56 protein-coding genes, 1 tRNA gene and 1 pseudogene (1 of these 58 running past the window's edge) are annotated in these 56,137 nt (G+C 62.9%); 35 read left to right on the top strand and 23 right to left on the bottom strand.

The window, feature by feature from the left end:
* The 4 genes from A5892_RS13220 to A5892_RS13235 all read right to left on the bottom strand — a co-directional run.
* On the bottom strand, nt 1–245 hold the 5' portion of the coding sequence (locus tag A5892_RS13220) for an ABC transporter permease (protein WP_223302666.1). It extends 532 nt beyond the left edge of the window; 245 of the gene's 777 nt are visible here — the first part of the coding sequence; the start codon lies at nt 243–245; the stop codon falls past the left edge of the window.
* Nucleotides 242–1,003, bottom strand: a complete 762-nt coding sequence (locus tag A5892_RS13225) for an ABC transporter ATP-binding protein (protein ID WP_064123204.1) — start codon at nt 1,001–1,003, stop codon at nt 242–244. Before A5892_RS13225 ends, A5892_RS13220 begins: the two co-directional genes overlap by 4 nt.
* Nucleotides 1,003–1,722 (bottom strand): GntR family transcriptional regulator, encoded by a 720-nt coding sequence (locus A5892_RS13230; RefSeq protein WP_064123205.1) that lies wholly within the window; start codon nt 1,720–1,722, stop codon nt 1,003–1,005. The genes A5892_RS13225 and A5892_RS13230 overlap by 1 nt, the downstream gene beginning before the upstream one ends.
* A gap of 372 nt (nt 1,723–2,094) precedes the next feature.
* The gene (locus tag A5892_RS13235; protein ID WP_064122123.1) at nt 2,095–3,423 is read right to left on the bottom strand and encodes an IS110 family transposase; all 1,329 of its coding nucleotides are present in this window, start codon (nt 3,421–3,423) and stop codon (nt 2,095–2,097) included.
* Between the two features lie 587 nt (nt 3,424–4,010).
* On the opposite strand from A5892_RS13235, the gene A5892_RS19885 reads away from it, so the two are divergent.
* Nucleotides 4,011–5,476 (top strand): IS1182 family transposase gene (locus A5892_RS19885; protein WP_411431755.1). Its coding sequence is split into 2 segments (ribosomal slippage): nt 4,011–4,580 and nt 4,583–5,476, totalling 1,464 coding nucleotides; the frame shifts between segments, so codons are not numbered across the junction.
* Nucleotides 5,477–5,798: 322 nt separating this feature from the next.
* Here the strand turns inward: A5892_RS19885 and A5892_RS13250 are convergent.
* Nucleotides 5,799–6,071, bottom strand: a complete 273-nt coding sequence (locus A5892_RS13250; protein WP_064123208.1) for an H-NS family histone-like protein — start codon at nt 6,069–6,071, stop codon at nt 5,799–5,801.
* A gap of 89 nt (nt 6,072–6,160) precedes the next feature.
* Entirely contained in the window at nt 6,161–6,451 is a 291-nt protein-coding gene (locus A5892_RS13255; RefSeq protein WP_150123550.1) for a hypothetical protein, read from the bottom strand.
* A 202-nt stretch (nt 6,452–6,653) separates the two neighbouring features.
* On the opposite strand from A5892_RS13255, the gene A5892_RS13260 reads away from it, so the two are divergent.
* Both A5892_RS13260 and A5892_RS13265 read left to right on the top strand, forming a co-directional pair.
* The gene (locus A5892_RS13260; protein ID WP_082890456.1) at nt 6,654–7,418 is read left to right on the top strand and encodes a hypothetical protein; all 765 of its coding nucleotides are present in this window, start codon (nt 6,654–6,656) and stop codon (nt 7,416–7,418) included.
* 315 nt (nt 7,419–7,733) lie between these two features.
* Nucleotides 7,734–8,252 (top strand): acyloxyacyl hydrolase, encoded by a 519-nt coding sequence (locus A5892_RS13265; RefSeq protein ID WP_064123210.1) that lies wholly within the window; start codon nt 7,734–7,736, stop codon nt 8,250–8,252.
* Nucleotides 8,253–8,469: 217 nt separating this feature from the next.
* Here the strand turns inward: A5892_RS13265 and A5892_RS13270 are convergent, their stop codons facing one another.
* Nucleotides 8,470–9,390, bottom strand: coding sequence for a LysR family transcriptional regulator (locus A5892_RS13270; protein ID WP_064123211.1), 921 nt, complete (start codon nt 9,388–9,390; stop codon nt 8,470–8,472).
* 103 nt (nt 9,391–9,493) lie between these two features.
* Between A5892_RS13270 and A5892_RS13275 the strand changes: the two genes are divergently transcribed.
* From A5892_RS13275 to A5892_RS13305, 6 genes and pseudogenes are all read left to right on the top strand, one after another.
* Nucleotides 9,494–10,120, top strand: a complete 627-nt coding sequence (locus tag A5892_RS13275; protein ID WP_064123212.1) for an NADPH-dependent F420 reductase — start codon at nt 9,494–9,496, stop codon at nt 10,118–10,120.
* Between the two features lie 49 nt (nt 10,121–10,169).
* Nucleotides 10,170–11,165, top strand: a complete 996-nt coding sequence (locus tag A5892_RS13280) for an alpha/beta fold hydrolase (protein WP_064123213.1) — start codon at nt 10,170–10,172, stop codon at nt 11,163–11,165.
* A 199-nt stretch (nt 11,166–11,364) separates the two neighbouring features.
* Nucleotides 11,365–11,808 carry a tautomerase family protein gene (locus A5892_RS20790; RefSeq protein WP_223302668.1) on the top strand — a complete coding sequence of 148 codons (444 nt, stop codon included), beginning with the start codon at nt 11,365–11,367 and terminating at the stop codon, nt 11,806–11,808.
* Nucleotides 11,809–11,864: 56 nt separating this feature from the next.
* Nucleotides 11,865–12,173, top strand: a complete 309-nt coding sequence (locus tag A5892_RS13290) for an MFS transporter (protein ID WP_150123551.1) — start codon at nt 11,865–11,867, stop codon at nt 12,171–12,173.
* Between the two features lie 44 nt (nt 12,174–12,217).
* Nucleotides 12,218–13,321, top strand: a pseudogene (locus A5892_RS13300) (IS3 family transposase).
* A complete protein-coding gene (locus tag A5892_RS13305; RefSeq protein ID WP_064123215.1) occupies nt 13,322–14,284 on the top strand; it encodes an MFS transporter in 963 nt (320 codons plus the stop codon).
* A gap of 65 nt (nt 14,285–14,349) precedes the next feature.
* On the opposite strand, the gene A5892_RS13310 is transcribed toward A5892_RS13305, so the two are convergent.
* Entirely contained in the window at nt 14,350–15,270 is a 921-nt protein-coding gene (locus tag A5892_RS13310) for a LysR family transcriptional regulator (protein WP_064124503.1), read from the bottom strand.
* 207 nt (nt 15,271–15,477) lie between these two features.
* On the opposite strand from A5892_RS13310, the gene A5892_RS13315 reads away from it, so the two are divergent.
* The 3 genes from A5892_RS13315 (at nt 15,478) to A5892_RS13325 (ending at nt 18,674) form a co-directional block, all read left to right on the top strand.
* Nucleotides 15,478–15,834, top strand: a complete 357-nt coding sequence (locus tag A5892_RS13315; RefSeq protein WP_064123216.1) for a putative quinol monooxygenase — start codon at nt 15,478–15,480, stop codon at nt 15,832–15,834.
* A gap of 81 nt (nt 15,835–15,915) precedes the next feature.
* Nucleotides 15,916–16,116 carry a tautomerase family protein gene (locus tag A5892_RS13320; RefSeq protein ID WP_027350471.1) on the top strand — a complete coding sequence of 67 codons (201 nt, stop codon included), beginning with the start codon at nt 15,916–15,918 and terminating at the stop codon, nt 16,114–16,116.
* An 80-nt stretch (nt 16,117–16,196) separates the two neighbouring features.
* Nucleotides 16,197–18,674 (top strand): membrane-bound PQQ-dependent dehydrogenase, glucose/quinate/shikimate family, encoded by a 2,478-nt coding sequence (locus A5892_RS13325; RefSeq protein ID WP_064123217.1) that lies wholly within the window; start codon nt 16,197–16,199, stop codon nt 18,672–18,674.
* A gap of 135 nt (nt 18,675–18,809) precedes the next feature.
* Here the strand turns inward: A5892_RS13325 and A5892_RS13330 are convergent, their stop codons facing one another.
* Nucleotides 18,810–19,748 (bottom strand): LysR family transcriptional regulator, encoded by a 939-nt coding sequence (locus A5892_RS13330; RefSeq protein WP_064123218.1) that lies wholly within the window; start codon nt 19,746–19,748, stop codon nt 18,810–18,812.
* A 340-nt stretch (nt 19,749–20,088) separates the two neighbouring features.
* Entirely contained in the window at nt 20,089–20,310 is a 222-nt protein-coding gene (locus A5892_RS13335; RefSeq protein ID WP_150123552.1) for a hypothetical protein, read from the bottom strand.
* A 32-nt stretch (nt 20,311–20,342) separates the two neighbouring features.
* On the opposite strand from A5892_RS13335, the gene A5892_RS13340 reads away from it, so the two are divergent.
* The 4 genes from A5892_RS13340 (at nt 20,343) to gfa (ending at nt 24,043) form a co-directional block, all read left to right on the top strand.
* Nucleotides 20,343–21,794, top strand: a complete 1,452-nt coding sequence (locus tag A5892_RS13340) for an aldehyde dehydrogenase (RefSeq protein ID WP_064123220.1) — start codon at nt 20,343–20,345, stop codon at nt 21,792–21,794.
* A gap of 190 nt (nt 21,795–21,984) precedes the next feature.
* Nucleotides 21,985–22,260 (top strand): formaldehyde-responsive transcriptional repressor FrmR, encoded by a 276-nt coding sequence (gene frmR / locus A5892_RS19890; protein WP_082890458.1) that lies wholly within the window; start codon nt 21,985–21,987, stop codon nt 22,258–22,260.
* Nucleotides 22,261–22,297: 37 nt separating this feature from the next.
* Nucleotides 22,298–23,407: an S-(hydroxymethyl)glutathione dehydrogenase/class III alcohol dehydrogenase gene (locus A5892_RS13350; protein WP_064123222.1), complete on the top strand. Its 1,110-nt coding sequence runs from the start codon at nt 22,298–22,300 to the stop codon at nt 23,405–23,407.
* Between the two features lie 132 nt (nt 23,408–23,539).
* Entirely contained in the window at nt 23,540–24,043 is a 504-nt protein-coding gene (gene gfa, locus A5892_RS13355; protein WP_263281449.1) for an S-(hydroxymethyl)glutathione synthase, read from the top strand.
* A 96-nt stretch (nt 24,044–24,139) separates the two neighbouring features.
* Here gfa and A5892_RS13360 read toward each other — a convergent pair whose 3' ends face one another.
* Genes A5892_RS13360 through A5892_RS13370 form a run of 3 tightly spaced genes read right to left on the bottom strand, consistent with a single transcriptional unit; the run spans nt 24,140 to nt 26,773 of the window.
* On the bottom strand, nt 24,140–24,949 hold the full coding sequence (locus A5892_RS13360) for a TIM barrel protein (protein WP_064123223.1): 810 nt from the start codon (nt 24,947–24,949) through the stop codon (nt 24,140–24,142).
* Between the two features lie 16 nt (nt 24,950–24,965).
* Nucleotides 24,966–25,766 (bottom strand): sugar phosphate isomerase/epimerase family protein, encoded by an 801-nt coding sequence (locus A5892_RS13365; protein WP_064123224.1) that lies wholly within the window; start codon nt 25,764–25,766, stop codon nt 24,966–24,968.
* Entirely contained in the window at nt 25,763–26,773 is a 1,011-nt protein-coding gene (locus A5892_RS13370) for an LLM class oxidoreductase (protein WP_064123225.1), read from the bottom strand. The genes A5892_RS13365 and A5892_RS13370 overlap by 4 nt, the downstream gene beginning before the upstream one ends.
* Nucleotides 26,774–26,908: 135 nt before the next feature.
* Here A5892_RS13370 and A5892_RS13375 point away from each other — a divergent pair, with 135 nt between their 5' ends.
* Nucleotides 26,909–27,814: a LysR family transcriptional regulator gene (locus A5892_RS13375; RefSeq protein WP_064123226.1), complete on the top strand. Its 906-nt coding sequence runs from the start codon at nt 26,909–26,911 to the stop codon at nt 27,812–27,814.
* Between the two features lie 76 nt (nt 27,815–27,890).
* On the opposite strand, the gene A5892_RS13380 is transcribed toward A5892_RS13375, so the two are convergent.
* Entirely contained in the window at nt 27,891–28,772 is an 882-nt protein-coding gene (locus tag A5892_RS13380) for a LysR family transcriptional regulator (protein WP_263281381.1), read from the bottom strand.
* 257 nt (nt 28,773–29,029) lie between these two features.
* Complete coding sequence (locus tag A5892_RS13385; RefSeq protein ID WP_064122123.1) at nt 29,030–30,358, bottom strand: IS110 family transposase; 1,329 nt, start codon at nt 30,356–30,358, stop codon at nt 29,030–29,032.
* Nucleotides 30,359–30,608: 250 nt separating this feature from the next.
* Between A5892_RS13385 and A5892_RS13390 the strand changes: the two genes are divergently transcribed.
* From A5892_RS13390 to A5892_RS13405, 4 genes are all read left to right on the top strand, one after another.
* Nucleotides 30,609–31,241 (top strand): NADPH-dependent F420 reductase, encoded by a 633-nt coding sequence (locus A5892_RS13390; RefSeq protein WP_064123228.1) that lies wholly within the window; start codon nt 30,609–30,611, stop codon nt 31,239–31,241.
* Nucleotides 31,242–31,328: 87 nt separating this feature from the next.
* Nucleotides 31,329–31,724, top strand: a complete 396-nt coding sequence (locus A5892_RS13395) for a DoxX family protein (protein WP_064123229.1) — start codon at nt 31,329–31,331, stop codon at nt 31,722–31,724.
* A 58-nt stretch (nt 31,725–31,782) separates the two neighbouring features.
* Nucleotides 31,783–32,586 (top strand): dioxygenase family protein, encoded by an 804-nt coding sequence (locus tag A5892_RS13400; protein WP_064123230.1) that lies wholly within the window; start codon nt 31,783–31,785, stop codon nt 32,584–32,586.
* Nucleotides 32,583–33,260 (top strand): alpha/beta hydrolase, encoded by a 678-nt coding sequence (locus tag A5892_RS13405; protein WP_064123231.1) that lies wholly within the window; start codon nt 32,583–32,585, stop codon nt 33,258–33,260. Before A5892_RS13400 ends, A5892_RS13405 begins: the two co-directional genes overlap by 4 nt.
* A gap of 743 nt (nt 33,261–34,003) precedes the next feature.
* On the opposite strand, the gene A5892_RS13410 is transcribed toward A5892_RS13405, so the two are convergent.
* Nucleotides 34,004–34,079 (bottom strand) — tRNA-Gly (locus A5892_RS13410).
* A 136-nt stretch (nt 34,080–34,215) separates the two neighbouring features.
* Between A5892_RS13410 and A5892_RS13415 the strand changes: the two genes are divergently transcribed.
* Nucleotides 34,216–34,707, top strand: a complete 492-nt coding sequence (locus A5892_RS13415; RefSeq protein WP_064123232.1) for a MarR family winged helix-turn-helix transcriptional regulator — start codon at nt 34,216–34,218, stop codon at nt 34,705–34,707.
* On the opposite strand, the gene A5892_RS13420 is transcribed toward A5892_RS13415, so the two are convergent.
* From A5892_RS13420 to A5892_RS13430, 3 genes are all read right to left on the bottom strand, one after another.
* A complete protein-coding gene (locus A5892_RS13420; protein ID WP_064123233.1) occupies nt 34,692–35,051 on the bottom strand; it encodes a hypothetical protein in 360 nt (119 codons plus the stop codon). The genes A5892_RS13415 and A5892_RS13420 overlap by 16 nt on opposite strands.
* 141 nt (nt 35,052–35,192) lie before the next feature.
* Nucleotides 35,193–35,414 carry a hypothetical protein gene (locus A5892_RS13425; RefSeq protein WP_064123234.1) on the bottom strand — a complete coding sequence of 74 codons (222 nt, stop codon included), beginning with the start codon at nt 35,412–35,414 and terminating at the stop codon, nt 35,193–35,195.
* Between the two features lie 438 nt (nt 35,415–35,852).
* Nucleotides 35,853–36,851 carry an adenosine deaminase gene (locus tag A5892_RS13430; protein ID WP_082890459.1) on the bottom strand — a complete coding sequence of 333 codons (999 nt, stop codon included), beginning with the start codon at nt 36,849–36,851 and terminating at the stop codon, nt 35,853–35,855.
* Nucleotides 36,852–37,214: 363 nt separating this feature from the next.
* Between A5892_RS13430 and A5892_RS13435 the strand changes: the two genes are divergently transcribed.
* The 5 genes from A5892_RS13435 (at nt 37,215) to A5892_RS13455 (ending at nt 43,467) form a co-directional block, all read left to right on the top strand.
* Complete coding sequence (locus A5892_RS13435) at nt 37,215–38,816, top strand: TerC family protein (protein WP_064123236.1); 1,602 nt, start codon at nt 37,215–37,217, stop codon at nt 38,814–38,816.
* Nucleotides 38,817–39,001: 185 nt separating this feature from the next.
* A complete protein-coding gene (locus A5892_RS13440) occupies nt 39,002–39,505 on the top strand; it encodes a transcriptional activator RfaH (RefSeq protein WP_150123553.1) in 504 nt (167 codons plus the stop codon).
* Between the two features lie 303 nt (nt 39,506–39,808).
* Nucleotides 39,809–41,341, top strand: a complete 1,533-nt coding sequence (locus tag A5892_RS13445) for an acetyl-CoA hydrolase/transferase family protein (protein ID WP_064123238.1) — start codon at nt 39,809–39,811, stop codon at nt 41,339–41,341.
* A gap of 69 nt (nt 41,342–41,410) precedes the next feature.
* On the top strand, nt 41,411–43,111 hold the full coding sequence (locus A5892_RS20975; protein WP_064123239.1) for a methyl-accepting chemotaxis protein: 1,701 nt from the start codon (nt 41,411–41,413) through the stop codon (nt 43,109–43,111).
* Nucleotides 43,096–43,467: a helix-turn-helix domain-containing protein gene (locus tag A5892_RS13455; RefSeq protein ID WP_223302669.1), complete on the top strand. Its 372-nt coding sequence runs from the start codon at nt 43,096–43,098 to the stop codon at nt 43,465–43,467. The genes A5892_RS20975 and A5892_RS13455 overlap by 16 nt, the downstream gene beginning before the upstream one ends.
* A gap of 39 nt (nt 43,468–43,506) precedes the next feature.
* On the opposite strand, the gene A5892_RS13460 is transcribed toward A5892_RS13455, so the two are convergent.
* A complete protein-coding gene (locus tag A5892_RS13460) occupies nt 43,507–44,214 on the bottom strand; it encodes an RNA polymerase sigma factor FliA (RefSeq protein ID WP_064124505.1) in 708 nt (235 codons plus the stop codon).
* 329 nt (nt 44,215–44,543) lie between these two features.
* Here A5892_RS13460 and A5892_RS13465 point away from each other — a divergent pair, with 329 nt between their 5' ends.
* Nucleotides 44,544–45,362, top strand: coding sequence for a flagellin N-terminal helical domain-containing protein (locus tag A5892_RS13465; RefSeq protein ID WP_064123240.1), 819 nt, complete (start codon nt 44,544–44,546; stop codon nt 45,360–45,362).
* Between the two features lie 109 nt (nt 45,363–45,471).
* Nucleotides 45,472–45,843 (top strand): flagellar protein FlaG, encoded by a 372-nt coding sequence (locus A5892_RS20805; protein ID WP_082890461.1) that lies wholly within the window; start codon nt 45,472–45,474, stop codon nt 45,841–45,843.
* A gap of 166 nt (nt 45,844–46,009) precedes the next feature.
* On the opposite strand, the gene A5892_RS13475 is transcribed toward A5892_RS20805, so the two are convergent.
* The 3 genes from A5892_RS13475 to fliE form a co-directional block, all read right to left on the bottom strand.
* The gene (locus A5892_RS13475; protein ID WP_064122123.1) at nt 46,010–47,338 is read right to left on the bottom strand and encodes an IS110 family transposase; all 1,329 of its coding nucleotides are present in this window, start codon (nt 47,336–47,338) and stop codon (nt 46,010–46,012) included.
* An 871-nt stretch (nt 47,339–48,209) separates the two neighbouring features.
* Complete coding sequence (locus A5892_RS20810; RefSeq protein WP_223302670.1) at nt 48,210–48,590, bottom strand: hypothetical protein; 381 nt, start codon at nt 48,588–48,590, stop codon at nt 48,210–48,212.
* Between the two features lie 67 nt (nt 48,591–48,657).
* The gene (gene fliE / locus A5892_RS13485; protein ID WP_064123241.1) at nt 48,658–48,996 is read right to left on the bottom strand and encodes a flagellar hook-basal body complex protein FliE; all 339 of its coding nucleotides are present in this window, start codon (nt 48,994–48,996) and stop codon (nt 48,658–48,660) included.
* A gap of 377 nt (nt 48,997–49,373) precedes the next feature.
* On the opposite strand from fliE, the gene fliF reads away from it, so the two are divergent.
* The 6 genes from fliF to A5892_RS13515 all read left to right on the top strand — a co-directional run bounded on the left by fliF (nt 49,374) and on the right by A5892_RS13515 (nt 56,016).
* Nucleotides 49,374–51,062 (top strand): flagellar basal-body MS-ring/collar protein FliF, encoded by a 1,689-nt coding sequence (fliF, locus tag A5892_RS13490; RefSeq protein ID WP_064123242.1) that lies wholly within the window; start codon nt 49,374–49,376, stop codon nt 51,060–51,062.
* A complete protein-coding gene (fliG, locus tag A5892_RS13495; RefSeq protein WP_064123243.1) occupies nt 51,043–52,056 on the top strand; it encodes a flagellar motor switch protein FliG in 1,014 nt (337 codons plus the stop codon). Before fliF ends, fliG begins: the two co-directional genes overlap by 20 nt.
* Nucleotides 52,049–52,726: a FliH/SctL family protein gene (locus A5892_RS13500; protein ID WP_064123244.1), complete on the top strand. Its 678-nt coding sequence runs from the start codon at nt 52,049–52,051 to the stop codon at nt 52,724–52,726. The genes fliG and A5892_RS13500 overlap by 8 nt, the downstream gene beginning before the upstream one ends.
* 1 nt (nt 52,727) lies before the next feature.
* Nucleotides 52,728–54,128: a flagellar protein export ATPase FliI gene (gene fliI / locus A5892_RS13505; RefSeq protein ID WP_064123245.1), complete on the top strand. Its 1,401-nt coding sequence runs from the start codon at nt 52,728–52,730 to the stop codon at nt 54,126–54,128.
* Nucleotides 54,125–54,562 carry a flagellar export protein FliJ gene (fliJ, locus tag A5892_RS13510; RefSeq protein ID WP_064123246.1) on the top strand — a complete coding sequence of 146 codons (438 nt, stop codon included), beginning with the start codon at nt 54,125–54,127 and terminating at the stop codon, nt 54,560–54,562. Before fliI ends, fliJ begins: the two co-directional genes overlap by 4 nt.
* Nucleotides 54,563–54,624: 62 nt before the next feature.
* Nucleotides 54,625–56,016: a flagellar hook-length control protein FliK gene (locus A5892_RS13515; RefSeq protein ID WP_064123247.1), complete on the top strand. Its 1,392-nt coding sequence runs from the start codon at nt 54,625–54,627 to the stop codon at nt 56,014–56,016.
* Nucleotides 56,017–56,137: the final 121 nt, after the last annotated feature.

Below are 56,137 nucleotides of genomic sequence, written 5' to 3' on the forward strand. Positions count from 1 at the left end.
GGCGTACCGATCAGCGTAGCCAGGACGAAGCCGCTGAACACCCGGCCCATGGTAGCGCCCAGGTCATGCAGGAAGGTGGCACTGTGCACCAGGCCATTGAACGCATAGAAGACCCGCTCGGGCCCCGGCAGCACGAAGGAAGGAAGCCGCCCGGCGGCATACCACCACAGCAGCAGGAAAACGGCGATCAATACGCCACGCTGCAGCAGCAAGCTGAGGATGCGTTTGCTGGTTTCCATCGTCATAGCGCCATCCGTAGTTGCCGGACCTGCTCACTCACCGCCAAGTCCGTCGGGATGCGCGGACGCGCCAAGTCGAGCGGTTTGATCGCGCGAATGCGACCAGGACGCGGCTCCAGCACCACCACGCGATCCGCCAGCACCACCGCCTCTTCCACATCATGGGTGACGAACACCACGGTGATGTTCTTGAGTCGCTGCAAGCGCAACAGCTCCTGATGCATTTGCGCTCGCGTCTGCGGGTCCAGCTTGGAGAAGGGCTCGTCCATCAGCAGGATCTGTGGCTCCACCACCAGACTGCGTGCCAACGCCACCCGGCTGCGCATGCCGCCGGAGAGCTGATGCGGCCAGGCGCGTGCGAAGCCCTCGAGCTCGACCAGACGCAGCGCCTCCTCGGCCTTGATGATGCGCTCGGCTCGACGCGAGCGCTGTGCCTCGAGACCGAACGCCACGTTGGCCCGGATGCTGCGCCAGGGCAGCAGGCGGTCTTCCTGGAACATGTAGGCGATCTGCCGCCAGTCGCGAAAGCTGCTCGCCGGCTGGCCATCGATACGCAGCTCACCGCGGTCGGCCGGCAGCAGCCCTGAGACGATATTGAGCAAGGTGCTCTTGCCACAGCCGGAGGTACCGAGCAGAGCGACGATCTCTCCTTTGGCGACATCCAGCGAAATGCCGCGCAGCGCCTCCAGGCCATCGAAGTGCTTACCGATATCCTTCAAAGAGAGCGCAGGCACGGCGACCGCCAGCGAAGACGGAGCATTCATCACGACAACCTCGCCATCAGCAACGGCAGCGAGACACCTGACTCGCTCAAACTGGCGTACACCTTCTCCAAGGTCATCGCCTGGAAGGTCTCGATATGCCGGCGCGCGATCAGCTCGGCACGCTTCCCATCCCGCTCCTCGAAGGCTTTGATCATCGCATTGTGGTCGTGCTTGATCTCAGGCTTGGTGCCCTGCACGTTGAAGCCCAGCGCCACCAGCCGGGTCATCTCATCCATCAGTCCCGAGAGGGTACGCAGCAGCCGCTCATTACCGGCCGCCCGGGCGATCTCGAGATGGAAAGCCTTGTTGGCATCCATGAACACATCGATCTGCTCGGGCAGCGGCGCGGGATGCATGACCCGGCACGCAGCCTCCAGGACCCGCAGCCGCTCGATGTCCACCCGCTCCACCGCCAGTCTCGCCGCCAATGGCTCCAACTGCGCGCGCAGGGCGAACACCTCTTCGACGTCCTTGACCGTGACGGGCGCGACCTGGTAGCCCTTGCGCGGCAGCGATGCGAGCAAGTGCTCATGACACAGACGCGTCAGTGCGATACGACAGCTACTCTTTCCGATCCCATAGACATCCATCAATTCGGGCTCGGTGTGCCTCGATCCAGGCAGCAGCCGACAACTGAGGATATCTCGACGAATGCGCCTGTACGCGGCATCACCTTGAGAGCTGGGAATAGCTGTAAGCGAAGGGTCTGCGTCGGGCATTGGGAAGGCCTTGGTGGATGTGTGAGCAGCTCACAATGAGCGTCTACTGATCTCAACCGGCTCTTCAAGCTAACGGAGACATGCAGCGAATCGAACAAATATTTACTAATAATAATATTCGATAAATCTTATTATTGAGCAGCTCACCCTAGGCTGCTCAATCGCTGTTCCCACCTTGTGCGAGCACGTCCCGACGACAGCGTGGTTCGATGAACTTCCGCGCATCCCGGGAGGGTAGAGAGATCGCACGGCGACGGTGAGGCCGTGGTTCGAGACGCTCGCTCCTTTCCATGAACCCCCTCCGAGTTCTCCTCGACAGGGGGATGATCAGGGGGGAGATTGGGCGGTCGTCATATCGTTCTTCCTCAACTTTCAGGCAGAAGCATTTTGAGCTTCAGTCTGGATAGGCGTCACGGAGAACCCGAGCTGCTTGGCGAGTCGACGCATGGAACGTTGTTTGGTTTCCAGCGCCTGTGCCTCGTAGTACTGGAGTCCGTGTTCGACATAGTCCAATCCTTTGACCATGACGCGCCAGAACAGCGCCGCGAGTTTGCGCGCCAGGGCGATATTGGCGATCAATCCACCTCGGCGACCCGCCATCCGACGGTAAAAACCGCCCAGCGCAATGTGTTTGCTGCGAGCGAGGCTGCGGGCCATGACGCAAAACAGGCGCCCAGCACGATTACGCCTGCGCTTGGCCGAGCGTTGGCGCTTACCGCTCTGATGACTCCCGGGGGCCAGCCCGGCCCAAGCGGTGAAGTGTTTCTCGGTCGGCCACTGGGTCAGGTCGGTTCCCACTTCACCTATGAGTTGCAGGACGCTGTAGTCCGTATGGGCGGGAAGCACGGTGAGATCATTGCCTCCACACAGAGCCACCAGCATCGGATGCAGGTCATCGATCTGGGGTGCATTGGCACCGCCTCGCTTGTGCGCCTTGGACGGCGGCGACGTCGGAGGATCGACGTCGATCGAACGGAGCACCGCTTCGATCTGTTGGTCGCAAGCCCTGATCAAACGCTGGTAGTGCTCCCAGCTTTCCAGCGCCTGGCGCAACGCGAACAGATGCTCCTCGGCCCAGGTCCCTTGCAGAGAGGCTTTGATCCGTTCGGCCTTCTGCTGGCGGATCTGCACGTCGCACAAAGCCAGCAGTCGCTCAGGATCGCGTTCACCCTCGAGCATCGACCGGATCACCGCCATGCCGCTGCGGCCCACCAGGTTGCTGATGACATCGTGCAATTTGATGTTCATCCGCTCCAAGGCCTTCTGCAGATGCTGCACATGCCCTGCGGCCAGCGTGATGTGGTCCTGGCGCAGTCGCAGGTAATCCTGCAAGCGCCGGATCTCGGCTGGGGGCACGAAGCCTGCCCGCAAGAGTCCGTGCGCGTGCAACGTCGCTCCCCACTGGCAATCCTTCATATCCGTCTTGCGACCCGGCAGATTGCGGGTGTGCTTACCGTTGACCATCAGCACCTGTAGTTTCGCGGCTTCCAGCACGCTGTACAGGGGCAGCCAGTAGATCCCCGTGGCCTCCATGGCCACCGACTTCACCTTCTGCGACAACAGCCAGTCGCGTAGCTCATGCAGCTGTGCCGTGAACGTGCCGAATACCTTCGGCTCCCCCCCGGCAATCGACACATGCATCTGCTCGCTGCCGACATCCACGAAGGCTGCCAATGGATCCAATACCGGTAAGTGGGCCATCTTATAGCTCCTGGGAACGGGTCGATGGAGAAGGGGTTACCGCAAGCCCGGTCGTGTTCTGGGAAGACAAATCTTTCCAACGGGAAGCCAGGCTCACCATAATGCGCAGCAGCCCACGACCAGAGCCATTCTCACCACCGGGCACCCGGCACCAAAAGACATGCGGCCACGCTGCTTGCGGCAACACAGCCATGCTACTCGGGTTCAAGGTCCATGCGCAGTGCCATCGCGATGGCACAGGAGGCTCACCACGAACGGAGTTTTCCGGACCCGGGCTCGGCGCCATACCTGACCCGTTCGTCCCGAGCGGCGTTCCTACGCGCCAAGGCGCCGATTCGACGCAACGGTTAGGAACGCCAGTCGAGGAATCGCGCGGCGGCGGTGAGGCCGTGGTTCGAGACGAGATGTTTCCGAGCACCCTGAACAAGTACCGCGAGTCGAAGGGGCCTCGCCAGCCATCCGAAACCTTGGCCGATGAAACGGAAAACCCAGCCGCTAAGGGCTGGGTTCCAGACTGCTGACAAAGTCCTGGCCTCACCGCCAGGGCTTTGTTTTGATGAAGGCATTCCCTTTGCGAGTATGCCGCCGTGCTGCGAGAGCCCTCTCCTCATCAACATCAGCTCGAAATGGTCACGCTTGAAGAGCTGGTGCCGTCTGATCACCTGCTGCGTCACATCGACGCCACCCTCGATTTCTCCTTCATCCGCGACAAGGTCCGCCATCTCTACTGCGCCGATAATGGCCGCCCCGCGCTCGATCCCGTCATGCTGTTCAAGGCCTTGTTCATCGGCTACTTGTTCGGGGTGCGCAGCGAACGCCAATTGATGCGTGAGATCCAGGTCAACGTCGCCTATCGCTGGTTTCTCGGTCTCAGCCTGACCGACAAGGTGCCGGATGCCTCGACGATCAGCCAGAACCGACGACGACGCTTCAGCGATAACACCATCCATCAGGAGATTTTCGACACCGTGGTCGAACAGGCCATCGTGCAAGGATTGGTGGGCGGTGAAGTGCTCTATACCGACAGCACGCACCTCAAGGCGAACGCCAACAAGACGCGCTTCGTATGCGAGCAGGTTCAGCGGAGCACCGCCGGCTATCTCGATGCCCTGGATGCCGCCGTCGAGGAGGATCGTGCCAAGCACGGAAAAAAGCACTGACGCCACGTGCCGCAGTCACCGAGACGGTCGAGAAGAAGATCAGCACTACCGACCCCGACAGTGGCTACATGGTGCGAGATGGCAAACCCACCGGCTTTTTCTACCTCGATCACCGTACCGTCGATGGCCGATACGCGATCATCACCGATACCTACGTGACTCCTGCCAACGTGGCGGATAGCGCGCCTTATCTCGCGCGGCTCGACCACCAATGCCAACGTTTCGATCTAGCGCCGCTCGCGGTGGGATTAGACGCTGGGTATTTCACTGCCGCCCTTTGCCAAGGCATCGAAGAACGCGATCTCTATGGCGTCATCGGTTACCGCCGTCCTAATAAACGTGAGGGCTATCTGCCCAAGCGGGCCTTCGTTTACGAGGCCGAGCAGGATGCCTATCTCTGTCCAGAGCGACACGGGCTGATCTACGCCACTACCGACCGCCATGGTTATCGGCACTACCGCAGTGACCCTGCCATTTGTCGGCACTGCCCACGACTGACTTCCTGCACGAGAAGCGCCAATCACACCAAGCTGGTGACCCGGCACGTCTGGGAGGACGCCAAGGAGCGTATCGAGAGCCACCGGTTGAGCGACTATGGGCGAGGGCTCTACAAGCGACGAAAGGAGACGGTGGAGCGAAGCTTCGCCGATGCCAAACAGCTACACGGCCATCGCTACGCTCGGATGCGGGGACTGGCTCGGGTGAGAGAGCAGTGTCTGCTCGCCGCAGCCTGCCAAAACCTGAAGAAGATGGCCTTGGCGCGGATGCGCCGGCTATTTTCATCCATTTTTGGGGCATGGAGCGTTGTTCAACGGCGCTGTGAGGCGTTGATGAGCGCCATGACCGTCATCTACCGATTCCCTGGGTATCTGCACGCAAAGTGGGTGGTTTGAACTGAAATGACGAACCCTGCCTGTAAAGGCAGGGTTCGTCAGCAGTCTGGAACCCAGCCGCTAAGGGCTGGGTTCTGAATAGGGTGCGGGGCTAAGCGGCAAAATCCTTGCACGGTCTGGCTCACACGATGGTCGAGCCAGAATCTAGCTCCTCCATCCTTAGAGTTACTCCTCGAGTAGCCCCGCTCGAAAACAATAACCTGCCCAGGCGCACACCATTAATAACATTTGATCACTTAGAGAAAAATAACACCCACCCCTGGCGCATCAACGCTCAGCGCAACTACCGCCGCCTCGCGCCCCATCCGCCAGCGCAAGTTGGCTATAACGAACTCTTGCGAGGACGACCTGGCCGCCGTTTGGCTGGCTTCAACTCCTCAGGGGAAATACCCAGCGCCTCCAACTGAGCCCGAATAGCGGCCAGCTGCTTTTTCTTCTCATCCACGGCGGCATCCAACGCATGCTGCTCTTCAGCCTTTTCTTGGCGAATTTCGTCGAAGATCGTGGCCAGCTTCTCAAGCTCAGCGAGCGACAGCTGGCGCAGCGCGCCGCGCGCCACGTTCTTGTTGCCCGCCAGCCTTTCCAATACAGACATATCACCTCCTGCATCAACTTGAACTTGATAAGCTCAATATAGGCCGTGCGTACCGAGTGCGCATTGTGGATCAGCAAAGAATGCCAGTGTCACGATTCCACGGCCTTGCGATCAGACACGAAAGTGCATGATGGAGCGATGGATTCCAGCGCATCGTTCACATCCCCCATCCCCGTCCAAAGGGTAAACGCAACCGTTGCCGTTCTCCAGAAATCGGAAGCGGCCCTTTGGTAGATTTCCTGGTAATCCTCACTCAAACATTGCACTACCTGCTGTGCGCTTTGCTGCGTAAGCCCCATTTCCTCGATATTATTCTCTACCGTTTGCTGAAGAGGGCCGATGATAAAAAATGATACGAGCGCAAAAATGAAACCTTCCATATGGATCACCAGATAATCATTAGATCCACATGATGACACAAAGACTTACCGTTTTGATTATCGAAAAATTAGTCCCAACGACTGCATTGGCCGGACAGACCACCATCACCACCGGTATCTCCTTTAGTTGCCGACTCGCCAAACCGACCGACTGCGTACCCGCATCGGTGAGATTGGGTGAACCAACGAACGAGCGCAATTCATGGAACCTTCCTACGCTATGGACATCTACCGTGGGAAAGCTAAAGACCAAGGACGGAACATGATCACCTGGATCAATGAAAACTCAGGCGCACTGCTGGTAATCAACGGCATTGCCACCCTGTGCGTATGGTTGTTCTATGCACAGCTTCTCTATCAGAACTTTGCCCGACAGCGACGTCCAAGAATATTGATCAATCGAAGTAAATCGCGAAACCTGGATTCAGTATGCCTCTTGAGCAACATGAGCTCTGAGAAGATCTTCATCGAATACATTCTGGTCACCCTGCATTCCGAAAAAGGCTGTGTCACCGCGGATATTGCGGAATTCGAGCTTCCGAGCGAAAAAAAGAACGATTTGTCGCTCGAAAACGAAACCCGTCAAGGCCCTCTGGAGAGTGGTCAAACGAAAAGGATAGGCACTTACAGAGAGCTTTACGAGCGGGTATTGAGAGAAAACGACAGCATCATATCCACTTACAAAGACGAGCAAAATCTGCTATTCGATAAAATCGAAATACGCGTCATCGCGATATACAGCAGCGAGGACCGGCCGGTAGGCGCCCAGCGCGTCTTCATCCTGCCCAACGAAGAAGGCGGCGAACTGCTGCCAGTGTCTTTCGATACGAAGAGATTCTCGAGCCCGTGGGAGCGACTGACGGTGAAGAAATGGATACGATCGGTTGCCCATCGGGAAAGGCGAAAGTCACGTCAAAGAAACGGCTCATCCCGGCTGGAATTGAAAGAGCACATCGATAAACCCTGAACCCAAGCGTGTGGGAGAAGCCCCACCTTTGGGTCGTCCAGACGGGTGCGTGGTCACTCAGCGCCACCCAAGTCGCTGATGTCGATCTGCGGCGGCTGCGCGCACATCCCTCCTCCAGCGCTTCGTATACCCGCCAGAGCGGGCATATGAAGCGCTTTCGAGTCATCGATTCGACGCACGCTAGGCAGCTGCATAGATCAGCGCACGGGTCGCTGGCGCCAGCGCATCGCCTGGCGTGAAATTTTTGTTAGTACGCTAATAATTCCGTGCTAAATTCAGTGCGCTAAAACCAAGCACACGAGGAGTTGGTACCCTATGCACCCTGCATTTTCACTCGGCATCGCAGCCCTCGCCTGCTTGCCGTGGGTTTCGACGTTCGCCGGCAGCATGACTATCGCTCCCGGTATTACCGGACAGTCCGATGCGACCTTGCGCTTGGCATACGGCCGAGCGTGGGATAATCGCTGGCTGCAAAGCCAGCGAGGCGAGCTCAGCGGATACTGGGACCTGGGATTGACCTACTGGGAAGAGGGCGAGGCGGCACCTGACCGCTATTCGATATCCTTCAGCCCAGTGTTCGTCTACCGATTCAACGCCGATGGCTTCACGCCATTCATCGAAGCAGGCATCGGAGCCGCTGCATTCAGCGGCACTCAGGTCGGCGATCGAGACCTTGGATCACGCCTTGCATTCGAAGATCGTATCGGCGCCGGCGTCGAGTTCGCTGTTCATCACGTCATCGGGATACGCGCTATGCACTACTCGAATGCCGATCTAGCGCGCCCTAATCAAGGAATCGAGTCATACAGCCTGTATTATCGCTATTCGTTTTAAAAAATTCGTCCGAGATATTCAAGCCGAGCAACTCGATAACGCGCGACCCACTAAAATAAACAGACCAGTAAGGCCAGGTGGATGAACTGCAAGCCGAGGTTGGGCCGATGCTTGCAGCTCTTCCACTGCCCCCCATATTTCCCATACCGAGCAAGGGCGCATCGAGCGGCTGCGGCGCGGGCCTTACATCCTCTGAAATGAGGCCCGCGTGCTGGCGTCAGCGGACGGCTCCCGGGATATCGTGCGCGGTGAGCTCGGCGCCGAACGCGGAGACGGCGAAATCAAGAAAGCTCCTAAGCTTCGGAGTGAGGCGCCTGTCAGGGGCATAGAGCACATGCATCGGCCGCGTCGGTGCTTGGTACGCTGGCAGCAAACGTACCAGGCGGCCATCGGCCAGCGCGCTGCCGACCAGTTCCAGCGGCTGCAGCAGGATGCCCATGCCGGCAAGCGCAGCGCAAAGCAAGGGCTCACCATGGTCGACCATCAGCCGGGCAGGCACCGGCACGACGACACGCCCGTCCGGCCCGTCGAAAGACCAGTGGGTACGCAGCTCCGTATGGGCAAAGCCCAGGCAGTCGTGCTGTTGCAAGTCCCATGGCGTGAGCAAAGGCGGCCGGCCCTCGAGGTAGCTCGGCGCTGCGCACAGCGCCAGGCGATAGGGCGCCAGGGGTCGAGCGACCAGGCCGCTGTCGGACAGCTCTCCGACCCGGAAGACCACGTCGTACCCCTCATCGATCAAGTCCACCGCGCGATTGCTCAGGCTGAGCTCCACCTCCACTTGCGGGTAGCGCTGCATGTACTCGGGCAGGCGCTCGGCCAGCGTCCGCATGCCGAAGCTCACCGGTGCATTGATGCGCAACTTCCCCGTAGGCGAGGCGCGCGTCTCGGCCGCCATGCTCTCGGCCACTTCGACTTCCGCGAGGATGATCTTGGAGCGCTCGTAGAAGGCCTGGCCGAAGTCCGTCACGCTTTGGCGTCGCGTGGTGCGGTTGAGAAGACGCACGCCCAAGCGTTGTTCGATGAGCCGAACGTGCTTCCCCACCAGCTGCGGCGACATCTGCAGCGCCTCAGCGGCTGCGCTGAACGAGCCAAGATCCACGGCTTTGACGAAAACCGCCATGCTGGTCAATCGATCCATTGGAAACATTTCGTTTGTAATGACCAATCATTTTAGTCATTTACCAGTAATTGGATCAAATCTACTCTGAAGCTCTCGAACCACCCAACGCACGGGGTTTGCTATGAAGATCGCAGTGATCGGTACTGGCAACATCGGTGCGGCCTACGCGCGCGCACTGGCGCAAGCTAAATTCGATGTCGCGGTCGGCGATCGCGATCCGAGCAAGGCGGCGGCCCTGGCCCATGAGATCGGCCCAGAGGTGGAAGGCGGCGGTATCGTTGCCGCGTTCAAGCTCGCCGATACGGTGATCCTGGCGCTGCCGCATCAAGCCGTCGCCGCGGTGCTGGCCGAGGCCGGCGATCTGACCGGCAAGGTGCTGATCGATGTGAGCAATCCGGTCAGTGAGGACTTCAAGGACCTGGTGGTGGGCCTGACCACCTCGGCTGCGGAGCAGACCCAGGCTGCCGCCCCGACCGCGCGGGTGGTCAAGGCGTTCAACACGATCTTCGCCAACCTGATTCCGGCCGAGGCTCGCGAAGGCAGGCAGCTGCAAGTATTCGTCGCCGGCGACGATGCCGCCGCCACCGCGCAGGTGCGCGAACTGGCGCAAGCGCTGGGGTTCGTCGCGGTCGACGCCGGCCCGCTGCGCAACAGCCGTTTCCTCGAGCCGATCGGAATGATGAACATCCAGTTCGGCTTCTTCCTTGGCGCCGGCCCGACCACCGCACCGTCCTGGGCACATGCCTGAACCGTCATCAGGGCTCGCCTGCGCGCCCATCCCTTGCAGGACTAAAACCATGCTGCCACGACTGATACTCAGCCTGAGCCTTGCCCTGACCTCCACCTCCGCCCTCGCCGCACCGGCGCTGCAGGTGCTAGGCAAGGACTACACCTTCCCCAACCGGATCGAGGGGCTGCCGCAGAAGCTTTCGGATTTTCCCGGATTGCAGATCAACCGCTTCACTACCTCCGACGGCGTCGAGCTGGCCTACTGGGAGGCTGGCCAGGGCGAACCGCTGGTGTTCATCCCGGGCTGGTCGGCCAACGGCGCTGAGTACTTCAACGTGCTGTACCTGCTGAGCAAGGACTACCACGTCTACGTGCTCGACCCGCGCAACCAGGGGCTGTCCCAGCGCGTCGAGCATGGCGGTCGTATCGCGCGCTTCGCCATGGACCTGAAGGAGTTCGGCGACCACCTGGGCCTTAAGAAGGCCGACTACGCCGGCTGGTCGATGGGCGCTGCGGTGCTTTGGAGCTACATCGATCTGTTCGGGACCGATGACATCGGCAAGGCGGTATTCGTCGACGAGCCCATTTCGATCTACGCCCACGAGGACTGGAGCGAACAGGAGCGCCTGGACGCCGGAGGCACGACCACCTCTCCCGAGCGCATGGTCGCGGGCTTCACCCAGGGCGCGCCGCTCAACGCCCTGGTCACCGATCTGCTACCGATGCAGCGCTCGCAGGCGATGGATTCGCCCTACTACGCCAACTCCGAGGCGTTCGCCAACGCCTTCATCGAGAACGATCCTCAGGCGGTGGGTCGAGTGCTGTTCGACCACATCACCAATGACTGGCGCGACGTCATCGAGCACAAGATCGACGTGCCGGTGGCGATCTTCACCGGTGAGGTCAGCAACAACCTGCCCAGCCAACGATGGATGCAAAAGACCATTCCTGGCTCGAAACTCTTCGTCTACTCTGAGGCTGAACAGGGCGACCACTTCTTGATGTTCAAGAATCCAGTCAAGTTCACGACCGATCTGCGCACTTTCTTGAGTGAAGCGCCCTGAGATAAACGCAGCCGCCGGGAGGACATTGCCAGGGAAAACGATGCAGGCAATGGCACGCCTGTGCCTCCTGGCCTACCCATACCGAGCTCCGGCTCGAAAGCTTAAGCCACATCAAGGTGATCGTGACGGCAACTTCGATTGCCCTGCACGCACATCGCCCCCCGACCCCGCAGTACCACATCATCAGGAGAAATACGCCATGCCAGTCGTCCGTGTCAGTTGGTTCGAAGGCAAAGATGCGAAAGCCAAACAGGCCGTCGCCGCCGAAATCACCGAGAGCATCGTCAAGAACACAGGAACCGATCCCAACTACATCTACGTCATCTTCGAGGATGTCAAACCATCCGATTGGGCGGGCGGGCGCGGGCAAGCTGTTCGGCGAGGACCCCGAACCGGACTGATTTGGCGCCCTGAACGCGGCGCGCGCTCGAGCGCCGTGCCGCGCACGACCACCGCCGAACGGTGGCGATCGTGCGCGGCTTTGCCCTCCCCGTCAGACGACGGCCGGTCGAAGAAGCAGAGACTCCCCAGCTGCATTGCCACCCACCTGCGCTCGTGGGTACGGGCCGGTGCGCACCGCATGCCACGCCCGGCGGATGGAGCTGCCCTACTGCCCCCGCAGCGGTACTGCCAGCTCGGATGAATCCTCGAGGAAACAGGCGCTCGTTCGCCAATGGTCAAATCATGGGGTCTGGCAAGATGAATGAAGCGGTAACCGAGGCACAGAGTTCATTCGATGGAAAACGCTACGTCGCGGTCATATTCGCGCTGGCGATGGGTGGATTCGTCATCGGGCTCAGTGAATTCTCGATCATGGGACTGATGCCGAACGTCGCCAGCGACTTCGGCGTCACGGAACAATCCGTGGGCAATCTGATCAGTGCCTATGCGCTCGGCGTCGTGGTGGGCGCTCCGGCTTTTGCGATTCTCGGCGGACGTCTGAGACGCAAAACGATGTTGATGGCGCTGATGAGCGCGTACGCCCGACGTCCCCCCGCACTTGAGTAGCAGGCAGCTTTGGAGTCCAATCCCGAACGAGAAGGAGATTGGACGTGAAGAAGCGTTTCAGCGAAGAACAGATCATCGGCTTCCTGCGTGAGGCCGAGGCCGGCCTGCCGGTCAAGGAGCTGTGCCGCCGGCATGGCTTCAGCGAGGCGTCGTACTACCTGTGGCGCAGCAAGTTCGGCGGGATGAATGTTTCCGAAGCCAAGCGGCTCAAGGAACTCGAAGTCGAGAATGCGCGTCTGAAGAAGCTGCTGGCCGAGCAAGTCCTCGAGAACGAGGTGATCAAGGACGTACTGCGAAAAAAATGGTGAGCGCACCGGCCCGTCGTGAGCAGGTGCGCTACATGGTCGGAAAAGGACTCAGCGAGCGGCGCGCTTTGCGCGCGGTGGGCATGAGCGCCAGCGCACTGCGTTACACACCTCGTCCGGATCGCAATGTCGAACTGCGGGCGCAGATCCAGGCATTGGCGCATCGGCACAAGCGCTACGGCGTGGGCATGATCTATCTCAAGCTGCGGCAAGGCGGCCATACCGTGAATTACAAACGCGTGGAGCGGCTGTATCAGCACGCGAAGCTGCAGGTGCGGAGACGCAAGCGCAAGAAGGTGCCGGTGAGCGAGCGGCAACCGCTGATCCGTCCGGTTGCGGCCAATGAAGTGTGGTCGATGGACTTCATCTTCGACCGCACGGCCGACGGCCGCGTCATCAAGTGCCTGGTGATCGTGGACGACGCGAGCCACGAAGCTGTGGCGATCGAAGTCGAACGCGCGATTTCCGGGCACGGGGTCAGTCGTGTGCTCGACCGCCTGGCGCTAAGCCGTGGCCTGCCGAAGGTGGTCCGAACGGACAACGGCAAGGAGTTCTGCGGCAAGGCGATGGTGGCCTGGGCGCACGAGCGGGGCGTGATGCTGCGCTTGATCCAGCCGGGCAAGCCGAATCAAAACGCTTACGTCGAGTCCTTCAACGGGCGCCTGCGCGACGAATGCCTCAACGAACACTGGTTCCCGACGCTGCTGCATGCCCGAAGCGAGATCGAGCGCTGGCGGCGGGAATACAACGAGGAACGACCAAAGAAATCACTCGGCGGGCTGACGCCCGCCGCCCACGCAAAACAACTGGCAGAAGCTCAGCTACAGTAACCCCGGGCTCTAAATGGTCCCGCTACTGAAAGCGGGGGGACGTCGCGCCATCGCAAATCTCTTCAGCGGCCTGGCCAGCAGCTACCACTGGATGCTGGCCTTCAGGTTCATTTCCGGCCTCCCCCATGGCGCATTCTTCGGCGTGGCGGCCTTGGTCGCCGCATCGGTCGCCCGGCCTGGCCAGCGCGGTGCCGCCGTGGCACGGGTGATGATGGGAATCACGCTCGCGCTGCTGGTGGGAAACCCATTGGCGGTCAGCCTGGGGCAGACTCTGAGCTGGCGGTATGCATTCATCGCGGTCACGGTCGGCGCGTTGATCACCGTCGCCTTAGTGGCAGTGGCACTTCCAACCGACCGAAAGGAAAAGCCCACCCATCCGCTGACCGAACTGGGTGATTTCAACAGAGCGCCGGTCTGGCTCGCCCTGCTCGTCGGTGCGGTTGGCTTCGCGGGGATGTTTTGCGTGTTCAGCTACCTCGCACCGACGATGCTGAATACCACCCGGGTCTGCGCGAACTGGATCCCCTTCGGGGTGGCCGCGTTCGGCGTCGGCTCGCTGATCGGGGCGCAACTCGGAGGATGGCTTTTCGACAGGTTTCGCAGCCAAGCGGTCGCCATCAGCCTGCTTGGAGCGCTCGTCGTGCTGCTGATCTATCCCCTGGCCGCCACTTCGAGCCTGACCATCATCCCTGCCGTGGTGCTGTTGGGGACGATGGGGACCCTCGCTCCGATCATGCAGATCCACCTGATGGATGTGGCCAAAGGCGCCCAGACGCTGGCGGCGGCTTCCAACCAGGCGGCATTCAACGTTGCGAACGCGCTGGGCCCATGGGCTGGAGGCGTGGCCATCACCGCCGGACTGCCCTGGGAATCGACCGGCTTCGTCGGTGCCGCCCTGGCGCTGGCCGCGTTGATCATCTGGTGGCTGGCGCCACGCCGGATCAAGGAACATAGCCACCCAGACGGACAGGACTGATCCTGATCGCGCCCTGATGAACGTCTGCGGCCGCAGGCAAGGGGTCGCAGATAAGGCGCCGCGGCTCACGCCAAGGCGCCTCGCTGCGCATACTCCATGAGCCGATCGATCACATAGCGAATCCTCGGCGCGAGCGTCGCCTGCTGGACCCAGAGTATGTTCACGTCGACCATCACGCCTGAATACGCCTCGAGAACGGGTACGAGAAGTCCTCGCTCGATCTTGGGCCTGACCAGAGGAACGGGCATCTGGCACAGGCCGAACCCGGCCACGGCAGTCTTCACGATCGACTCCCCATCGCTCAACTGATAAGTGGCCGGCGGCGTGATCTGGGTGTCGTGCCCCCCTTCCCGCACGGTCCAATGCTGCGGGGGTCCATGGCTCGTCCCGACGATGCAGCGGTGTCCGTTGAGATCGGAAGGATTCATCGGGATACCGTGGGCTTTCAGATAGCTGGGAGATGCACAGATCACCCGCTCGAGGCTGGTCAATTTCCGCGCGATCAAATGACCGCTGTCCGGAATCTGGCCGAATCGGATCGCGAGGTCCGCCTCATCACGCATGAGATCGACGGTTGCATCGTTGAAGCTCATGGTCAGGGCCAGTTCCGGATGCGGCGCCGCTATCTCCAGCAGGATGGGCAACAGCACGCTCTTGCCGAAGGCCATAGGCATGTCGATGTACACCCGCCCCCGCAGCACCTCGTCGTAAGGCGTGATCTGCGCCTCCACCGCCGCGATCCCATCCAGCGCCGCCGAACATGCCCGGAAGTACGCCTCGCCGTCGTGCGTCAACTGAAGACGTCTCGTGGTCCGACGGATGAGTATCACCCCGAGGCGTCGTTCGAGGCGGCTGATGCTTTTCCCTACCGCCGACTTGGTAACCCCAAGGCGTTCAGCGGCCAAGGTGAAGCTGCCGGCCCGCACCACGGCAACGAACGCGCCGATGCCTGAAAGTGAATCCGGAACCGCCCATTGCCCAGTCATGCGCAAAAAACCGATAGTGGAATTTATGTCCACCAATTATAGACCAAACCCCCGTTTATCGACCTCTTGACAACAAATAGAATTGGAGAGTTTCGCCAAAGGGTGAGAACCCCCGAATGGGATCGGCACCCCGAACCTGGTTGGAGCCGAATCGAGCGCCGATTCGTCGTGCCTTCTTGCGCCCTTGATCAATCTGAGGAAACACCCATGAGCAAAAGCGTTTACATGGTATTCGAGCTGACGCCTAAACCCGGCCGGCTCGAGGAGTTCAAGCAAATGGTGGCCGAAGCCGTTATCGCCGCCCGGACCGAACCCACCACCCTGGCCTACGAATACAGCATCAACGCCGACGAAAGCGCCGTTCACATCTTCGAGCACTACCGCGACTCGGCGTCAATCGTATCCCACGTCGACGAGACGTTCGCTCCATTCGGCGAACGCTTCGCCTCGCTGGTCGATGTGACCCGCCTGACGGTATACGGCGAACCCGATGCCGCCGCCCGAGCCAGACTCGATGGATTCGGCGCGGTCTACTTCACACCTTTCCAAGGCTTCTTCCGCTAACGGCTGGTCGGAAATAGATCGATTTCACTGTGCCGAATCATCGTGACTCGGCACTTTCATCACCCAAGAGAGGGATTGGACATGCCTGTAGTACGCGTCAGTTGGTTCGAAGGCAAAGATGCGAAAGCCAAACAAGCCGTCGCTGCCGAAATCACCGAGAGCATCGTCAAGAACACCGGAACCGATCCGAACTACATCTACGTGATCTTCGAGGATGTCGCCCCTTCGGACTGGGCTGGTGCCGGAAAGCTCTTCGGCAACGATTCTTCGGACGGTAGCTGAGCGACCGTCACCGCTTTAGGAGGGATGTGCATTCTGCAAGTTGATCATGATCGGCGGTATCAATAATCAAGGGATCAAAAATGTCAGGGGAAAGAAATAAGAGTTCATCCGGTGCGTCGCGCAAGCGCTCGCAACCGGCTCTGCTCGTCTTTGGCGGCCTGCTGCTGTTGATCGGCATCGCGCTGGCTGCGGGCGGCATGCAATTGGTCATATTGGGCGGATCCTGGTACTACCTGATCGCCGGTGTGGCGATGGCGGTGTCCGGTCTCCTCTACCTGCGGCGCAAGCCCGCCGGCGCCTGGCTGTTCGCCTTGGTCTTCGTCGGCACCGTGCTGTGGGCGCTGTGGGAGGTCGGCCTGAGCTTCTGGCCGCTGGTACCACGTCTGGCACCGGTCCTGGTACTGGCGCTGATCGCCTCCCTGCTGCTGCCCACCTTGCTCGGCGGCAGCGGGCGCGGCGTGTCGCGCGGCCTTTCAGCCGCCCTGGTGCTAGTCCTCGTCGCTGGCGGCGCTGCCGTGTTCGTTCCCCACGGCGTGATCAGCAATGGCGGCATCGGTTCGCTGGCGAACAGCGGCGAGCCGGACGCTTCGGATCCGGCGGCATGGCAGTATTACGGCCGCACGCCGAACGGCACCCGCTTCGTGCCCGAGACGCAGATCAACCGTGACAACGTCGACGGCCTGGAAGTCGCCTGGACCTTCCGCACGGGCGATCCCGCCAATCCCTTCTCGGAAAACCAGAACACGCCGATCCAGATCGACGACACCCTCTACCTGTGCACACCGATGAACAAGGTGTTCGCACTGGACGCGGATACCGGCGAAGAAAAATGGAGCTATGATCCACAGGCGCCGGACACTCATACGTGGAACCGCTGTCGCGGCGTGGGCTACTACGAGCCGGGCGCGGTCACCCACTCCCTGCTGGAGAGCGCGGACACCGATATCGTCGATGACGCCGCGACACCATCGCTTTTGCAGACGGCCGCTACGCAGCCGGCAGCGGCTAACACCTGCCGCCGTCGCATCGTGCTGACTACGATCGATGCGCGCCTGATCGAGCTGGACGCCGACACCGGCGAACTGTGCGAAGACTTCGGCCAGGGCGGCACGGTCGATCTCAAGGTCGGCATGGGAGAGATCAAGCCTGCCTACTACTTCCCTACCTCGATGCCTACCGTGGTCCAGGACCTGGTGATCGTCGGCGGCTGGGTGTTCGACGGCCGTTCGGTCGACGAGCCATCCGGCGTGGTCCGCGCCTTCAATGCGAACTCCGGCGAACTGGTCTGGGCCTGGGACCTCGGCAACCCGGCGATCACCAAGCTGCCGCCCGAGGGAGACACCTACACCCGTGCGACACCGAACGTGTGGTCCACACCAGCCTTCGATGAAGCACTGGGCCTGATCTACCTGCCCACCGGTAACCAGCAGCCGGACTTCTGGGGTGCCCATCGCTCTCCAGCGGCCGATGAGTTCTCGTCTTCCATCGTTGCCCTGGAGCTTGCCACCGGTCGCGTGCGCTGGAAGTTCCAGACCGCGCATCACGACCTCTGGGACTATGACGTGCCCGCACAGCCGGCGCTCTACGACCTGCCCGATGGTAAGGGTGGCACCGTACCGGCGCTGATCCAGGTGACCAAACGCGGGCAGATCTTCATGCTCGACCGGCGCGATGGCTCGCCGCTGGCCGAGGTCGAGGAAAGGCCGGTACCGCAGGAGCACCAGGAAGGCGACTGGGTCAGTGCGACGCAGCCATATTCGGTGGGCATGCCGTCCATCGGCACCGAGCCGCTGACCGAGCAGGCGATGTGGGGTGCCACCGTCTTCGATCAACTCGCCTGTCGCATCGCTTTCCGCAAGCTGCGCTACGAGGGCGAATTCACCGCGCCGACCACTGAGCCCAGCCTGCTGTATCCGGGCTACTATGGCGGGATGAACTGGGGCAGCGTCTCGATCAACGAGAACGAAGGCTACATGTTCATCAACGACATCCGTATGCCTCAGATCGTCAAGCTGATCCCGCGCGAAGGACTGGACGAGTCCCAGATGCCTGCCGGCCATGGCGTCGGTAGCGTCTACCCGATGGAGGGAACTCCCTTCGTGGTCGACCATGCGTCGCTCTCCTCGCCGCTCGGCATTCCCTGCCATGCGCCGCCCTGGGGAACCTTCTCGATGATCGACCTCAAGACGCGTACGCTGGTCTGGCAGCGGCCGGCCGGCACGGTCGAGGACGCGGTGGTGAACGGCGTCAAGGCGAGCGTGCCTGTTCCGCTCGGCATGCCGACCCTGGGAGGCGCGGTGAACACGGCCTCAGGCCTAGTGTTCTATGCCGGCACCCAGGACTACTACCTGCGAGCGTTGGACATCGAAACCGGCGAGGAACTGTGGAAAGGCCGGCTGCCGGTCGGTGCACAGGCCACGCCGATGACCTACGTCTCGCCGGCGAGCGGCCGCCAGTACGTGGTCGTTTCGGCCGGCGGCGCGCGGCAGTCACCGGATCGCGGCGACTACGTCATCGCTTACGCACTGCCGGCTGACGCCGAAAACGCCACTCCCTGACCGACCCGACGAGGTCACCGGAGATCAAACCTGGGGCGCCGAAAGGCGCCCCAGCTCGTTTTCGAGCTCGGCAACGACAGCTGATTCTCGCCACCTGAGCCAATGGTGCACACGCACTACCGCGGCACGGCGGGATCAGTCCAGCGCCGTATCGGTGCGAAGTCGCAGCTCTTTGGGAATCGGGTGCCCACACTCAGTGAGGAACTGGGCGAGCGCGAAGTAGAGGGCGCGAAGTTCAGACGTGGCGTCGTCCTCGCGGTGACAGAAGATGATCGGCGAAGTGATGTGCTCGACCAAGGGCCGATAGGAAACGCCAGGCGAAGTCACCAGGCGCGCGGACGCGGGCACGATCGACACACCCGTACCCGCGGCGATGAGGATCAAGGCGGTGTCGTACTGGTCGATCTCGATGGTCCGCGACAGCGAGACCCCACGACTTTCGAACTGCGCCAGCACGTGATCGGCCAGGCTGGGGCGTGGGTTGTTGGCATAGACGATGAAGGGCTCGTCTTTCAGCGCCACCAGCGGCATCGCCTCCTCCAGCGTCGCCAGCGGATGGTCGTTCGGCAATGCGACCACCATGGGCTCTTCGCGCAGCACGATGCGCCGGATGCCTTCGGCAGGCACTTCGACCCGACTGATACCCGCATCGATCCGCCCAGTGCGCAGGGCATCCACTTGCTCCAGGCTGTTCAGCTCAAGGATCCGTGCTTCGACGCCAGGCAGCACACGCCGATACTCGCGGATGATGCTGGCCAGGCTGCTGTGGAAGTTGGCGGGCACCACACCGAAGTTGAACACCGGCCGCTCATCGCTCAGCAAACGGCGCATGCTGGTCACCATCGCCTCGGTCTTCTGCAGCACTTGTACCGCCTGGTCGTAGAGCAACCGCCCGGCCGGGGTCAGCACCAGCGGTCGTGAGTCCCGGTCGAGGAGCGGCGCACCAACCTCGGCTTCAAGTTCCTGGACGCGCTGGCTCAACGGGGGCTGCGCCATGCGCAACTCCTCGGCTGCACGCGTGAAGCTGCCAAGGCGCGCCACCGTGACGAAATAGCGAAGTCGTTTGAGGTCCATTTTCATATCGATAAACGTATAATGAACGCCGATCCGCCCTACCCGCACGAGTGGCACGACGCTTTTCATATCAAATCGATATGAACCTTATCAAAACGGTGGTTCTTCTACCAACCGCTCGTCTTTATACTACCTGGTCGCATCTCGCCAGAACGCGCGCAAAGCGCTCATCTCCGAAGGGGTCTATCCAGATGGCACCACAGACCAATCGACGGCTGCCCATTATCGCCGCGCTGCTCCAGGTACCGCTCCAAGGACTAGGTTCCGCAGGCGCGGCGCTCGAGGCAGCCCAATCATCGCGGCGAAGGTGAACCTCGGCCATCCTGCGCCAGCGCTTTAATCAAGCAAGAATCGAGCGATCGAACATCATCAGCAGCTGGACCCGATCCAGCTTTGCGACCAACGCCTGGATATCCGCGACATCGTCGGCGCCGTTCGCCCGATGGCCAAGGTCCATCGTTTCGAAAAAACGCCTCGCGCCATGGACCGAAGCGGCAGCGACATCACGATCGAACTCATCCAGCGCTTCGCCGATGCCGCCTGAGCGCAACCCAATGGCCACAATTCCATCCACCACTGTGCAAAGAGAAATTCATGCAAACCGAACTCATCATCGACAACCTCTCTCGTCCAGCCGAACACGGTGCCACCTTCGAACGGCGTCATGCGCTCACCCAGGAACTGGTGACCACCGCCGCCGCCGCCTCTGTCAACGATGCGCTCGCGGCGGCCGAATCCGCGGCCAAGGCGTTTGCATCCTGGTCGGCCACCGGCCCGACCACGCGGCGTACCTTGCTGCTCAAGGCGGCCGATCTGCTCGAACAGAAGCTGCCGGAGTTCTGCGAGGTCATGGCGGCTGAAGTCGGCGCTCCGGAACTATGGGCCAGATTCAACGTGCTGGGCTCCGCCGCGCTGTTCCGCGAGGCCGCCGCCCTGGCGACGCAGATCCAGGGTGAAACCCTGCCCACCGACAAGCCCGGCTCGCTGTCGCTCACCGTCCGCCAGGCGGCCGGCGTGGTGCTGAGCATCGTGCCGTGGAACGGGCCGGTGCTGCTCGGCGCGCGCGCCATCGCCTACCCGCTGGTCTGCGGCAACCCGGTGATCCTCAAGGCCTCGGAGAACAGCCCGCGCACTCATGCGCTGCTGGCCTCCTGCCTGTACGAGGCCGGTCTGCCGGCCGGCGTGCTGAACTTCCTGACCACCTCGCCCGAAGGCTCGGCGGGGGTGACCGAAGCGCTGATCGCCCATCCAGCCGTGCGCCGGATCAATTTCACCGGCTCGACCCGCGTAGGCCGCATCATCGCCGAGACTTCGGCCCGCCATTTGAAGCGCTGCCTGCTCGAACTGGGTGGCAAGGCGCCGTTCGTGGTGCTGGATGATGCCGACCTGGACGGCGCGGTGAATGCAGCGATGTTCGGTGCATTCCTGTACCAGGGCCAGATTTGCATGTCCACCGAGCGTTTCGTGGTCGATGAAAAGGTCGCCGACGCCTTCGTCGAACGCTTTGCCGCACGCGCCAGGGACCTGAAAGTGGGCGATCTGACCAATCCCAACCAGTACGCGCTTGGCCCGATGGTCAGCTCGGCCTCGGGCGAACGGCTCAATCACATGCTCCAGGATGCGGTGGACAAAGGCGCCAAGATCGTCGCCGGCGGCAACGCCCGCGGCGCGGCGATGGATGCCACCATCGTCGACCACGTCGAGCCCGGCGTGATCATCTATGGAGAGGAGACCTTCGGCCCGGTCACCACCATCGTGAGGGTGCGCGATACCGAAGAGGCCGTGCGCGTGGCCAACGACTCCGAGTACGGTTTGTCGGCGGCGGTATTCGGCAACAACCTCACCCGCGCCATCTCCGTGGCCTCGCGTATCCAGGCGGGCTGTGTGCACGTCAACGGTGCCACGGTGCAAAACGAAGCGCAGGCGCCCTACGGCGGGATGAAGAACAGCGGCTATGGGCGCTTCGACGGCCGTGCGGTCATCGACGAGTTCACCGAGATCAAGTGGATCACGCTCGAGGATCCTACCCAGCCTTATCCGTTCTGAGCGACGCCACCTGCGTCAAGTGCCACCGCTTGCCCATCACCGATGGGCAAGCGGTTTTTTTTGCCGTGTCCACTGCTCCGGCGCCGAACGCCCCGAGCCGCAGCCCGCTCTTCGTTCGGATCGGGAGGTTGATCCACATACCCCCCGGGAGTATCATCGGATACTCCCCTACAGTATTCAGGAGCACCCCATGCCAAGCACCGCGCAAGAGAAGCGACGTGTACTGGCTCGCGTGCGCCGCGTGCGCGGTCAGCTAGATTCACTAGAGCGTGCGCTGGAGGAAGGGGCCGAATGCGGCCCGGTGCTCCAGCAAATCGCAGCCGTGCGCGGTGCAATCAATGGGTTGATGGCCGGCGTGCTGGAGAGCCATCTGCGAGAAGAGTTCGGTCATCTCATAGAGCCCAACGTAGCTCAGCAGAAGTCCATCGACGATGTCGTTTCCCTGGTGCGCTCCTATCTTCGTTGACGCGCCATCAGTTATTTCTTCCATAAGAGGGCCTACCATGAAATCTCGCGCCGCCGTTGCATTCGAAGCTGGCAAGCCGTTGGAAATCGTCGAGATCGACGTTGCCCCGCCGCAGAAGGGCGAGGTGCTGATCAAGGTCACCCATACCGGCGTTTGCCACACCGACGCCTTCACCCTATCCGGCGATGACCCCGAGGGCGTATTCCCCGCCGTACTGGGCCATGAAGGCGCAGGCGTAGTGGTCGAGGTCGGCGAGGGTGTCACCAGCGTCAAACCCGGCGACCACGTCATCCCCCTCTACACCGCCGAATGCGGCGAGTGTCTGTTCTGCAAATCAGGCAAGACCAATCTTTGCGTGGCCGTGCGCGCCACCCAAGGCAAGGGACTGATGCCGGACGGCACCACCCGGTTTTCCTATAACGGACAACCCATCTACCACTACATGGGCTGCTCCACCTTCAGCGAATACACCGTCGTCGCCGAGGTCTCGCTGGCCAAGATCAGCCCCGAGGCCAACCCTGAGCATGTCTGCCTGCTGGGCTGCGGCGTGACCACCGGCATCGGCGCGGTGCACAACACCGCCAAGGTGCAAGAGGGTGACTCGGTCGCCGTATTCGGCCTGGGCGGCATCGGCCTGGCAGTCATCCAGGGCGCGCGCCAAGCCAAGGCCGGGCGCATCATCGCCGTCGACACCAATCCGTCGAAGTTCGACCTCGCCCGTAGCTTCGGTGCAACCGATTGCATCAATCCCAAGGACTTCGACAAGCCGATCCAGGAAGTCATCGTCGAGATGACCGGCTGGGGCGTCGATCACTCCTTCGAGTGCATTGGTAACGTCAACGTGATGCGCGCCGCGCTCGAATGCGCCCATCGCGGCTGGGGTCAGTCGGTAGTGATCGGTGTAGCCGGCGCCGGCCAGGAAATCAGCACCCGCCCGTTCCAGCTCGTCACCGGCCGCCGCTGGCTCGGCTCGGCCTTCGGCGGCGTCAAAGGCCGCAGCCAGCTGCCGGGCATGGTCGAGGATGCGATGAAAGGCGAGATCGACCTCGCTCCCTTCGTCACCCACACCATGCCGCTGGAGCAGATCAACGAAGCCTTCGAGCTGATGCACGCAGGCAAATCGATCCGCACCGTCGTCCACTACTAAGAAGTCATCGCTCGTCCATGGCGCGGTATACACCGCGCCCTACCACCGGGACATCATCATGAATTCGATCAGCATCCACCCCACCGTGGACAAAGGCATTGCACCCGAACAGCAGGGCTTCGCGGGGGGCTCCTGCAATGCCTCTGCGAGAGCGACAAGGTCGAGGTCAAAATCGAGTCCCAGACCCAGCATAACCACGCCTGCGGCTGCACCAAGTGCTGGAAACCACAAGGCGCGCTGTTCGCCGTGATCGCCGTCGCACCGCGCGACAAGGTCAGCGTCGTCGCCCACGGCGAGAAGCTCGAGATCGTCGATGAAAGCGCCACCATCCAGCGCCACGCCTGCCGTGAGTGCGGCGTGCACCTGTTCGGTCGTATCGAAAACAAAGACCACGCCTTCTATGGCCTGGACTTCGTCCATACCGAGCTGTCACCGCAAACCGGCTGGGCGGCACCGGGCTTCGCCGCCTTCGTGTCGTCTTTGATCGAAGGCGGTACACCACCGTCGCACATGTCTGCGATCCGCGAGCATTTGCAGCAGCTGGGCCTTGCGCCCTACGACAGCCTCTCGCCCGCGCTGATGGATGCGCTGGCTACCCATGCGGCCAAGCAAAAAGGCACCTACCGCGAAGCATGAACCAAGCAAACCATTCGTCCGGGAATACCCCGGACGAATGGTCTGTGGCGACAGGCGGCATCGCGCAAGCGCTCGCCTAGCGTCGGTGCACCAGCTTCAATGACTGCCTATGGATGCGGTCCACCCCGGATGCGCCTCCAAGCGCTGGTCGATGGCACGCATCGCCGCCAGGCTGCGGCGAAGCTTCAAGTAGATATCACCGCCATAGTCCCAGCCCAAGACCCCTATGCTGCCGCTGTAGCCAATCCGGTCCAGGGCCGCGACGACCGTGAAGTTATCGAGTTCGCCCCGATCCGGCGGCTCCATGGTCGCCACTTGCCCCCACCCCAGCGGCGACATCGCGCTGCCCGACAGCACCACCTGCATCAACCACGGCTCGATCGCGGCCAGACGCTCTTCGAGGCGCCCTTCCTGGCTTGCGAACCAGTGATAGCCATTGAACGAAGCGCCCAGGCGCGGGTGGTCGAAATGCTCGCACAGGCGCACGACCTGCGAGGTGGTCTGGGTAACGTGGTGCAGGTGTGGATACAGCGCGATACGCAGGCCACGCCGCTCGGCGATCGGTAGCAGCGATTCGATCATGCGCATGATCGCCCCGGAACCGTTGATCGAGGTCTGCACCGCCAGCTCGATCAGCTCCACGCCGTCTACGCGCTCGACGATACGGCGCAGCAGTGCATCATTGCGGCCTTCGTGCAGTACCAGGTACAACGCAGCCACATCCAGGCCGTGGCGCTGCTTGACCGTGGGCAGAAGCGAAAGATCGGTGAGCGGCTGTCCGCTCCAGGCCGAGACGGTGATGCCGTCGTAGCCGAGCTCGGCGAGCATTTCGCACTGCGACTGGAAGGCATAGACGCCCATGGAGCTATAGAAGAACGAATCCAGTGCGTGAATGGGATGAGCCATGACCATCGTTCCTCGGCTAGTTAGGGAGTTCAGTCATGATCGCCCAGTCGGGATGCGCCACCAGCCGCTGCTCCATCGAACGAAACGCGCTCATGGAGCGAGCCAGGTTGCCGTAGACGTCACCGCCCATGCTCTCCCAGCCCATTACGCCATAGCGGCCGGCATAGCCCCGGCGGCTCAGCGCGCCGAGCAGGACGAAATTGTCCATCTCGCCCTCATCCAGCGGCTCGATGGTGGCAACGCCCCCCCAGCCCAGCGGCGACATGCGACAGCCTGCGATGTTGACCTGGCGCAGCCATGGCCAGAGCGCGTCGAGACGCTGCTCCAGCGCACTCTCCTGCGTGGCGTACCAGTGGTAGCCATTGAACACGATGCCCAGGCGCGGATGGTCGAAGTAGCGGCAGAGCTCCACCGCTTCAGTCGTGGTCTGCATGCCATAGCGCACGTGCGGATAGAGCGCGATATCGATGCCGCGGCGCTCAGCGATCGGCAGCAGGCGTTCGAGCATCCGGCGATCACCGTCTTCGACCTTGTCGCCGGAGTGCAGCGCCAACTCGATGCTGGCGCAGCCTTCGAGCGACTCGAAGATGCCAGTGACGAACGACTCGAGCCCCGGACGATGGATCAGGTAGAGCGCACCCACGTCCAGCCCCCATTGCGCCTTCACCTGCGGCAGCTGATCCAGCTCTTTGCTCCAGGCCGAGACGGTGATGCCCTGGTAGCCGAGTTCGGCGAGCATCTCGCACTGCACGGCCAGCGGATAGGTGCCGAGCTTGGTCTGGAAGATGAAATCCATGTGGTGCAATGGATGGTTCATGACTGGCCTTCCGAGCTGTCTTGCTGCGGCTTCAGACTGGGGAACACCGGCAGCAGGTATTCGCCCAGTTCGTCGATCACCTCCCGAGCCGGCCGACGCTGCGGCTTGAAGTGCAGCCCGACGTGCGACACGCCTTGCTCCTGCTGGCGCAGCCATAGCTCGCGCAGGGCGTTGCGCCCACCTCTCAGCACCCGACCGGGCTGGATCGGCATGTTCGGATCGCGATCGAGGTCGAACAGCGTGCCGTAGCCATAGGGCTTGAACACGCCCGGTTCGCTGACCGCACGCCACTGCGCGAGGATCTGCGGAATCCTCAGCGGATCGGCGATGTAGGATATGATCCCGTCGGTGTTGCGCGCCGTCCATTCGAGGGTCTGGCCTGCGTGACCGATGACGATGCTGGGCAGACGCGGCGCGGCCGGCTTCGGCACCAGGTCCAGGCCACCGTCGAGACGGCCATAGAAGCGCGACGCATGGACCGGCCAGGCACGCTCGGTGGCAGCGCGGATCATCTCCAGTGCATCGCGAAAGCGCTCGGCGCGGTTGTCGAAGTCGACGCCGAAGGCCGGGTACTCGACCGGACGGTCACCGGTCGCAAGGCCGAGCAGAAAACGCCCGCCCAGCAGTTGGTCGATCGTCGCCGCCTGCTTGGCCACGATCAGCGGGTCGCGCAGCGGCAGCACGATGCCGGCGGTACCGATCGCGATCCGACGAGTGATAGCGGCGAGAAATCCCGCATAGACCAGGGGATCGAGCACCTGGCCGACATCGCCGAAATACGGATCATAAAAAGGCACGTCGCGCAGCCACAGCGCGGCAAAGCCAGCCGCATCGACCTTTTGCGCCATCTCGGCATGGTCGGCCAGGGTCGGTCCGGGACTGTCGGGATAGCTCTCGAGCGGCGCGATGAAACCGAAGGTCAGGTGGCCGGGCTGGAATACCCGGGCATAGCCGGGATGCTGCGCAAGCTCCGACGGGAGCGCGCCCTGCGGATGGTTCTGGGTCATGGATATCTCGCCTGTAGGAGGGTCCAGGCATGCAACGGTGCGGCCCGAACGAAGACGATCAATCTAGCCCTCTGCATTCGAAAGAAAAATGGGCTAAATTTCCAAACATATCGGAATGAAACGCATCAATCGACCATGAACTACTTTGGCGCACTCGAGGCATTCGTACAGGCGGCCGAAACCCGCAGCTTCACCCAGGCCGGGCGGCGGCTGGGCGTATCCTCGTCGGCGATCGGCCGCTCGGTGGCCCGGCTGGAGCAGGAGCTCGGTGCCCGGCTGTTCCACCGCTCCACCCGCGCCATCGCCCTTACCGCCGAAGGCGAGCTGTTCCTGTCGCGCTGCTACCGGATCTTCGCCGAATTCGACAAGGCCAAGAACGAGCTCAGCCGATCGACGCAAGAACCGCGGGGCCGGCTGCGAATCAGCCTGCCCCAGCTGGGGGTGCACCTGATGCATCACCTGGCCTCGTTCCAGCAGCGTTTTCCCCACATCGAGCTGGAAATGGACTTCAGCGACAGGCTGGTCAACGTGATCGAAGAGGGCTTCGACGCGGTGCTTCGGATCGGCGAGGCCGATGATTCGCGCTTGACCCTGCGCCGGCTGGGCGGCTACCGCCATCGGTTGATGGCCGCGCCGGACTACCTTTCCCGCCGGGGCACGCCGCGCCGACCAAACGACCTGCTCGAGCACGCCTGCCTGCGCTACCGCTACCCAAGCAGCGGCAAACTCGCGCCGTGGCCGCTGCACGCGCACAGCGAGCCGCTCGATCTGGAGCTGCCGCAGACAGCCATCACCAACTCCATCGACCCATTACTGACCATGGCCGAGGCGGGCCTGGGCATCGCCCTGCTGCCGGATTTCATCGTCGCCGATGCGATCACCGCCAAGCGCTTGGTCGCGGTGCTGGACGACTACGTAAGCGACCAGCGCGATTTCTTCATCCTGTGGCCAGCCAGCCGCCAGCCCCAGCCCAAGATCAAAGCCTTGGTCGATTTCATGGCCGCCCGGCTCAGCGGCGACGGATGGCAGGAAGAAAGCTGAGCCGCACCCGCCTCGCCCGACGACCCACTTTGTCGGCACGACCGGCCGCCGGCTGTCGAGCATCGCGCCCGCTATGTCACTGCGCCCAGGGCGGCGTGCGCAGCGCATCCACCAGGAAATCCACCAGCCGGCGCACTTTCAGCGGTAACTGCTTGCGCGTCGGGTAGACCGCGAAGATGCCCAGTTCCGCTGCATGGAAATCGGGCATCAGCTCGACCAGCGCACCGCTGCGCAGGTCTTCATGGACCAGGAAATCAGGCTGCAGGATGATCCCTTGATGCGCCAGCGCCGCAGCCCGGCAGGTATCGCCGTTGTTGGCATGGATGCGCGAGCGCGTACGTACCGTCACCTCGCCGGCGGGCCCCTGGAAGCTCCATACATCTCGGGATGACCAGTAGCTGTACGAGACTACGTCGTGCCGGGCGAGCTCGTGCGGATGGGTGGGCGCACCGTGCTTGGCGATATAAGCCGGCGAGGCGCAGAGCACCATGCGCGTGCGGGCGAGCGGGCGGCTCACCAGGCTTGAGTCGGACAGCCGCGCGATGCGGATCACCAGGTCGTAGCCCTCCTCGACCAGATCGACGACGCGGTCCGACAGCACGATGTCCAGGGAGACCTGCGGGTTCTCCGCGGCGAAGCGCCCCCAAAGCGCAGCCAGGTGCAGCGCGCCGAAGGTCTGCGGCGCGCCAATGCGTAAAGGCCCCTGCACCTGCAGCGAACTGCACCCCACCTCAGCCTCGGCCTCCTGCACGGCCAGCAGGATCTCCTTGCAGCGTTGATAGTAGGCCTGGCCCTCGCTGGTCAGCGACAGGCGACGCGTCGTTCGCTGCAAAAGGCGCGTCCCCAGGTGCTGCTCCAGTTCGGCGACATGGCGTGATATCGCGGGCTTGGACAAGTCGGTTGACTCCATGGCGCCGACGAAGCTGCCGGCCTCGACCACGGCAGTGAAGGTTTTCATCGCTTGCAGAAGATCCATAATCTCTAAACTCAAAACAATTTGTGCATGATATGCATATTTATCTCGAAATGGATAACCAATAAAGTTCCCTCACACCAAACGGCCTTGCAGATCACTCACTCTGCCGTCGGATCTCCAAGCGCCGCGACTCAACCAAACTTTGAAAGGACTTTCCATGAACCCCCTCCGAGTTCTCCTCGACAGGGGGATGATCAGGGGGGAGATTGGGCGGTCGTCATATCGTTCTTCCTCAACTTTCAGGCAGAAGCATTTTGAGCTTCAGTCTGGATAGGCGTCACGGAGAACCCGAGCTGCTTGGCGAGTCGACGCATGGAACGTTGCTTGGTTTCCAGCGCCTGTGCCTCGTAGTACTGGAGTCCGTGTTCGACATAGTCCAATCCTTTGACCATGACGCGCCAGAACAGCGCCGCGAGTTTGCGCGCCAGGGCGATATTGGCGATCAATCCACCTCGGCGACCCGCCATCCGACGGTAAAAACCGCCCAGCGCAATGTGTTTGCTGCGAGCGAGGCTGCGGGCCATGACGCAAAACAGGCGCCCAGCACGATTACGCCTGCGCTTGGCCGAGCGTTGGCGCTTACCGCTCTGATGACTCCCGGGGGCCAGCCCGGCCCAAGCGGTGAAGTGTTTCTCGGTCGGCCACTGGGTCAGGTCGGTTCCCACTTCACCTATGAGTTGCAGGACGCTGTAGTCCGTATGGGCGGGAAGCACGGTGAGATCATTGCCTCCACACAGAGCCACCAGCATCGGATGCAGGTCATCGATCTGGGGTGCATTGGCACCGCCTCGCTTGTGCGCCTTGGACGGCGGCGACGTCGGAGGATCGACGTCGATCGAACGGAGCACCGCTTCGATCTGTTGGTCGCAAGCCCTGATCAAACGCTGGTAGTGCTCCCAGCTTTCCAGCGCCTGGCGCAACGCGAACAGATGCTCCTCGGCCCAGGTCCCTTGCAGAGAGGCTTTGATCCGTTCGGCCTTCTGCTGGCGGATCTGCACGTCGCACAAAGCCAGCAGTCGCTCAGGATCGCGTTCACCCTCGAGCATCGACCGGATCACCGCCATGCCGCTGCGGCCCACCAGGTTGCTGATGACATCGTGCAATTTGATGTTCATCCGCTCCAAGGCCTTCTGCAGATGCTGCACATGCCCTGCGGCCAGCGTGATGTGGTCCTGGCGCAGTCGCAGGTAATCCTGCAAGCGCCGGATCTCGGCTGGGGGCACGAAGCCTGCCCGCAAGAGTCCGTGCGCGTGCAACGTCGCTCCCCACTGGCAATCCTTCATATCCGTCTTGCGACCCGGCAGATTGCGGGTGTGCTTACCGTTGACCATCAGCACCTGTAGTTTCGCGGCTTCCAGCACGCTGTACAGGGGCAGCCAGTAGATCCCCGTGGCCTCCATGGCCACCGACTTCACCTTCTGCGACAACAGCCAGTCGCGTAGCTCATGCAGCTGTGCCGTGAACGTGCCGAATACCTTCGGCTCCCCCCCGGCAATCGACACATGCATCTGCTCGCTGCCGACATCCACGAAGGCTGCCAATGGATCCAATACCGGTAAGTGGGCCATCTTATAGCTCCTGGGAACGGGTCGATGGAGAAGGGGTTACCGCAAGCCCGGTCGTGTTCTGGGAAGACAAATCTTTCCAACGGGAAGCCAGGCTCACCATAATGCGCAGCAGCCCACGACCAGAGCCATTCTCACCACCGGGCACCCGGCACCAAAAGACATGCGGCCACGCTGCTTGCGGCAACACAGCCATGCTACTCGGGTTCAAGGTCCATGCGCAGTGCCATCGCGATGGCACAGGAGGCTCACCATGAACATCACTCTGGTTGGCGCAGGCAACATGGGCGCGGGTTTCGTCAAGCAGCTCACTGCGGCGGGCCACCAAGTGCGGGTGACCGCACGCGACCCAGCCAAGGCCCAGGCCCTGGCCGACACCTATGCGGGTGCCACGGCTGTAACGCCTGCCGAGGCACTGGGTGACTCGCAAGTCGTCATCGTCGCCACCGGCTATGCCGATGCCGTCCCCGCGCTGAAAGCGCTCGGCTCGCTCGAAGGCCGCATCGTGATCGACATCACCAATCCGCTGACCGCCGACTTCATGGGCCTGACCCTGGGCTACGACACCTCCGCGGCGGAGGAGATCGCCAAGGCGCTGCCGGGTGCGAAAGTGGTCAAGGCGTTCAATACCGTACTCGCCCAGGTGCTGGCCGAAGGCCCCGTCTTCTCGGGTGGCCAGAGCGTACCGGTGTTCTATGCCGGCGACGACGAGCGCGCCAAGCAGACCGTGCATGCACTGGTGGAAAGCATCGGCTTCCAAGCCGTCGACGCAGGTGGCCTGAACAACGCGCGCTACCTGGAGCCGGTCGCGGGCCTGAACATCTACTTCGCCTATGGCGCCGGGCACGGCACGCAGATCGCGCCCACCTGGATCCATCGCGCCTGACATCTCTCTTGCCAATAGCGGGGCTTGAGCCCCGCATTCGCTCGAATGGCCATCACACCTCGACACACATGACGTAAGGAAACCGACATGAATGCAATCCTCTCACTGCCAGGCCGCATCGGGCTGTCGCTGATCTTCATCATTTCCGGCTGGGGCAAGCTCATCGGCTACGCCGCCACCCAGCAGTACATGGAAGCCATGGGCGTCCCCTCCGCACTGCTTCCGCTGGTGATCCTGCTCGAACTAGGCGGCGGACTCGCGATCGCCGCGGGTGCGTTCACACGCTGGATCGCCCTGGTCCTCGCGGCCTTCTCGGTGCTGACAGCGTTGATCTTCCATGCCGACTTCAGCGACGCAGGCCAGGCGATCAACTTCTGGAAGAACGTGGCAATGGCCGGTGGCTTCCTCCTCCTGGCCGCCAACGGTGCAGGCGAGTTCAGCGTCGATGAACTGCGCAACCGCCGCAGCGCCAAAGCGTCGTAACACGGAGGATAGGCGCTAAACGCGGGCGGCATGCCGCCCGCTCATCCTGGAGAACGCCATGTCTCGCATTCCATCTCTATTCGTCTCCCACGGTTCGCCGATGTTCGCGCTCGAGCCCGGCGTGCTCGGCCCCAACCTCCAGCGCCTCGGTGCATCGCTGCCGGCGCTCTCGGCGATCCTCGTGCTGTCGCCCCACTGGCAGACGCCGCAGTTGCGCGTCTCCTCGGTGGCGAATCCACAGACCATCCATGATTTCGGCGGCTTCCCGCAGCCCCTGTACGAGCTCAGCTACGAGCCGCCAGGCGCCGTGCAACTCGCCGGAGACGTGGTCGAAATGCTCGCCCTTGCGGGTATGCCCGCCACGCTCGACACCCAGCGCGGCCTGGACCACGGCGCCTGGGTGCCGCTGCGATACCTGAAACCCGATGCCGATATCCCGGTGCTGCAGGTCTCACTGCCGCGCGACATGGACACCGAGGGCGCGCAGCGCTTGGGCCGGGCCCTGGCGCCGCTACGGGACAGAGGGGTGCTGATCGTCGGCTCCGGTAGCCTGACCCACAATCTCTACGAGTTCCGCAGCCATATCCGCGATCCCGAATACGCCCAGGAGTTCGCCGACTGGGTCGCGACGGCGATCACCGAGCACGACGACGAGTCGCTGGTCCACTACCGTGCTCGCGCGCCCCACGCCGCGCGCGCGCATCCCACCGAAGAGCACTACCTACCGCTTCTGGTCGCGGCGGGCGCGAGCACCACGGACGAACCCCGCAGCCGGATCGAGGGAGGCATGACCTACGGCGTACTGTCGATGGATTCCTTCATCTTCGGACTCGACACCGACGACACGGAGAAAACGCCATGAACGACATCGTCTGGTCAGCGCTGCGCGCCGACTTGTCGCTGCCATTTCGGACGACGACATCCGCCACTGGGCCGGCGAAGCGGCTTTTGATCCTGCTCCATGGGGTGGGTGGCAACGAAACCAACCTCGCACCGCTCGGGTCCGCGCTGGCGAGCGATACCCGGGTCATTCTGGCGCGTGGCCCCTTGGTCTTGGGACCGGCCCAACATGCCTGGTTCCAGGTATCGTTCGGCCCGCAGGGCCCGCGCCCAGACCTGGCAGCGGCGGAGAAAAGCCGCCAGCAGCTGGCGACGTTCATTGCCGAACTGCAGGCGGAGTACTCCGTCGCACCGTACAAGACCGTAGTGGCCGGCTTCAGCCAGGGCGGCATCATGAGCGCAAGCATCGGATTGACGCGCCCCGAACTGGTCGAAGGCTTCGGCATTCTCTCCGGGCGCATTCTCCCCGAGATCAGACCACAGGTCGCGGACCGCGCCGCCCTTGGCAAGGTGCAGGGTTTCATCAGCCATGGCCGGGACGATACCAAGCTGGTGGTGGAATGGGCCCACCGAGCCGACGAGATGCTGACGGAACTGGGCGTCGCGCATGAAACTCGCCTTTACCCGGGCGATCATGGCATTACGCCTGCGATGCAGCAGGACTTCTTCGCCTGGTTCGAACGGCTGACCCGCTGATCCGCCGCGCCAGAGGGTCGGCGCGGCCTATCACTGGTGAAGGCGCTACTCCTTGAGTGGGAATCCACCGAGGAGCAGCCTGCGCTTCCTTCCTATCCAGAAGCGCCGACATGAACACGACGCGAGTGCCGTCGACGCTCTCCCTGGCGGCGACCACCTCGGCCAACAGTGGGCCGAGCCCCGCCGCCACGCTCCAGCTGGAGCTGACTTCGTCAGCGGTACCAGCCAGGGGTGAGTCGACGCCTACCTCGGCATCCCCTATGCAACCCCGCCCGTCGACCCCAACCGATGGCGAAGGCTTCGGCCCCTACACAGCTCACCAACCTGGAAACTTTTCAGAAGCGCCGGCCACATGATTTCATCGCGCAGGCGGATGCACTGGATGCAGCACTGACTGCGGCTCAACCATAAGCGCTCACAGCAGCCCATGCCCGGCGATCGTCGGCAGCCATTGCAGGTAAATGGTCAGGTGCGTGCTGGCGATCATGCGTGAAGTTCGCGATCACCCCCCATAGTCGAGATACGAGCACTCGAGGTGCGGATTGGTCGCTGATTTATCCAGGGGAACCTGCCATTTCAGCGAAGATACGAGATGAACGCTCACCGACATGGAGCGACGCTTCCATCCACTGGCTTGGTTTCATTACGCATCAATGGATCGAGCGGGAGACTTACGACCAGGTCCAGTAAGTGAAGGGTAATGTACCTTGGCTTACTTTTAGGCAGTCTCTGGATCGTGGAACTGGAGCGGGCAAAGGGACTCGAACCCTCGACATTCAGCTTGGGAAGCTGACGCTCTACCAACTGAGCTATGCCCGCTTTTTTTGGTGGGAACCGGCCCCTTGGGGCGAAACGCGGGCAACACTATAACGTGGAGAAACAAGCTTGTATAGCGCTTGCCGGCTTCACCATAATTAGACTAAAGTATTAGTCGATTAGTAAGGATTCCGAACATATGGACTTGGGCGACTCCCTCGAGCTCCTGGACAGCTATCTCTGGCGTCATTGGCGCCGCAATTTCAAGCACAACGAGGTGGAGCAATTCACTTTCGCTGAGGCGGACTACCTGCGCTGCATCGCCAATCTGGGCAGCAGTCGGCTCACCGACATCGCTCATCTACTGGGCGTGTCGAAATCGTCGGCCAGTGAAATGCTCGGCAAGCTCGCTGATCGCGGTTGGGTGGAGGTCGAGCCCTGCGAGCTGGATTCCCGCTCGCGCCTTTACTCGCTCAGCGACAAGGGGGATGCGATCAAGCAGGAGTGCTTGCGCTGCTATGACCTGATGGTCGAGCGCCTGAGTGAAAGTCTCCCGCCGGAGGAGTTCGGCGAGCTCAACGAACTCCTCGCGCGAGCCACCGAGATCATTTGGCAGAGCACCGACCGGCGCTCATCGCGGCCAGCTCTCCCGCAGCTCGTGAACGCCCACCCGGCTCAATCGCCGAGATAACGATGATATTCGTCCATGTAGCCGTTGAGTCGATCTGTATCGGCCTGGAGCTTGGCCAACCGCGGATCGTTGGCCGGCAAGCCGCGCTGGGCATCGCGCATGCCCTGGTTGAGCCGGTCGCTCTCGTCGAGGACGATGGCGTAGGCCTGTTCGAAGGAGCGGCACTGGGGGGTGGATTCACCGCTGTCGCCCGCGAGCGAGTCAACGCAAGGCTCGCCTAGTTGGTTGGCGGTATCGACGACGAACTGCATCGAGGAGAAGTATTCGTCGATCAGCTGGTCGGCAAAGGCGGGGGTGGCGAGGCAGACGGAAAAAGTAGCGGCAAAGGCCAAACGCTTGTACATGCGAGTTTCTCTTGGATGGCGCGCCCGGGCGAATATGGCCCGAGTTTCAGGTCGAGACGAAGGATCGAACATCGTTCGACCCCCCGGGTTCGGTCCATTCCAAGCTACCACGCGGGCGTGGATGCCGGCTACGGTCGCGACTCAGCCTGGTGCACTGCGCCGCTGCAAGGCCCCTTCACTGTGCATCGCCAGTAGCGCGCGGGAGAGGATCTCCTCTTCGCTCCATTCGGTATAGCTTTCACCCTCGCATGGCACCGCAATGCTGGACTCCCCTCCATCGGGAGCGCGCAACAGCGCCATCACCTCCTCTCCCGGTTGGCCGAAGTAGCTGTAAGCGATGAGATACCATCCAGCCTGGTTCACGGTCACACCCTCCTCGGTCGAAGTTCATCGATAGCTTAAGCATCAAGCATGCCGAACGCTCGGAGTGCTCACCAACGGATACGTTTCGTCAACACAATGGCACGTGCGAACGGAACGATACTTTGGTCTTTGCTGACTAAAAGCGTATGGCGACACAATTCCGTAACATCGATACTTCGCTTCGACAAACGCACACATTCATTCCCGTGCGTGGAGGATGAACCCATGTTGATCGCAACGTTGCTCACCTTTGCCGCAGCCAGCCTGCTCGCAACCCTGTTTGCCGCCACACTGCTTTCAGGCAGCCATGTAGACGGCCTTTATAAAGACTGACCGAACCTCCACAAAAACAATTTCCCTTGGAAGCGGCCGGCATCAGACGATGCCGGCCGCTTCTTTACATGGGTTCACCCATCCAGGTTCACCCACGCCTCTCGTTCAGCCCACGTAGCGCGACAGGGCGTCGTGCATCTCCCGCTTGCGCGTGGGCTCGGCGAAGCTCGCCTCGATCGCATTGCGGCTCAGCTCGATCCAGGTACCACGACCGAATCCGAATGCCTCCTGGACGGCGAGGAAATTGTCGTTCATGTAGCCGCCGAAGTAGGCGGGATCGTCCGAATTGAGCGTCACCTTGATACCCGCTTCGAGCATCCGAGGCAGCGAATGCTCGCTCATCTGTCCGAACACCTTCAGATACAGGTTGGACAGCGGGCAGACCGTGAGCGGCGTGCCGCGTTCGGCGAGCAGCGACATCAGCGCGGGAGATTCGACGCAGCGTACCCCGTGGTCGATCCGCTCGACCCCGAGCTCATCGAGCGCGGCGCTGATGTAGTGATGCGGCCCTTCCTCGCCTGCGTGGGCAACCAGCCTCAAGCCCTCCTGCCGCGCCCTGGCGAAGGCGCGGACGAACTTCTCAGGCGGATGATCCCGCTCGGCGGAGTCGAGCCCGACGCCGATGAAGCGATGCCGATGGGCCAGTGCCACCTCGAGGGTCTCGAGCGCGGACTCCTCGCTCATGTCGCGCAGGAAACTCAGGATCACGTGACTGGTGATCCCGAACCGTCGCAGCGCCTCCTGGCAACCTCGCTCGATACCGGCGAGCTGGGTCGCGATCGGCACGCCGCGGGCGAGATGCGCCTGCGGGTCGAAGAACAGCTCGCAGTGCATCACGTTGTCGCGGGCGACGCGCGCGAAATAGCTCAGTGTCAGGTCGAAGAAGTCCTCCTCGGTGAGCAGTACCTGCATGTTGCTGTAATAAAGATCGAGGAACGACTGCAGATCGGAGAAGGCGTAGGCGCTCTTGAGCGCGGCCACATCGGGAAAGTCGAGCGTCATACCGTTGCGCTCGGCGAGAGCGAAGATCAGTTCGGGCTCGAGCGCGCCTTCTATGTGCAGGTGCAGTTCGACCTTCGGCAAGCCACGAATGAACTCTTCCATGAAGAGACTCCAATCCATCAATGATAAGGGTAGCGCGGACACTATCACCGACCCGCGACGACGGCGAGCGAGGCGCGCGACCAGCACGCCGGATAATGCAATTTTTCCTTAATATACAAAATATTGGCAGGCACTTCAGCGCGCCGGTGGATTTGCTTCTCATCCACTAGTCAAGTGTTGCAGAAGTCCATAGACTGGCAACTTCCCAATCACATGGAACACCCTGCTTGAACGCATCCACAGACGGGCCCTGTAGACGCTCAACGATGAGCCTCGCCCCGACTTCTCCCACGTGCGCGACCCTAGCGCCCTACGCTTTCCCCACCACCCGCACTTCGCGCTCCTCCTCCACGGAGGCACACCATGTTTGAGTGGCTGATGGATCCCACCGTCTGGGCCGGACTGCTGACGCTGATCCTGCTCGAGCTGGTGCTCGGCATCGACAACCTGGTGTTCATCGCCATCCTCGCCGATAAACTGCCTCCCGAGCAGCGTGACCGCGCGCGAGTGATCGGTCTGTCGCTGGCGCTTTTGATGCGCCTGGGACTGCTCGCCAGCATCTCCTGGCTGATGGGCATGACCCAGCCACTGTTCAGCATTGCGGATCTCGAGGTCAGCGTACGCGACCTGATCCTGATCGTTGGCGGCTTGTTCTTGATCTACAAGGCGACCAGTGAACTGCACGAACACATCTCGCCGGCGAGTCACCGCGCCAGCGGCAAGAGCGTCGTCTATTCGAGCTTCGGCGTAGTGGTGATGCAGATCGTCGTGCTCGACGCGGTGTTCTCGATCGACTCGGTGATCACCGCGGTCGGCATGGTCCAGCACATCGAAGTGATGATGATCGCGGTGGTGATCGCGGTCGTGGTGATGCTGATCGCCAGCAAGCCGCTGACGGTCTTCGTCAGCAAGCATCCGACGGTGATCCTGCTGTGCCTCGGCTTCCTGCTGATGATCGGCTTCAGCCTGGTCTGCGAAGGCCTCGGCATCCATATTCCGAAGGGCTACCTGTACGGCGCGATCGTCTTCTCGCTTTTGATCGAGATGCTCCAGGAGTTGCGTCGGCGCAGCTCGAAGTCCGATCAGTCCTGGCGCGGCGGCCGCCGTGCCCGCACCACCGAAGCGGTAATGCGGCTGATCGGTGGGAGCGATCTGTCGGTGCACACCAACAGCGTCTTCAATTCACAGCAGGAGCACGCCAGCAGGGGCGACGAGCCGGTGGCACTGTTCGACGCCAACGAACGCCGCATGGTCATGGGGGTACTGTCGCTCGCCGACAAGCCGATCGAGGCGATCATCACCCTGCGCCGCGAGCTCGAGACCCTCGATGTGCTCGACCCGATAGAGCAACAGCTCGAGACGCTGGCCAACAGCCGGCACTCCTGGCTGGTTGCGATCGAGGACGGACATACCGACGAGCCGCTCGGGGTGATCAGCAAGAAGCGACTGCTGGCGCCGCTGCTGGCGGGTGAAAAGCCCGAAGACCTGCGCGAGATGATCGAGCAGCCGCTGGTGCTGCTGGAGAACGTGTCGGTGATCGACGCGGTGGAACACTTCCGCGCCTCCGGCAAGAGCTTCGCCTTCGTGGTCGATGAGTTCGGCACCCTGACCGGGATCGCCACTACCACCGACATCCTCGAGGAGATCGCCGGCGAGCTGCCGGAACCAGGCGAGGCGACGACGCCAGCGGTTACCGAGGTGTCACCCGACTGCTACGACGTCGATGCCAGCGAGGACATCCACGACATCAACCAGTACCTGCCGGTCCCGCTGCCGACCGGGCGCGACTACACTACCCTTGCAGGCTTGGTGCTCGACCGCCTCGAGTCGCTGCCCTACATCGGTGCGGTGACCAGCGTCGAGGGCTGGCGCCTGGAGGTCAGCGACGTCGAGCGCCATCGGATCATGCGCGTGCGGCTGGTACGCGAAGAAGCCAATGAGGAGCACGAGCAGCCCACCCACTGAGCCTGCCCGAGCGACACGATCGAAAGCCCCGAAGCGCCCGCGTTTCGGGGCTTTCGCGCTTTCTCTCGCGGGTATACATGTTAATCTGCGCCTCTCATTCGGCGCCGAAGCTGGCGACGCGTCCGCGCAGGCGCGGTACTCGCCGGTCGTCGGGCCGCGTAGACATGGATGCAAGGATGTCGAGCATGACACGCGATACGCAAGACCTGGACGCTTTTCGCTGGTACGCGATCCAGTGCAAGGGAGGCGAGTCGATCCGCGCAGCGGAGAACCTCGCCCGTCAGGAGTTCGAGATATTCCATCCCTTGGTGAGCAATCCATCCCCGCGCGGTGGGCGTGCTCCCCGTCGCGTCGAGCCGCTGTTTCCCTACTACCTCTTCATCCGCCTCAACCGCGTCGACAGCAACTGGCGCCCGATCCGCTCGACCCGCGGCGTGCTGCGGCTGGTGAGCTTCGGGCTCGAGCCGACGCCGGTGCCGGACGAACTGATCGAGATGCTCAAATCCCATGCCGAGCGTCGCGAGGACGATCCGATCAACCATTACGTCTCCCTGCGCCCGCGGCTTGCTCCGCTCGACCCCGCCGAGCATTCGCCGCTGGCGCTGATCCTGGACAAGCGAAGCGGCGAGGAGCGAGTGATCGCCCTGCTCAACCTGATCGAATCGCTCAACGATCCGAGCGCACTCTAGCGCCTCGGCACACGACGTACGCAAATAATTAAGCTCGGTCCTCTACACCGTGGACCGATGATCATAGAGTATCTGTTTAGACCAAGGTGTTAGCGGCGCAGCGACCCTACCGCCATGGTGCCCAGCGCAGCCAACGACAAGAATTCCTTTCAAGACCGGCTCGTCCGAGTGAAGCGAGGCTCGACGAGCTTTGGCGCATCCCGAGCCCGCCGACGGACACTCACGGCGAGTCGAGGGATATGAACCGGTTTTGCGAGGAATTCCGAGGCAGCGCCATAGACGAGTAACGATTGGAGACGATTGATGAGCGAGCAACGCTGCCGGCTACCGGGTTGGCGCAACAAGTTGATGAGCGCCGCGCAGGCAGCCGAACTGATCGATGACGGCATGATCGTCGGGATGAGCGGCTTCACCCGCGCAGGAGAGGCCAAGGCGGTCCCCCTGGCGCTGGCCGAGCGGGCACACTCGACACCGCTTTCGATCACCCTGATGACCGGCGCCTCGCTCGGCAACGACATCGACGCCAAGCTGACCGAAGCCGGCGTGCTCGCCCGACGGATGCCGTTCCAGGTCGATACCACGCTGCGCCGGGCGATCAACCGCGGCGAGGTGATGTTCATCGACCAGCACCTCTCCGAAACGGTCGAGCTGCTGCGCAACAAGCAGCTCGGCAACCTCGACATCGCGGTGATCGAAGCCTGCGCCATCACCGAGGAAGGCGGCATCGTGCCAACCGCGTCGGTCGGCAACTCGGCGAGTTTCGCGATCCTCGCGGAGCGTGTGATCATCGAGCTCAATCTCAACTCACCCATGGCGCTCGAAGGGCTCCACGACATCTACATCCCGCAGATGCGCCCCAAGCGCACCCCGATCCCGATCACCGCACCGAACAGCCGTATCGGCCTGCCTTACATTCCGATCGACCCGGCCAAGATCGCCGCCATCGTACTTACCGACGGCTACGACAGCCCATCGAACTGCAAGCCCGCCGATCCCGACACTCAGCGGATCGCCGACCACCTGATCGAATTCTTCGTCTCCGAAGTGGCGCAGGGGCGCCTTTCCAACTCCCTGCTCCCGCTTCAGGCCGGCATCGGCACGATGGCCAACGCAGTGATGGAAGGGCTGCTCTCGGCGCCGTTCGAGGGCCTGACGATGTACTCCGAAGTACTCCAGGACAGCACCTTCGCCCTGCTCGACAGCGGCAAGATGAGCTTCGCCTCCGGCAGCTCGATCACCCTCACCGAGGAGTGCGGCGCACGGGTCTGGGCCAACCTGGACGCCTATCGTGACCGCCTGGTGCTGCGCCCGCAGGAGCTCTCCAACCACCCCGGCGTAGTGCGTCGGCTCGGGGTGATCGCGGTCAACACCGCGCTCGAGATCGACATCTATGGCAACGTCAACTCGACCCACGTCTGCGGCACCCGGATGATGAACGGCATCGGCGGCTCGGGCGACTTCGCCCGCAACGGCCAGCTCTCGATCTTCATCACCAAGGCCCTGGCCAAGGACGGAGACATCTCGAGCCTGGTGCCGTTCGCAAGCCACGTCGACCACTGCGAGCACGATGTCGACATCATCGTCACCGAGCATGGCCTCGCCGACCTGCGCGGTCTCGCACCGCGCGAGCGCGCACCGCTTTTGATCGACAACTGCGCCGACCCGCTCTATCGCGACGCGCTGCGCGACTACTTCGAGCGCGCCTGCGCTCGCGGCGGTCAGACCCCGCACTGCCTCGAGCAGGCCCTTGCCTGGCACCAGGCGCTGGAGCGCGATGGCAGTATGCGCGTCTTCAGCAGCGCTGGTCGAAAGCCGGATTCCATCGACAAGAACTAGAAAAAGGTCAAGTTTACGGGCGCTCGGTCGATCTATCGGAATACACATTCCTGGATCATCGGGCGTCCCATGAAAAACCTCCGTTTGACTCTTCAGCTCGGTATAGCGCTGTCGGTGAGCTTCGCGCTCTTCGTGCTGGTGATAAGCATCGCCATGCTGAGTTTCTCCTCGATGGACCGGCTACGGGAGGACACCGCCCGCCAGGCGCAACTGTCCGAAAGCATGATCAATGCCTACAGCCAGCTGCGCCAGGTTCGGTTGACGTCGATTCGCGCAGCCATCGCCGGTCGAAGCGGTGATCTCGCCCAGCAGCGCCAAGCGCTCCAGAGCGCGGAGCAATTGCTCGCGGAGGTGCAGCAGTCGTTCGATGCCTATCTCTCCCGTGAAGGCACCTCCAGCGCCGTCAACGTCATCGACCAGCAGCTGGGCGCCGCTTTCGCCGGCTACGTCGCCAATATCATAGAACCGACGCTCAACTATGCGCGCCGCTCGGATGTCGACGGGTTGAATGCGCTGACGCTCAATGCGGTGCAGCCCAACGCCGATTTCAACCAAGCGATCCGGGCGATCCTGGACTTCCGCAATCAGCGCGCGGCCGAAGTCGAAGCCGCTACGGACCGAACCAACTTGCGCAACACCCTGGTGATGGCCGCCTGCCTGCTCTTCTCGCTGATGCTTTGCGTCGTCACCTTCCTGATGCTGCGCCGCAGCGTGGTCACCCCGCTCGTCCGCGCCCAGTCGCACTTCGAGCGTATCGCCCAGGGTGATCTCTCCAGGCCGATCGAGACACTGGGACGCAACGAGATCGGCCAGCTCTACGCCGCGCTCGGCAAGATGCAGAACATGCTGAAGGACAACGTCTCCCAGGTCCGCGAAGGCGCGCAGGCGATCCATCACGGCGCACGCGAAATCGCTCAAGGCAACACCGACCTCTCGAGTCGTACCGAGCAGCAGGCCGCATCGCTCGAGGAGACCGCCTCGAGCATGGAGCAGATGACCTCCACCGTGCGCCAGAACGCCGCCAATGCCGAACAGGCACGCAGCCTTGCCAATCGCGCCACCGGCGTCGCCGAACGCGGCGGCGAGGAGATGAAGCAAGTGGTCGGCGGGATGGAGGACATCTCGAATACCGCAGGCCAGATCTCATCGATCATCGCGATGATCGACGGTATCGCCTTCCAGACCAACATCCTCGCCCTCAACGCCTCGGTGGAAGCAGCCCGCGCCGGCGAGCACGGCCGCGGCTTCGCAGTGGTGGCCGGCGAAGTACGCAACCTCGCCACCCGATCGGCCGAAGCGGCCGGCGAGATCAAGAACCTGATCGAGAACGTCAGCGGCAAGATCGACGCCGGCAGCCAGATTGCGCTGAGCGCAGGCAAGACCATGCAGGAAGTGGTCGACGGCATTCGCGAGGTCAACCAGTTGGTCAGTGAGATCGCCTCCGCCTCCAAGGAGCAGAGCGACGGCATCGAACAGGTCAACCAAGCGGTCAGCGAAATGGACAGCGTGACCCAGCAGAACGCCGCGCTGGTCGAGCAGGCCGCCGCCGCCGCCGCCTCACTCGAACGTCAGGCCGCCGAGCTTGCCGAGACCGTAGAGCGCTTCCGCCTGGGTGACGAAAATGCCCGCGAGACCAGCCAAGCGCCGTCGCTGCCCCGCCCCTCCTCCACGTTGCCATCGGCGACCAAAGTGCCAGCACTCAGGACACCGGTAGGTGACAAACGAGTGGCATCGAAGAGCGAATCAGTCGAAGAGTGGACCGAGTTCTGACCCCCGCGCAAACGAACACCTCCAGCCCGCCAGCGTGCGGGCTTTTTGACGTCCGCCAGGCGGCGAGCATTATAGGAAGACGCTCGGGGTTCTCGGCCGAGGAAGCCACCCGGCTGCACGCCGCTTCGCGCCAGCAGATCAACGACACGCGGCGGCTCAAAGAGCAACTGCTGTCGGCGCTGGCCGAGTGGATTACGCAGCATCACCTGAAGCAGGCCGAGGCCGCGAAGATCATGAGGGTATCGCGCCCGCGTGTGTCCGATGTGGTGAACAAGAAAACCGAGAAGTTCACCATCGACGCGCTAGTGGAGATGCTGAGCCGGGTTGGGGAGCCGGTCCGGCTGGCGATAGGGTGACACAGGCAACCACGCGCTCGCGCAGAGATGACAGCCCGGCTACCAGCGAAGCTTCACCCGCAGTCGAGCGACCGCCTGGGAATGCAGCTGGCTGACCCTGGACTCGGTGACGCCGAGCACCGCACCGACCTCCTTGAGGTTCAACTGCTCCTGGTAGTACAGCGCCAGCAGCACCCGCTCGCGCTCCGGCAGCATCTCGATCGCATCATGCAAACGCTTGCGCTGCTCGGCATCGAGGCAGGCCTGGTCCGGCGCGACGAAGGGAGCCAGCTCCTCATCGACCCTGCTGGTGGGCTGATCGTCCTCACTGCTTTCGGTGAAGGTCGAGAACAACCCGTCGTTGACCTCGCCGATCAGCTGGCGATAGGCCTCGAGCGACATATCGAGATACTCGGCGATCTCCCGCTCGCTCGCCGCGCGGCCGTGACGCTGCTCGAGCTCGCGCATCGCTCGCTCGACCTCGCGATAGCCCCGACGCACACTGCGCGGCAGCCAGTCGCGCGAGCGCAGCTCATCGACCATCGCGCCGTGCACGCGCTGGGAGGCATAGGTAGGAAAACTGGTGCCCAGGCTCGGATCGAAACGCTCGAGCGCATCCAGCAGCCCGATCATCCCGGACTGGATCAAATCCTCGAGCTCGACGCTCGAGGGTAGCCGCACGGAAAGCGACAGCGCCTGACGGCGCACCATGGGCAGGTAGCGTTCGATCAGTGCGGCGCGCTCCAGCCGCCCCTTCGCGGTGTAGATCGCCACTTCTCGATACCTCCAGCGAAGCGGGCCAACGCCCGCGGATGATGACAATCCTGTGCTCCCGTGCCCGCGGGTATCGAAACCGCGAAAGCGAGCACTTTGCCCATTGTCATCCTGATGGCCACCCCGCCATCGCCGGAAAAACCGCGCTTTTACCCCCCTGACCGAACGATGACGCAGCCCAGGATCGATGACCGCCACGCAAAGAATGCGCAATTTTCCTAAAGCAAAGTCGATCCACGTCGATAACCACTATGCGACGGCGAGCAGCGCCGAAGACCCAAGCCCGCGCCCACAAGGGCCCAAGCATTCAAGGACATAGAGCCATGGCACAAGTCATCTCCACCAACACTCTGTCGCTGATGACACAGAACAACCTCAGCAGATCGCAGAGCCAGCTCAACACCGCGATCGAGCGTCTTTCCTCGGGCCAGCGGATCAACGGTGCCAAGGACGACGCGGCCGGCCTCGGCATCGCCAACCGCCTGAGCGCCCAGATCACCGGCCTCAACCAGGCTAACCGCAACGCCAACGACGGCCTGTCGATGGCGCAGACCGCCGACTCCACCCTTGGCCAGGTGCAGGACAACATCCAGCGCATCCGTGAACTGACGGTCCAGGCCAGCAACGGTACGCTGACCGAAGATGACCGCGCCTCGATCCAATCCGAAGTCGACCAGCGTCTCGAGGAAATCACCCGCCTCACCGAACAGACCCAGTTCAACGGGATCAACCTGCTGGATGGCACCAACGCAAGCGTCACCATCCAGGTCGGCGCCAATGACGGCCAGACCATCGAACTGACACTGCAGGACACTTCCCTCGCTACGCTGGCACTTGATGGGTTCGCCGTCGAAGAAGGTGGCGATGCCTCCACGCAGCTCGCGACCCTCGACGCCGCGCTGAACACCATCGACAACGCGCGCGGCGTGCTCGGTGCCCAGCAGAACCGTCTGGAATCGGCGATCGACGGCAACGCAGCGCTTTCGACCAACCTCTCGGCGGCCCGTTCGCAGATCGCCGATGCCGACTACGCCCAGGAAGTGTCGAACATGACCACCGCCAACATCCTCCAGCAGGCTGGCACCTCGGTACTGGCGCAGGCCAACCAGCGTCCGCAGAACGTCCTGTCCCTGCTGCAGTAAGCGAGCGAGAGCAGGCAACGAAAAGGGCGCCGCGGCGCCCTTTTTTCATCCCCCAGGTTCGCTTCCCGCTTGATGCATGACGCTTGATAACTAGATCAAGGAGCGTGGCATGACCCTTCCGCCGATTCCGCCGCAGTCGACCCAACTCCCCAGCGCCACCCTCCCAGCCGCGACAGAGCCCCTCGCCACTGCTCTACCCCAGGTCGAGGCGCCTCAAGCCGAACGGAACTCACCCGCCGTGGAGCGGGAGATGGAACCGCAAGCGCCATTGAACGCACTGGAAATCGCCCAGCAAGCGTTCGCCGACCTCGGCGTGACCTTCGAGATCGACGAAGGCAGCGATCGGCTGATCATCAAAGTGGTCGATCGCACCAGCGGCGAGCTGATCCGTCAAATCCCCTCCGAAGAGATGCTCAGAATCGCAACGCGCCTGGAAACCGGCAGCGTCACCCCCGGCAGCCTGTTGGATGAGTGGGCGTAAGACCGACTGTTCGCCACCCTCCGATCGTCCCGAGCGGCGGCGGTGAGGCCGTGGTTCGACTCGGCTCGTTCCTCGCCGGCTTTCCATGAACCCCCTCCGAGTTCTCCTCGACAGGGGGATGATCAGGGGGAGATTGGGCGGTCGTCATATCGTTCTTCCTCAACTTTCAGGCAGAAGCATTTTGAGCTTCAGTCTGGATAGGCGTCACGGAGAACCCGAGCTGCTTGGCGAGTCGACGCATGGAACGTTGCTTGGTTTCCAGCGCCTGTGCCTCGTAGTACTGGAGTCCGTGTTCGACATAGTCCAATCCTTTGACCATGACGCGCCAGAACAGCGCCGCGAGTTTGCGCGCCAGGGCGATATTGGCGATCAATCCACCTCGGCGACCCGCCATCCGACGGTAAAAACCGCCCAGCGCAATGTGTTTGCTGCGAGCGAGGCTGCGGGCCATGACGCAAAACAGGCGCCCAGCACGATTACGCCTGCGCTTGGCCGAGCGTTGGCGCTTACCGCTCTGATGACTCCCGGGGGCCAGCCCGGCCCAAGCGGTGAAGTGTTTCTCGGTCGGCCACTGGGTCAGGTCGGTTCCCACTTCACCTATGAGTTGCAGGACGCTGTAGTCCGTATGGGCGGGAAGCACGGTGAGATCATTGCCTCCACACAGAGCCACCAGCATCGGATGCAGGTCATCGATCTGGGGTGCATTGGCACCGCCTCGCTTGTGCGCCTTGGACGGCGGCGACGTCGGAGGATCGACGTCGATCGAACGGAGCACCGCTTCGATCTGTTGGTCGCAAGCCCTGATCAAACGCTGGTAGTGCTCCCAGCTTTCCAGCGCCTGGCGCAACGCGAACAGATGCTCCTCGGCCCAGGTCCCTTGCAGAGAGGCTTTGATCCGTTCGGCCTTCTGCTGGCGGATCTGCACGTCGCACAAAGCCAGCAGTCGCTCAGGATCGCGTTCACCCTCGAGCATCGACCGGATCACCGCCATGCCGCTGCGGCCCACCAGGTTGCTGATGACATCGTGCAATTTGATGTTCATCCGCTCCAAGGCCTTCTGCAGATGCTGCACATGCCCTGCGGCCAGCGTGATGTGGTCCTGGCGCAGTCGCAGGTAATCCTGCAAGCGCCGGATCTCGGCTGGGGGCACGAAGCCTGCCCGCAAGAGTCCGTGCGCGTGCAACGTCGCTCCCCACTGGCAATCCTTCATATCCGTCTTGCGACCCGGCAGATTGCGGGTGTGCTTACCGTTGACCATCAGCACCTGTAGTTTCGCGGCTTCCAGCACGCTGTACAGGGGCAGCCAGTAGATCCCCGTGGCCTCCATGGCCACCGACTTCACCTTCTGCGACAACAGCCAGTCGCGTAGCTCATGCAGCTGTGCCGTGAACGTGCCGAATACCTTCGGCTCCCCCCCGGCAATCGACACATGCATCTGCTCGCTGCCGACATCCACGAAGGCTGCCAATGGATCCAATACCGGTAAGTGGGCCATCTTATAGCTCCTGGGAACGGGTCGATGGAGAAGGGGTTACCGCAAGCCCGGTCGTGTTCTGGGAAGACAAATCTTTCCAACGGGAAGCCAGGCTCACCATAATGCGCAGCAGCCCACGACCAGAGCCATTCTCACCACCGGGCACCCGGCACCAAAAGACATGCGGCCACGCTGCTTGCGGCAACACAGCCATGCTACTCGGGTTCAAGGTCCATGCGCAGTGCCATCGCGATGGCACAGGAGGCTCACCACGAACGGCCTGGGGGTGGCTCATTCCTCGCCGGCTCACCACGAACGGCCTGGGTGGCTCGTTCCTCGCCGGCTATCCGAGCATCCCGAGTAAGCGAAGCGCATCGAAGGGCGCGAATGAGGTTTTCCGGATCCAGGGCTCGGCAACCACACCTACCCGTTCGTCCCGAGCGGCGTTCCTACTCACCGAGGTGCCGGCTCATCGCGACAGTTGGGAACGCCAGTCGAGGGATCGAGCGGCAGCGCCAAGGCCGTGGTTCGACTCGGCTCGTTCCTCGCCGGCTCACCACGAACGGCCTGGGGGTGGCTCATTCCTCGCCGGCTCACCACGAACGGCCTGGGTGGCTCATTCCTCGCCGGCTATCCGAGCATCCCGAGTAAGCGAAGCGCATCGAAGGGCGCGAATGAGGTTTTCCGGATCCAGGGTTCGGCAACCACACCTACCCGTTCGTCCCGAGCGGCGTTCCTACTCACCGAGGTGCCGGCTCATCGCGACAGTCGGGAACGCCAGTCGAGGGATCGAGCGGCAGCGCCAAGGCCGTGGTTCGAGACGAGATGTTCTCCGAGCGCCCTGAGCGAGCGCAGCGAATCGAAGGACACGAACGCCATTCCCCCGTCGGATTCAACCCCTGCGCTGCTCACGCAGTGCCCGCACCTGCTCGGCCGGTAGGCCCACCAAGTCGGCGATCGTCGCATCATCCATCTCGGTTCGACTGATCATGCTGAGCGCAGTGGCGATGAGCGCACTCTCGCGTCCCTGCTCACGCCCTTTGGCGAGCCCTTTCTCCAACCCTTCCTCCAGCCACCGCTGCGGCCATTTCTTCGCCCGTTCGGTCAACATACCTTGCACCTCGCTGAGTTCATCCAGAGTGGTCCAATCCTGCAACTCGTCGGCGGGAACCCACTGCGGCAGCAGTACACGCTTGATCCAGCCAACGAAATGACGGCGCAGCTGCGCTTGTTCCTGACCTTGCAGTGAGTTGGAGTCATCTTCAGTCGCCATGCTGTGAATGTGCAAAAGTCACAACGGCCGATCCAGACGACGCTTCAACCCAAGGGGAAAGCGACCCTCACACCTGCATGTTCATCACTTCACGATAGGCGCTGACCAGCCGGTTACGCACCTGGACGCTCATGTTCAGCGCGATGCTGCCCTTTTGCAGATCGATCATCACGTCGTTGAGCGAGACGCCGGGGTCACCGCGTTCGTAGGCCTGGGACTGGATCTCGGCGCTTTGACGCACGCTATCGACGCGATCGATCGAACGCTTGAGCGAGGCGGCGAAGTCGAGCCCATCGCGGTTCGCATCATCGGCCCGGAGCATGCGGGTTACGCCACCGGCAGCTTGGGCGGCGGTGGCCTCCAGCGCCTGCAGGGCGCTGGCTAGGGCGCCAGAGGCAACGGTCATGGCATCTCTCATTGCAGCGAGGCTCAATCAACGATCGATCACCGATCCATCGATGAGACCCAGGAAGGAAACTCACCCTCGAACGCCGGGCATGCCGCCGGATCAGACCCAGGCGGATGCGACGAGACGAGGATGTCGATCGCAGGCTACCACTGGCGCGTCAGTTCGATCGGCGTAAATGAGCCCGATTTATCGACCTACTCGTCGGTTTGCTACGCAGGCCCGGGGCCAATAATGGGTGACATCTGTATTTACACACCGTTACACCCAATGCACCGCGATCGCAGCGGGTGCTTCGTGCCAAGGACGTCCCACCCGGTGATCTTGATCAGCTACCAGCCTTCGTCTCGCTCCCTCGCCGCTTGCGAGCGCCAGACATGACTTCAGCGAACGCCCGCACCGGGCTGGACCCCGCCCGACTGAAAGAGGCGCTGGCCAAGCTACGCACAGCGCCACTGATCGGTGTGGCGGTAGCCATCGCTGCGTCCCTCGCGATTCTCATCGTACTGCTGCTGTGGGCGCGCTCGCCCGACTACAAGCCGCTCTACTCCAACCTGAGCGACCGGGACGGCGGCGCCATCGTCGCCCAGCTCGAGCAGATGCAGATTCCCTATCGCTTCTCCGCCAGCGGTTCCACGGTGTTGATTCCCGCGGAGCAGATCGACCGTACCCGATTGACGCTCGCGGGCCTCGGGCTGCCGAAAGGCGGCGCGGTAGGCTTCGAGCTGATGGATGCCCAGCCGTTCGGGGTCAGCCAGTTCACCGAGCACGTCAACTACCAGCGTGCGCTCGAAGGCGAGCTCGCCCGCTCGATCGAGACGCTGGGTCCCGTCGCCTCGGCGCGCGTCCATCTGGCGATCCCGCAGCCGACGGTGTTCGTTCGCGATCGCCGCACGCCAAGCGCTTCGGTAGTGGTCGAACTCCATCCGGGCAGGGCGCTGGATACTTCCCAGGTCGCCGCGGTGACCCACCTGGTGTCCAGCAGCGTCTCCGAAATGCCGATCGATGGCATCAGCGTGGTGGACCAGAACGGCAACCTGCTGACCAGAAGCGGCCTCGGCGACGCCGGTGCGGACGATGCCCGGCTCAAATACACCCAGGAGGTCGAGGAGCGGCTGCGCAAGCGGATCGAGGCCTTGATCGGCGCCCTGGTCGGCCGCGACAACGTGCTTACCACGGTCACCGCCGACATCGACTACTCGAGCGCCGAGCACACCCAGGAACACTACGATCCCAACGCGGATCCACAGTCGACCGCGGTGCGCAGCCGCCAGTCCAACGATGCCGAGCAGCTCGGTGCCAATGGCATCGGCGGCGTACCCGGTGCGCTTTCCAACCAGGCTCCCGAATCACAGCCACAGACGATCAACGCCCAGCAGGGCGAGCAGGCCGAGGGCGACGAGCAGGACGAACCCAACCGGCCACCCTCCTCGATGCAGCGCAGTGAAACGGTCAACTACGAACTCAACCGCATGGTGCGCCATGTCAGGGAAGCGCGCGGGGCGATCAACCGGCTCTCCGTCGCGGTGGCAGTCAATTATCGCGCGGACGCGGAAGGCGTGGCCCAGCCGCTCGAAGCCGAGGTGCTGGAGCGGATCAGCCGCTTGGTACGCGAGACGATGGGATTCTCGGAAAGCCGCGGCGATAGCCTCGAAGTGGTCAATGCCCCATTCAGCGAATCGATCGACGTCGTGGCCGAATCGAACTGGTGGCAAGACCCGCGCCTGATCGAGCTGGCACTGGAGTATGCCCGCTACCTCGCGATCGCCCTGGTTGCATGGCTGCTGTGGCGACGGCTGGTCCGGCCGGCCCTGAACCGCCAGCGCGTCGAGCGCGAGGAGCGAACACGCATAGTCGCCGAGGCCGAAAGCGAGGCGATGCAGACCGCCAGCCGCGTGGAAGCCGAGCAGCAGGCGCAGATCCACGAGCAGCGCAATCAGCTGGCCCGCAAACGCCAGGACGAACAGCGGATCCAACGGGTCCGCGAAAAGGCACGCAAGGATCCCCGCCTGATCGCGATGATCCTCAAGGGATGGATGAACGAAGATGACCAGCGCCAACGTTGAGTTCAACCTCACCGCCGGGCTCGAGCGCAGCGCGATTCTGATGCTGGCGCTCGAGGAAGAGACCGCGGTCCATGTGTTCAAGCACCTCAGCATGCACGACGTGCAGCGCTTGAGCCGGGCGATGGCCGGCCTCGGCCCGCTCTCCAACGAGCGCGTCACCGAGGTGATGAACGACTTCGACGACGAGCTCGACCAGTTCAGCGCGATCAACATCGACTCGACCGAGCACCTCAAGGGCATCCTGACCAAGACCCTCGGCGAGGATCGCGCCACCGAGCTGCTCTCGGACATTCTCGAGGCCAGCAACAGCACCGGGCTCGACTCGCTCAACGGCATGGAAGCGAAGGTGATCGCCGAGCTGATCCGCGACGAACATCCGCAGATCATCGCCACCATCATCGTCCATCTCGAGCGCGGCCACGCCGCCAACGTGCTCAACCTGCTCGACGACGACCAGCGCAGCGACATCCTGCTGCGCATCGCCACCTTCGGCGGCGTTCAGCCCGCCGCACTCGCCGAGCTCGACCAGGTGCTCGGCGGCATGCTCAGCGGCAAACAGGTCAAGCGCGACAAGCTCGGCGGCGTACGTCCCGCAGCCGAGATCCTCAACCTGATGAGCAGCTCCTTCGAGGAGCAGGTGATCTCCCGGGTACGCGCCTACGACGAGGAGCTGGCCCAGCAGATCGTCGATCAGATGTTCGTGTTCGACAACCTGATCGACCTCGACGGCCAAGCGATCCAGCGGATCATCCAGGAGGTCGACAGCAACTCGCTGGCGATCGCGCTCAAGGGAACCGACGAGGCGCTGCGCGAGCACTTCTTCTCGTTCATGTCGAACCGCGCCGCCGAGATCCTCCGCGACGACATCCAGATGCGCGGCCCGATCCGGGTCACCCTGGTCGAGGCCGAACAGAAGGCGATCACCCAGCTGGCCCGCCGACTCGCCGAAAGGGGCGAAATCAACCTCGGCCACAGCGAGGAGGACTATGTCTGACCATCCTCGCCACTGGCGCCCCTGGCGGCTCCACGACCTGGGTTCCGCGCAGCCGACGCCCGCGGACAAGCTCGCGCCGGCGCGTACCAAGCGCAACGCCGAGGCGGAGATCAGCCGCGCACTGTTCGAACAAGCCAAGGAACGCGCTTGCGCCCAGGGTTTCGAACAGGGTCGCGAAGAGGGCTTCAAGCAGGGGCAGCGGGAAGGATTCGAGGCCGCGCAGCGAGCCGGGCTAGAGGGTCTTGACCAGCGCCTGGACACCCTGGTGGCACCGCTCGCCGAACTGGCACGGCGCTTCGAAGCCGCGCTGCGCGAGGAGAACGACACCATCGCTCGCGCCACCACGGAGCTTGCGCTAGAGGTCGGTCGAGTGCTCGCGGGAGACGCACTGCGACTGGCGCCTGAATACATCGTCGATGATGTCCAGGCACTGCTCGAAGAACCGTTCGAGTCCAACGCCCCACCAACGCTGCTGCTTCATCCTGAGGATCTAGCGCTGGTCGAGACACGCCTCGACGCCGAGCTGCGCGCGGCGGGCTGGCAGCTGCGCGCCAACCCCGCTCTCGAACGCGGCGACTGCCAGCTCGAAAGCATGTACCAGGTGATCGACGCCAGCCGCAGCGACCGCTGGGAACGACTGCGCCTGGCCGTCGGCCACAAGGCGCACTGAGATGAGCACCTCGTTCGATACCCAGACGCTGCGCACCGAGCGCCTCGACCGGCTCGCTCGCGCGAGTGCCGCGGTCGCCGCACTCCCCCGCTGGCGCACCTGCGGCCGGCTGCTGCGGGCGACCGGCCTGGTACTCGAGGCCGGCGGCCTGCGCCTGCCGCTGGGCGCCAGCTGCCGAGTGGAGCTAGCGAATGAAGGCGGCTTCGCCGAGGCCGAGGTGGTGGGTTTCACCCGCGACACGCTCTATCTGATGCCGTTCGAGGAGATCGCCGGCGTAGTGCCCGGCGCTCGGGTCTGGCCGCTCGACGAAAAAGGGGGCATGTCCCAGCGTCTGCCGGTGGGAGACGGTCTGCTCGGGCGCGTCGTCGACGCGCGAGGCCGCCCGCTCGACGGCCAGGGAGCGCTTCGCGACGTGGTCTCGCAATCCCTTGGCGGCACCTCCCTCAACCCGTTGGAGCGCGCACCGATCCGTGAGCCGCTCGATGTCGGGGTGCGCGCGATCAACGCGATGCTCACCGTTGGCCGCGGCCAGCGTCTCGGGCTCTTCGCAGGCTCAGGGGTCGGCAAGAGCGTGCTGCTGGGGATGATGGCCCGATTCACCGAGGCGGAGGTGATCGTGGTCGGACTGATCGGCGAGCGCGGACGCGAGGTCAAGGACTTCATCGAGAACATCCTCGGCGAATCGGGACTCTCCCGGGCCGCGGTGGTCGCCGCACCCGCCGACTGCTCGCCGCTGCTGCGCCTCCAGGGCGCGGCCTACGCCACCCGGCTGGCGGAGAACTTTCGCCAGCAGGGGCGCAATGTGCTGCTGATCATGGATTCGCTGACCCGCTATGCGATGGCGATCCGCGAGATCGCGCTGGCGATCGGCGAGCCCCCCGCCACCAAGGGCTACCCGCCCTCGGTATTCGCCCGGCTACCGGCACTGGTCGAACGCGCGGGCAACGCAGCGCCCGGCGGCGGCTCGATTACCGCTTTCTACACCGTGCTCACCGAAGGCGACGACCAGCAGGACCCGATCGCCGACGCGGCTCGAGCGATCCTCGATGGGCACTTCGTACTGTCGCGCTCGCTGGCCGAAGCCGGCCACTATCCGGCGATCGACATCGAAGCCTCGATCAGCCGCGCGATGACGGCGCTGGTCGATAGTCGTCATTTCGACTGTGTCCAGGGTCTCAAGCGGCTGATCTCCCACTACCAGCGCAACCGCGACCTGGTCAACGTCGGTGCCTACGTCTCCGGCAGCGACCCACTGCTCGACCAGGCGATCGCGCTGCAACCGATGATCGAGGCCTTCCTCTGCCAGCGAATCGACGAACGCGCCGATTTCGATACAGCCGTCCAGGCCCTCTTCGACTTGATCGAGCAGGGCAACAGTGCGTCAAGGAGCCGACCAAGATGAGCGAGCAGTCACTCAAGATGCTGATCGATCTCGCCACCGAGCGCCGCGATAGTGCGACGCTCGCGCTGGCCGAACTGAAACGCGCGCTGGGCGCGAGTGAAAGCCAGCTAAGCCAGCTCGAAGAGTATCGCCAGGGCTATCGTAACCGTCTGCGCGAGGCGATGGCCCAGGGGGTATCGCCCGGCCAGCTCGATAACCAGCGCCGCTTCCTCGAAGCGCTCGATACCGCGATCGCGCATCAGCGACAGCGCCGCGACGACGACCAGGTACGCCGCGAACAGGGGCTCGCGACCTGGCGACAGGACCAGCGCAAGGTCGACGCACTCTCCACCCTCGCCAGCCGACGCAAGCAGGATGCGAACCACCGCGAGCGACGCCTGGAGCAGCTTCGCAACGATGAGTACGCCAGTCGCGCCCAGTCGCAGTACACCTAGGACGCATCGACCCTCATCCCGGCCGCGCCGACAAGTTTCGCTTCACGCAGGGGAAAAACGCCATGCAGATCGCCTTCAATCCGAGCCCGAACATCGACACGACGCGCGACCTCGTTCCCCGTGCGGAGCAAGACGCGAGCTTCTCCTCGCTGCTCGATCAGGCAAGTTCATCACTCTCGCCGCAGCCGGGGCTGGCCCATCAGCCGCACTCATCCGCGGATGTCGGCCAGCCACGCACGATCGCCCCAGAAGGCGGCGATCACGACCAGGGCGGGACGAGCGAAACCGAAGCCGCTGAAGCGCTCCCGGACATCGCCCTGGTCAACCCGCCCTCCTCGAGCTCGGCCGATGCCCCATCGGTGAGGACCGAATCGCCAAACCAAGCCGGCGTCGCCAAAGACGCCGCGACTGCGCTCCCCGTGGAAGCACTCCCCGCGGAGAACGGTGTCTCGAGCAGGCCGCAAGCGACGGTCGCGCCAGCTCCCGCCGCAGCGTCCGCAGATCACCAGCCCGACACCCCGGCGACCATGCGAGCGGTCATCGACTCACGCGTCCTACCGCAAGAAGCACGAGCGCTCGTCCAACAGGCATCGGGTATCGCCACGACCGCGAACACCGCCTCTGACAGCGTTGACGACACCGCGGTCGAGCGCCCCCAAACCGAAGTGCGCTCGGCGCCCAGCACCGCGCGTGAGGCATTCAGCCCAGCCAGCTCATCCACGCTCCGGTCGCGTGCGGACCTGAGCCTTGAAGACAGTCTCAACCGGTTTCGCTCATTCAAGCCCGCCAGCGCAGAGGTCAGTGGGCGCGCCGCCGACACGATCACCACCGTGCCAGCGGCTGCGTTGACGGCCTCACCGCAGGGACAATCCAGTTCCATCCCAGCGGCCAGCAGCAGCGAAGTGCCCAGTGCCACCTTGACCGAGCAGGTTGGCGAGCAGGAATGGACCAACTCGCTGGCCACCCGCCTGACCGGCCTCGGCAATACCCCTGGCGTGCGCACGCTCGAACTGAGCCTCAACCCGGCAGAGCTTGGGCCGCTGTCGGTATCGCTGAGCGTCGATACCAAATCCCAAGCCGTACTCCGTCTCGAAATGGCCCACCCACAGACCCGCAAAGCGCTGGACGACTCGCTCGACAAGCTGCGCGAGGCCTTCAGCGAACGCGGCCTGACCCTTGCCCAGGCACAGCTCGTCGAACGCCCCTCGGCCACCGCCACGACGACTCAGCAGCAAAACGGCGCACAGCCGCAGTTCTCCCAGAACGGCGACACGAGCGGGTTCGCGGGTCAGCAGCAAGCGTTTCAGCAAGGCAGCGGCCAGCGCCCGGATGCCCCCCTCACTCAGCCTGACTCGATCGAAGCGGCTGCGTCCGCAGGAGCCACCGACGAACAAGCGACGGGTGCCAGTCAGCAGACACCCCGGCTCTCGGGGGGAGTCGATCTATTCGCCTGACCACCGCACATCGCGAACCACGGCCTTGGTGCGTAGCAACGCCGCTCGGGACGAACGGGTAGGTGTAAACCGTTCGTGCCCCTCGATGCGCTTCGCTTACTCGGGATGCTCGGATAGCCGG

The sequence above is a fragment of the Halotalea alkalilenta genome (assembly GCF_001648175.1).
Taxonomy (GTDB): domain Bacteria; phylum Pseudomonadota; class Gammaproteobacteria; order Pseudomonadales; family Halomonadaceae; genus Halotalea; species Halotalea alkalilenta_A.

Coding starts and splice junctions, on each gene's coding strand:
- A5892_RS13330 (WP_064123218.1), bottom strand. CDS start 19,748: ATGGACCTCAAACGACTTCGCTATTTCGTCACGGTGGCGCGCCTTGGC.
- A5892_RS13500 (WP_064123244.1), top strand. CDS start 52,049: ATGTCTGACCATCCTCGCCACTGGCGCCCCTGGCGGCTCCACGACCTG.
- A5892_RS13265 (WP_064123210.1), top strand. CDS start 7,734: ATGCACCCTGCATTTTCACTCGGCATCGCAGCCCTCGCCTGCTTGCCG.
- A5892_RS13475 (WP_064122123.1), bottom strand. CDS start 47,338: ATGGCCCACTTACCGGTATTGGATCCATTGGCAGCCTTCGTGGATGTC.
- A5892_RS13420 (WP_064123233.1), bottom strand. CDS start 35,051: ATGTACAAGCGTTTGGCCTTTGCCGCTACTTTTTCCGTCTGCCTCGCC.
- A5892_RS13250 (WP_064123208.1), bottom strand. CDS start 6,071: ATGTCTGTATTGGAAAGGCTGGCGGGCAACAAGAACGTGGCGCGCGGC.
- A5892_RS20810 (WP_223302670.1), bottom strand. CDS start 48,590: ATGGCGACTGAAGATGACTCCAACTCACTGCAAGGTCAGGAACAAGCG.
- A5892_RS13310 (WP_064124503.1), bottom strand. CDS start 15,270: ATGACTGGGCAATGGGCGGTTCCGGATTCACTTTCAGGCATCGGCGCG.
- A5892_RS13315 (WP_064123216.1), top strand. CDS start 15,478: ATGAGCAAAAGCGTTTACATGGTATTCGAGCTGACGCCTAAACCCGGC.
- fliF (WP_064123242.1), top strand. CDS start 49,374: ATGACTTCAGCGAACGCCCGCACCGGGCTGGACCCCGCCCGACTGAAA.
- A5892_RS20805 (WP_082890461.1), top strand. CDS start 45,472: ATGACCCTTCCGCCGATTCCGCCGCAGTCGACCCAACTCCCCAGCGCC.
- A5892_RS13365 (WP_064123224.1), bottom strand. CDS start 25,766: ATGAACCATCCATTGCACCACATGGATTTCATCTTCCAGACCAAGCTC.
- A5892_RS13375 (WP_064123226.1), top strand. CDS start 26,909: ATGAACTACTTTGGCGCACTCGAGGCATTCGTACAGGCGGCCGAAACC.
- A5892_RS13290 (WP_150123551.1), top strand. CDS start 11,865: ATGAATGAAGCGGTAACCGAGGCACAGAGTTCATTCGATGGAAAACGC.
- A5892_RS13405 (WP_064123231.1), top strand. CDS start 32,583: ATGAACGACATCGTCTGGTCAGCGCTGCGCGCCGACTTGTCGCTGCCA.
- A5892_RS13380 (WP_263281381.1), bottom strand. CDS start 28,772: ATGAAAACCTTCACTGCCGTGGTCGAGGCCGGCAGCTTCGTCGGCGCC.
- A5892_RS13415 (WP_064123232.1), top strand. CDS start 34,216: ATGGACTTGGGCGACTCCCTCGAGCTCCTGGACAGCTATCTCTGGCGT.
- A5892_RS13515 (WP_064123247.1), top strand. CDS start 54,625: ATGCAGATCGCCTTCAATCCGAGCCCGAACATCGACACGACGCGCGAC.
- A5892_RS13400 (WP_064123230.1), top strand. CDS start 31,783: ATGTCTCGCATTCCATCTCTATTCGTCTCCCACGGTTCGCCGATGTTC.
- A5892_RS13320 (WP_027350471.1), top strand. CDS start 15,916: ATGCCTGTAGTACGCGTCAGTTGGTTCGAAGGCAAAGATGCGAAAGCC.
- A5892_RS13395 (WP_064123229.1), top strand. CDS start 31,329: ATGAATGCAATCCTCTCACTGCCAGGCCGCATCGGGCTGTCGCTGATC.
- A5892_RS13465 (WP_064123240.1), top strand. CDS start 44,544: ATGGCACAAGTCATCTCCACCAACACTCTGTCGCTGATGACACAGAAC.
- A5892_RS13390 (WP_064123228.1), top strand. CDS start 30,609: ATGAACATCACTCTGGTTGGCGCAGGCAACATGGGCGCGGGTTTCGTC.
- A5892_RS13275 (WP_064123212.1), top strand. CDS start 9,494: ATGAAGATCGCAGTGATCGGTACTGGCAACATCGGTGCGGCCTACGCG.
- A5892_RS13230 (WP_064123205.1), bottom strand. CDS start 1,722: ATGCCCGACGCAGACCCTTCGCTTACAGCTATTCCCAGCTCTCAAGGT.
- A5892_RS13280 (WP_064123213.1), top strand. CDS start 10,170: ATGCTGCCACGACTGATACTCAGCCTGAGCCTTGCCCTGACCTCCACC.
- A5892_RS13270 (WP_064123211.1), bottom strand. CDS start 9,390: ATGGATCGATTGACCAGCATGGCGGTTTTCGTCAAAGCCGTGGATCTT.
- A5892_RS13255 (WP_150123550.1), bottom strand. CDS start 6,451: ATGGAAGGTTTCATTTTTGCGCTCGTATCATTTTTTATCATCGGCCCT.
- A5892_RS20790 (WP_223302668.1), top strand. CDS start 11,365: ATGCCAGTCGTCCGTGTCAGTTGGTTCGAAGGCAAAGATGCGAAAGCC.
- A5892_RS13435 (WP_064123236.1), top strand. CDS start 37,215: ATGTTTGAGTGGCTGATGGATCCCACCGTCTGGGCCGGACTGCTGACG.
- A5892_RS13225 (WP_064123204.1), bottom strand. CDS start 1,003: ATGAATGCTCCGTCTTCGCTGGCGGTCGCCGTGCCTGCGCTCTCTTTG.
- A5892_RS13445 (WP_064123238.1), top strand. CDS start 39,809: ATGAGCGAGCAACGCTGCCGGCTACCGGGTTGGCGCAACAAGTTGATG.
- A5892_RS13325 (WP_064123217.1), top strand. CDS start 16,197: ATGTCAGGGGAAAGAAATAAGAGTTCATCCGGTGCGTCGCGCAAGCGC.
- A5892_RS13235 (WP_064122123.1), bottom strand. CDS start 3,423: ATGGCCCACTTACCGGTATTGGATCCATTGGCAGCCTTCGTGGATGTC.
- A5892_RS13385 (WP_064122123.1), bottom strand. CDS start 30,358: ATGGCCCACTTACCGGTATTGGATCCATTGGCAGCCTTCGTGGATGTC.
- A5892_RS13370 (WP_064123225.1), bottom strand. CDS start 26,773: ATGACCCAGAACCATCCGCAGGGCGCGCTCCCGTCGGAGCTTGCGCAG.
- A5892_RS13305 (WP_064123215.1), top strand. CDS start 13,322: ATGGTCCCGCTACTGAAAGCGGGGGGACGTCGCGCCATCGCAAATCTC.
- A5892_RS13350 (WP_064123222.1), top strand. CDS start 22,298: ATGAAATCTCGCGCCGCCGTTGCATTCGAAGCTGGCAAGCCGTTGGAA.
- frmR (WP_082890458.1), top strand. CDS start 21,985: ATGCCAAGCACCGCGCAAGAGAAGCGACGTGTACTGGCTCGCGTGCGC.
- fliJ (WP_064123246.1), top strand. CDS start 54,125: ATGAGCGAGCAGTCACTCAAGATGCTGATCGATCTCGCCACCGAGCGC.
- A5892_RS13360 (WP_064123223.1), bottom strand. CDS start 24,949: ATGGCTCATCCCATTCACGCACTGGATTCGTTCTTCTATAGCTCCATG.
- A5892_RS13260 (WP_082890456.1), top strand. CDS start 6,654: ATGGAACCTTCCTACGCTATGGACATCTACCGTGGGAAAGCTAAAGAC.
- fliE (WP_064123241.1), bottom strand. CDS start 48,996: ATGACCGTTGCCTCTGGCGCCCTAGCCAGCGCCCTGCAGGCGCTGGAG.
- A5892_RS13440 (WP_150123553.1), top strand. CDS start 39,002: ATGACACGCGATACGCAAGACCTGGACGCTTTTCGCTGGTACGCGATC.
- A5892_RS13340 (WP_064123220.1), top strand. CDS start 20,343: ATGCAAACCGAACTCATCATCGACAACCTCTCTCGTCCAGCCGAACAC.
- fliG (WP_064123243.1), top strand. CDS start 51,043: ATGACCAGCGCCAACGTTGAGTTCAACCTCACCGCCGGGCTCGAGCGC.
- A5892_RS13430 (WP_082890459.1), bottom strand. CDS start 36,851: ATGGAAGAGTTCATTCGTGGCTTGCCGAAGGTCGAACTGCACCTGCAC.
- fliI (WP_064123245.1), top strand. CDS start 52,728: ATGAGCACCTCGTTCGATACCCAGACGCTGCGCACCGAGCGCCTCGAC.
- A5892_RS20975 (WP_064123239.1), top strand. CDS start 41,411: ATGAAAAACCTCCGTTTGACTCTTCAGCTCGGTATAGCGCTGTCGGTG.